Consider the following 57133-nt stretch of genomic DNA (forward strand, 5'->3'; position numbering starts at 1 on the left):
AGACCTTCGACCCGTACGCGAACGAGAACAACTTCCTCCTCGCCGCCTTCCTCTTCGAGGACGTCGGAGTCACGGCGTACAAGGGCGCGTCGCCGTTCATCGCGAACAAGACCTACCTGGAAGCCGCCGCGGGCATCCTCGCGGTCGAGGCGTACCACGCGGGCGCGATCCGGGCGACGCTGTACGCCGCGGGCTTCGCCGTTCCCGCGGTCTACACGGCGGCCGACGCGCTGTCGAACGCGCGGGACAGCCTCGACGGCTCGACCGATCTCGACCAGGGCGTCGGCAGCACCTCGAAGTCCAACATCGTGCCGGCCGACGCGAACTCCATCGCGTTCAGCCGTTCACCCGGCCAGGTCCTGAACATCGTGTACCTCAACCCGAAGTCGGTGACATCGGGCGGGTTCTTCCCCGCCGGTGTCAACGGCGAGCTGAACCTCTCCGCGGCCAGCGCGTAGTCAGAAGCGAACGGACCGATGCCCTGGGCGAACCGCCCAGGGCATCGGTCGTCACGAGGCGGGGTCCGCGCGGCGAGGACTACGCTTGCTTGTTGGCCCGAGCCACCCTGGGCCGATCCCTTGCGAGAGTAGAGATAAAGCGTGTCACTCACCCCCGGCCCCGACAGAGACGAGCCCGGCGTCGCCGGCTTCTCCGAAGTGCAGGACAAATGGCAGCGGGTCTGGGAGGAGACCAAGCCGTTCGCCACTGCAACGGCCGCGTCCGGCGACAGCCGCCCCCGCAAGTACATCCTCGACATGTTCCCGTACCCGTCGGGCGACCTGCACATGGGGCACGCCGAGGCGTACGCCCTCGGTGATGTCATCGCGCGCTACTGGCGCCAGCAGGGCTTCAACGTGCTGCACCCGATCGGCTGGGACTCCTTCGGCCTCCCCGCCGAGAACGCCGCCATCAAACGCGGAGTCGACCCCCGGGAGTGGACCTACGCGAACATCGCGCAGCAGCGCGAGTCGATGCGGCGGTACGCGCCGAGCTTCGACTGGGATCGCGTCCTGCACACCAGTGATCCCGAGTACTACAAGTGGAACCAGTGGCTGTTTCTCAAGATGTACGAGCGAGGCCTCGCCTACCGCAAGGACAGCTGGGTCAACTGGGACCCGGTCGACCAGACCGTCCTCGCCAACGAGCAGGTCCTGCCCGACGGCACCTCCGAGCGCTCCGGTGCGATCGTCGTCAAGAAGAAGCTGACGCAGTGGTACCTGCGCATCACCGCCTACGCCGACCGTCTGCTCGACGACCTCAACCAGCTCGAGGGGTCGTGGCCGTCGAAGGTCATCGCGATGCAGCGCAACTGGATCGGCCGTTCGACAGGTGCTGACATCGACTTCGCCGTCGAGGGTCGCACCGAGCCCGTGACCGTCTACACGACGCGCCCCGACACCCTGTACGGCGCGACCTTCATGGTCGTCGCCCCCGACTCCGACCTCGCCGCCGAGCTCGTCGCGGGCAGCGACGACGCCGAGATCCGCGAACGATTCCAGGACTACCTGCAGCGCGTGCAGAAGTCGACCGAGATCGAGCGCCTCACCGTCGACCGCGAGAAGACCGGTGTCTTCACCGGCCGTTACGCGATCAACCCGCTGAACGGGGAGCGGCTCCCCATCTGGGCCGCCGACTACGTGCTGAGCGACTATGGGCAGGGCGCCATCATGGCGGTGCCGGCCCATGACCAGCGCGACCTCGACTTCGCCCGCGCGTTCGACCTGCCGGTCCGCGTCGTCGTCGACACGACGCAGCCGGTGACCGGTGCGATCCGGATCATCCCCGAGGACGGCGAGCTGCCCGTGCTCGACGAGATGGATCCCGGTACCACCGGCGTCGCCCTGTCCGGCGAGGGCCGCCTGATCAACTCAGGTCAGTTCAACGGCTTCAGCAAGGTCAACGCCATCGCGCGCGTCATCGCCCACCTCGAGGCGCAGGGCGTCGGCCGCAAGGCCAAGAACTACCGCCTGCGCGACTGGCTCATCTCCCGCCAGCGCTACTGGGGCACGCCCATCCCGATCGTCTACGACGAGGACGGCAACGAGATCCCCGTCCCCGAGGATCAGCTCCCCGTCGCCCTGCCGCCGAGCGAGGGACTCGACCTCAAGCCGAAGGGGACCTCGCCGCTCGGCGGAGCGACCGAATGGGTGCAGACCGAGATCGACGGCAAGCCGGTTCGCCGCGACACCGACACGATGGACACCTTCGTCGACAGCTCCTGGTACTTCCTGCGCTTCCTGTCGCCGAACGACCCCGACAAGGCGTTCGACCCGTCCGAGGTCGACAAGTGGGCCCCCGTCGACCAGTACGTCGGCGGTGTCACCCACGCGATCCTGCATCTGCTCTACGCCCGTTTCATCACCAAGGTGCTGTTCGACATGGGCTACGTGAACTTCACCGAGCCCTTCACCGCGCTGCTCAACCAGGGCATGGTGCTGATGGACGGCTCGGCGATGTCGAAGTCCAAGGGCAACCTGGTCCGCCTCTCCGACCAGCTCGACGAGTTCGGCGTCGACGCGGTCCGCCTCACGATGGCCTTCGCCGGCCCTCCCGAGGACGACATCGACTGGGCCGACGTGTCACCCGCCGGGTCCGCCAAGTTCCTCGCCCGTGCGCTGCGCGTCGCCCGCGACGTGGACAGCTCGCCCGACGTGGTCTGGAAGAACGGCGACGACAGGTTGCGCCGCCAGACCCACCGTCTGTGGGCCGATGCCCCGGGCCTGATCGAGGCGTTCAAGTTCAACGTGCTCGTCGCCCGGATCATGGAGCTGACGAACGCGACCCGCAAGGTCATCGACTCGGGTGCGGGCCCCACAGATCCCGCCGTCCGCGAGGCGGCCGAGGCGATCGCTCTGACGCTCAGCCTCTTCACCCCGTACACCGCGGAGGAGATGTGGGAGATCCTCGGCTACCCGCCGTCGGTCGCCCTCTACGGCTGGCGCAAGCCCGATCCGACGCTGCTCGTCGACGAGTCGGTCACCGCGATCATGCAGGTCGACGGCAAGGTCCGAGACCGTCTCGAGGTCTCTCCGAAGATCGGTGGCGAGGAGCTGGAGAAGCTCGCCCGCGCCTCGGTCGCCGTGACCCGGTCGATCGGCGACCGCGAGGTCGTGAACGTGATCGTGCGCGCGCCGCGGCTGGTGAACATCGCGACGAAGCCCGTCTCCTGAGACGTGTCGGGCGGCAGCGCTGAAGGCTCGTCGGCCTTCAGCGCTCCGCACCGCCCTGCTGACCTGATGCGAACAGCACGAGATTGTTGCTGTAGTGCATCGAGTTGAAGTCGTACGGGCCGTTGCAGGTGATGAGCCGCAGCTGAGGCGTGCGGGTGGGACCGTAGACGGCGTCGGTCGGGAACGCGGCCTTCGCCACATCGGCCGTTGAATCGGCCGTGAAGACCTCCTGGGTGCCGTCGCTCAGAGTGATCACGATCTCCGTGCCCGGCGCGACCTCGTGCAGTCGCGAGAAGATGCCCGCATCCTCGGTGTCGTCGACATGTCCCGCGATGACGGCGGGGCCGACCGCGCCGGGAACGGCGCTGTCGGTGTACCAGCCCGCCTCCATGAGCCCCGTCGGCGGCTCGAGCGAACCATCCGTGCGCCGGTTCAGCTGGGTCAGGTCGACATCGACTCCGATGCTCTCGATCCGCAGGTGAGCCGGGGTCAGCGTGGCAGAGGGACCCGACACGACCGGCCGTGGATCCTGCAGGGCCGACGCACGAACGCTTGCGGCCGAGAGGTCCGCCGGATCCTCGGAGAACGTGATCGGGTCCGACGCCGCGAGGTCGGCCTCCGCGAGGTCGGCGGCCGTGAGTCGAGCCGCGGCCGCGTCGTCCGTCGCTCCGGCCATCTGGTCGACCGTGACGGCTACGACGGCGAGCAGGACGATGGCGCCCGCGACGGCCTGCTCGGTGGTGCGCCGCGCACGCGACCGCAATGGCGTCCAGCGGCCGCGGTGCCGTGGTGCGCGCTTCTCGGTCATCTGCTCGGATCCCTCCGCTGGTGGCGGGGACGGAACGGACCGGTCCGTCCCCGGAGACGTCGGGTCAGACGCGGTCGCCGACCCGGGCCTGATCGGCTGCGCGTGCGGCGACCCCCTGCCGACGCGAACGGATCCCGACCGCGATGAGGGCGATGGCCGCGATCCCGGCGACCCCGGCGAGCGTCACGATCTGCGCCTGCTGCTGCTCGGAGGCGAGTGCACCGCCTCCCGTCTCCACGCCGCCGACCGGAGCCTGGACCACCGCGGCGCTGTCGATCGCCGGTACGACCGTGAGGGCGCCGGCCGAGTCATCGAGCACGAAGAGCGTCTGCGCCGTGCCGGCAGCGAGAGCGGCCGAGTCGAGGTCCTCGGTGGTGCCGGAGACGAGGGAGAACGAGGTGTCGCCCGCGGGCACGTCGACGTAGTCGCCGACATCGCCGAATCGAGCGGCCGAGGCCAGCTCGGTTCCGTCCTCCGTCGAGACATCGACCTCGTCGGAGTCGACGGACGCCTGGAAGACGCGGACCCGGGCGGTGTCCGCGGGAGGGGTCGAGAGGTCGTCATCGATCACGGTGGTCTCGAGGTCCTGGTTCAGGCCCATGGCGATGACCGTGGCCGCGGCGCCGGCGGTCACATCGATGGAGGCCTCGACGACGGGGGCGGAGGCGGGGTCGGCGCCCGCGGGGCGCATCGCGATGGCGTAGGTGCCGGGATCGAGGGCCATGTAGTTGGACACCCCGCCGTAGCCCACCCCGGTCAGCGAGTAGAGCACCGTGCCGCCGGCGAGGGCCGACAGTGAGATGTCCACCTGGAGGGTGTCGGGCGAGAGGTGCGCGACCCGAACGTATCCGGTGTCCGCCGTAGTGGCCGACGCGGCAGCGGCGGGGGCGAAGACGAGGGCCGCGACCGCGGCGGCGGCCCCCACGGCTCTGACGAGTGGCGTGCTGGAGATCATCTGTGCTGCTCCTTCTCTGCGCGGGTGCGTTCTGTCATCGGGATCCGAGTGGGTGGGGGAGGTGGGTGGGTCATTCGGCGGGTGGGGGAGCGAAGGTCGCGAGCACTCCGTCGGCGTCGACCGAGACGCTCTCGACGGCGAACTCGTCGGAGAGGCCCGAGAGGTAGGCGCTGAGGGCGGGGATCGACCCGCCGCCCGTTTCGAGCGCCGCACCATCGGCCTCGGACACCAGGAGCTGTCGGCGCACGGAGCCCGCGGCGGCGGGGCTGTCGTCGACGGCCGGGAAGTCGGCGACGGTGAGGTCGTGGGCCGTGAGCAGCTGGGCGAGGACGATCATGATGCGCGGGTCGACCGACCCGTCCTCGAGCAGTCGGCGACTCTCGGGGGTCGTCGTGAGACGCGGGTTGGCGAGCAGCTGGGACCCCTGGTCGGACCGACGCGCCGTGCCCTCGTCGGCTGTCACCGTCGGCGACGGTGCGGCGGACGGGGCTGCTGCCGAGTCGTCGGAGTCGCTGTCGACGGCCTCCGCTGCGGTCACCAGTCCGGCGGTGAGCACTCGATCCCGGATCTGGGAGATCGTCGCGCCCAGCGTCGCCGCGAGCACGAGTCCGAGGGTGAGCGATCCGATGACGCCGGCGATGAGTGCGCGGGAGTCGCGACCGCCGATGGCGGCGAGGGCCCCGTCGGCTCCGATCCCCGCGGCGACGCCGATGGCAGGGGCGACGGAGACGACGACCGTTGCGAACCAGAACGACCCGCCCCAGGTGGTGGAGGCGATGCCGCCGGGGACGATCGCGAGAGCGACGATCCCGATCACCGCGACCGCGAGACCGAGGCTCGCCGGTGCGAGGAGTGCGCGGATCCGTCGGCGCCGCGAATCGGGGCGGTGCAGGAGCCGGAGGACGATGAGCACTGCAGCGATCAGAGCCAGGGGTGAGATCGCGATCGCGGCGCCGGTCAGAGCGCCGGCGCCCCAGCGGCGAGGGATGGACGCCTCGCCGTCGGGCCACAGGCAGACGGCCAGGAGTCCGGCGACGACCGCGGCATGCTCCGGCACGCCGATCACATCGGACGAGGCCGTGGTCAGAAGGAAGGTCGTGAGTGCGGAGGCGAGGAGGGCGCCGACCGAGCTGAGGCCGAACTGGCGGGAGGCGCCGAAGACGACGGGGCCCAGGATGAGGACCAGGACGAGGGTGGCCCAGGGTGGAAGTGGGCCGGGGTGCTCGGGGGCGACGAGCCAGGCGCCGAGACTGACCCCGGCGAGGAGGAGGAGAACCGCACCGGGAAAGAGATAGCGGGTGACGAGCTCCGCCCAGGTGGAGAGGTGCTGGCTGCGGGATCGACGATGCCGCGATGCCGCCCTGCGCCTCCCGCGCGGCGAGTCGGGAGAGAGCTCGTCGTCCCCATCCCGGGTCGACCGGCCGGGCCGGCGCGGGCCCGAACGCGACCCGGGCGAGGCGCGCACGCGCTGCCGGGGACCGGCCGGATCGGCGCCGGTCCGAGAGGTCTGGTCGTCGACGCCCCCGCCGACGGGCGGGTTCGCGTCGACGGCCTCGGGGTCGCCGTCCTGCCGGTGCACGGAACGGCGCGCGACGAGGCTCATCGGCACCCCTCCCCAGCACTTCAGCACCCTCGCCAGTGCTCGTCGGGTGTCGAGCGGCCGGGGTGTTGCCTTTCAGGCTAGGTCGCGACGCGCGGACAATCGGCGTTCTCGGAGGTGGTACCCAGGCTTTGTTGTCCCTCCACACAGCTCTGTTCGGCCCGCTTCGCCACCGGTCCTAGCGCCCGCCGGACCGCCGCCGGACCGCCGACCTAGCCTCTCCGAATGGCCGACGACCCGACCGATCTCCTCACCCGGCTGGGTCGGCGACCGCGGCTGCGGATCTCGGTCGGGGCCGTCATCGTCGTCCTCCTGGTCACCGTAGCGGCGGCCGTCGCGATCTCGGCGGCGAGTTCCGCGGGCGCCGCGCAGGTCGTCGAGGTCGGGGGAGCCGCCCCTCACGAGACCGGTGCGCCCGAGGGAGACAGGGCCGCCCGAACACAGGATGGTGATGAGGGAGGCGAGCTGTTCGTGCACGTTCTCGGCGCGGTCCGGGTTCCGGGGCTCTACCAGGTCGCTGCCGATGCCCGGGTCGTCGATGCCATCGCCGCCGCGGGAGGCATGGCCGACGACGCCGACCCGGCGGGTGTGAACCTCGCCCGCCGCGTCGCCGACGGCGAGCAGCTCGTCGTGCCGCGCGTCGGGGAGACGCCCCTTGCCGCCGCGCCCCCCGCCCCGGCGGCAGCCATCGGGGCGGGACCGGTCAGCCTCGGGTCGGCCACGGCCGAGCAGCTCGACACCCTGCCGCGGATCGGGCCCGCCCTCGCCGCGCGCATCGTCGCCTGGCGTGAGGCCGGCGGAAGGTTCCAGAGCGTCGACGACCTCCTCGAGGTGCCCGGCATCGGCGAGGCGACCCTCGAGGGGCTGCGCGATCTGGTCGTGCCGTGACCCCGTCGCCGTTGCGCACGACCGGCTGGTCGGCGGCGAGCGACACGCGTGCCGTCGGCGCGGCTACCGGGGCATGGGTCACCGCTTTCGCAGCGACCGGGGTGTCCGATCTCGCTGCCGGTCCGGTAGCTGCCTGGGTGGTCGTCGTCGGGGTGGCCGCGGCGACGGTCGCGCTCCGGTCGCGGCGGATCGGGCCGGCCCTCGCCGCCGCCACCGTTCTCCTCGCCGTGTGCGCTCTCCTGCTGACCGCCACGGCAGCGGGGCTCGAACGCCGCAGCCCGACCGCGCTGGGTCTCGATCCGGGCGCGACCTCAGCGGCGTCGATGACGGGAACGGTCGAGTTGACCGGTACCGTCGAGCGCCCCGAGGCTGGCGCGTTCGGCTCGCCACGCGTCGCGGGCACCCTCGTCGGAATCCGGATCGACGGGAGGGAGCGGGCGGCGTCCGTCCCCGTTCTGCTGTTCTCCGACGATGTCGTGCTCGAGTCGGGAATCGGCGCGCGGGTCGAGGTCCGGGGGAGTGTCCGGCGCGCAGACCCAGGGGACAGCGTCGCCTGGCTCGTCTTCGCGCGCGACGCTGAGTACGGCTCGGGTCCGACGGGACCCGTCGCCTGGGCGTCGGGACTGCGCGATGGCTTCCTCGCCTGGAGCTCCGAACTGCCCGGTGACGGCGGGCTGCTCCTCCCCGGCCTCGCGATCGGCGACACCCGAGCCGTGACGCCGTCGCTCGACGCGGCGATGACCGCCGGGTCGCTCAGCCATCTGACCGCGGTCTCCGGGGCGAACTGCGCGGTGGTCGTGGCCGGGGTGATGGCGCTCGCGGCGGCTCTCGGTCTCCGACTCCGCAGCCGGGTCGTACTGGCCGGGGCGGCACTGGTCGGCTTCGTGCTCATCGTCACCCCGCAGCCGAGCGTTCTGCGCGCCGCGGCGATGGCCGTGATCCTGCTGGTCGCCACCGTGTCGGGGCGGCGCGGGGCGGGTCTCCCCGCGCTCATGGTCACGGTCGTCGTGCTGCTCAGTCTCGATCCGTGGCTCGCGCGTGATTTCGGCTTCGCCCTCTCGGTCGCCGCCACCGCAGGCCTGCTCACCCTCGCACCCGCTCTGACACGCGCTCTCTCCCGAGGGATGTCACCGGTGCTCGCCGCCGCCATCGCTGTTCCGACAGCAGCGCAGGCGGCCTGCCAGCCGGTGCTCGTGCTGCTCGATCCGACCCTGCCCGTGCTCTCCGTGCCGGCCAATCTGCTGGCCGCGCCCGCGGCGCCGATCGCGACGGTGGCCGGACTCCTCGCCTCCCTCCTGCTCCCCGTCCTGCCGCCCGTCGGGGCCGCCGTCGGCTGGCTGGCGTGGATCCCCTCGAGCTGGATCGCCGCGGTCGCGCGCGCCTTCGATCAGGTGCCGGCGCGGCTGCCGTGGTTGCCGGGCGCGGTCGGTGCCGCACTGGCGGCTCTGGTGCTGCTGCTCGTGGTGGTCGCGGTGCGCCGTCGGAGCCGAGTCGTCGCGGTTCTCGCCGTGGGGGTGGCCGCGAGCGTCGTCGCATCCCTCATCGGTATCTCGCTCGGCTCGGCTCTCTCCCGCCCCGCGGATTGGTGGGTCGTGTCGTGCGATGTCGGCCAGGGCGCGGCCGCCTTGATCCGGGGCGATGATTCGGTCGCACTCATCGACACCGGCGACGACCCGGCAGCTCTCGAACGGTGCCTCGCGGGCGCGGGCGTCCAGCGGATCCACCTGCTCGTCCTGACCCACTTCGATCGCGATCACGTCGGTGCTGCCGGGGTGCTGGCGGGGAGGGTCGATTCCGTGCTCGTCGGCCCGAGCGACGGTCCCGTCGCCGATCGCCTCGTCGAGACCCTCCGCCGATCGGGAGCCGAGGTGCACGAGACGGTGGCCGGGGAGTCGGGCATGCTCGGCGACCTCGACTGGCGGGTGGTCTGGCCCGAGCCGGGCGCGCCTCCCGGCAATGACGCGAGCGTCGTCCTCGCGGTCCAGGGCGATGGGGTGAGTGCCGCCGTGCTCGGCGATCTCGGTGAGGAGGCGCAGCGCGCCCTCCTTCGCTCGGGACGATTGGGACGGGTCGACGTGGTCAGCGTCGCCCATCACGGGTCGGCGGATCAGAGCCCCGAACTCTACGAGCGGCTCGGGGCACGGGTCGCGCTCGTCTCCGTCGGTGCGGACAATCCCTACGGCCATCCGACCGCGTCGGCCCTCGAGATGCTCGACGCGCTCGGCGCCACGACACTGCGGACCGACCGCTCGGGCACGGCCGTCCTCGCACTGGTGGGCGAGGAGCACCGGCTCGTCGCCTGGTCCGCGGGAGGCCGAACCGCCGCCGACCCCGGCGAGGGCGTCGGCGGCTCGCCGTAGGGTGGGACGGTGGCAGCGCGAACGACGAAAGCCCCGGCTCGGGCTGCAGGTCCGCGCGCCGGAACGCTCACCTGGGATCAGGTGCGGCCGGCGCCGATCGTCCTCGTCTCGGGAACCGAGGGGTTCCTCGCCGACCGGGCGATCCGGGCGCTGCGCGACATCCTGACCGCCGAGGATCCGAGCCTCGAGGTCACCGACCTCGACGCTGCCGACTACGCCTCCGGCGAGCTCATCTCGCTGGCCAGCCCGTCGTTGTTCGCCGAGCCCCGGCTCATCCGGGTCACGAACGTCGAGAAGTGCAACGACAACTTCCTCGCCGACGCTCTGCGCTACCTCGAATCTCCCGCACCCGACGCGTACGTCGTGATGAGGCATGCCGGGGGAGTGCGCGGCAAGAAGCTGCTCGACGCCCTCCGCACCGGTGCGGGAGGTGCCATCGAGGTGGCCTGCCTCGAGCTGAAGAAGGACTCCGACAAGTACGACTTCGCGGTCGCGGAGTTCCGGAACGCCGGTCGACGGATCACCCCCGGAGCTCTGCGTGCGTTGCTCGCGGCCTTCTCGGGCGATGTCGCCGAGCTCGCAACCGCGTGCAGCCAGCTCATCGCCGACGCCAGTGACGAGATCACCGAGGCCACCGTCGACAAGTACTACGGCGGTCGGGTCGAGACCAACGCCTTCAAGGTCGCCGACTCGGCGATCGCCGGGCGGTCCGGCGAGGCTCTCGGCCTGCTCCGGCATGCTCTCGCGAGCGGTGCCGATCCGGTGCCGACGGTCGCCGCGTTCGCAGCGAAGCTCCGCACCATGGCGCGGGTGATGGGCCAGCGCGGCTCATCCGCCCAGATCGCCTCGGCCATCGGAGCCGCCCCCTGGCAGGTCGACCGCGCCCGCCGCGACCTCGAGGGCTGGAGCGAGCAGGGGCTCGGCACCTGCTTCGAGGTCCTGGCCGACACCGACGAACGCATCAAGGGTGCCGGTCGAGACCCTCTCTACGCCCTCGAGCGCATGGTCCGCATCGTCGCGGCCCGCGGCCAGGTCTGAGCGGTATTCGGGCCCCGAACCTTCAGAGCGCTAGCGAGCCCCGGTCAGCAGTCGCAGACGGGCAGCGAGCTCGGCGCGGTGAGGGGGTCGGGTGTGCGCCGATCGACCCCTCCTGAGGTCGTGACCTCGAAGCCCTCACGGGCCCAGTACTCGAAGCCGCCGATCATCTCGCGAACCGGGTAGCCGAGCTTCGCGAACTCCAGTGCCGCCTTGGTCCCACCGTTGCAGCCGGGCCCCCAGCAGTAGACGACCACCGGAGTTCCGGAGGGGATCAGCGCTGCCGCCTCCGCGGCGATCCGTGCCGTCGGCAGGTGCACCGCGGCCGGCAGGTGTCCCTGCGCCCAGGCGGCCGAGCCGCGCGAGTCGACCAGAACGAATCCGGGATCCGCGTCCCCGAGGGCGGATGCGACATCCGACGGGTCGGTCTCGAATGCGAGCTTGGCGGCGAAATGGGCGAGGGCAGCAGACGTGTCGATGGTGGCCGGTGCGGTGGTGGAGGTCATGGGTTGAGCCTGACGTTCGCACCGAGTCGCGACCAGCGGAGTTTCGGTCGCTCAGCCCCGAAAGTCCGCCAACACCCGGTGTCGTCTGCACGGATCAGGAGATCTGCGCGGATCAGGACGATTTCCGCGCGGATCAGGACGGATCTCGGAAAACTCCTGATCCGTGCAACCGGTCCTGAACCGTGCAACCGGTCCTGATCCGTGCAGGTGGTCGGGGTTGCGGAGCCGCCGGTTAACGACGAAGGCCCCGCCGGAGCGGGGCCCTCGGGTGCTGAAGCGGTGTTCAGCGGGAGCGGCTCAGAGAGCGGCGACCTGCTTCGCGATCGCCGACTTGCGGTTCGCGGCCTGGTTCTTGTGGATGACGCCCTTGGAGACAGCCTTGTCGAGACGCTTGGTGGCGAGCTGCAGGGCCTTGAGCGCCTGCTCCTTGTCACCCGTCGCGGCGGCGGCGCGAGCCGAGCGGACAGCGGTCTTCAGCTGGCTCTTGACGGCCTTGTTGCGCTCCTGCGCCTTCTTGTTGGTGGTGATGCGCTTGATCTGCGACTTGATGTTTGCCACGAAAGCTCTTTCCGATATCGATTGTCTGTGTAGGCCGGCCGAGGTCGGATCCGCGAGCGGAGCTGCGCGGTGACCACGAGAGGTGTGGGGATCGGCCGGCGGATACGCCCAAAAGGGGCGTGCAAGCCAACAGAGAACATTACCAGGTGGGGGGAGTCCTCGCCAGGTGGCCTCCGTCGAAGCCGTGCCTCACGAGACTACGCTGGATCGCGATGCCATCCCTCGCCTCCCAGGTCTCGTCCGTGCCCAACTCGGGCATCCGCCGCATCCACGAGATCGCGCTGCAGCTCGACGACGTCATCCGCCTCGCGGTCGGGGAGCCCGATGTCGCGGTCGCCCCTCACGTGCTCGACGCGGGCAGTGCGGCCTGGCTGGCCGACGACACCGACTACACGGCGAACGGCGGCATCCCCGAGCTGCGCGCGGCGATCAAGACGAAGCTCGCCGAACGCAACGGCATCGATGTCGATACCGAGCAGGTCTGGGTCACGATCGGTGCCACGCAGGCGCTCAATCTCGCCATGTCGCTCACTCTGTCGCCCGGCGACGAGGTGCTGCTCCCCGATCCCGGGTACACCACGTTCACGATGAACGCGCGGATGCTGGGAGCCGAACCGGTTCCCTATCCTCTTCACCCGGCGGCGGGGTTCGTGCCGTCGATCGACGAGCTCGAGAAGCTCGTCACCGAGCGCACCCGGCTCATCATCGTCAACTCGCCGTCGAACCCCCTCGGCGCCGTCTATCCGGCTGAGATCCTCGCGCAGCTGCTCGACTTCGCCTCGCGCCATGACATGTGGGTCATCTCCGACGAGGTGTACGAGGCGTTCAGCTACGGCGCGCCGCACACGAGCATGGCCTCCCTCGATACCGAGGACCGCGTCTTCAGCGTGTTCTCGGTGTCCAAGACCTATGCGATGACGGGTGCACGGGTCGGTTACCTGGTCACGCCTCCGGGGCTGGCAGAGACGATGCGCACCTACCAGGAGGCGATCATCAGCTGCGTCGACACCCCCGCCCAGCGGGCTGCGGTCGCGGCGATCACGGGCGACCAGGGCGCGGTCGGTGCCGCCGCTGCGCACTACCGCGGCAACCTCGATGCGGCGACCGCTCTGCTCGACGAGGCGGGCATCTCCTACCTGCCGCCGACGGGCGCCTTCTACCTGTGGATCGACATCTCGCACGCGAGCGACGGCGATGTGGCCGGGTGGGCCGAGTCGTTCCTGCTGCGCGAGCGGGTCTCTGTGGCGCCGGGTTCGGCGTTCGGCCGCAGCGGCGAGGGCTGGATCCGCGTCTGCGTCGCCGCATCCCGCGAGGACCTGCTCGAGGGCCTCCGCCGACTCCCGCGCCCCTGACCCGCCTGCACGGATCGGGACCCGTTCCACCGATCCGGACATCTCCCGGATCCGTCCTGATCCGCGAGGTCGGAACGTCAGGCTTCGGTCGCGAGATCCAGCAGCGTGTCGGGCTCGTCCCGCATGGCGGAGGCGAGGCGGGCGTGCTCGCTCGCGGACAGCGGGGGCAGCGCGTCGAACGGGAACCAGGCGACCTCGGTCGACTCATCGTCGCCGACTGCAGCGATCCCGCCCAGGTACCGGCAGCGGAAGACGAGGTTCGTGTACTGGGACTGGTCGCCGTTCGGGTAGGTGACGGGCCGGGTGACGTTCACGGCGGAGAGGCGTTCGACGACGACCTCGACGCACGCCTCCTCCAGCGCCTCGCGCACGGCGGTGACGGCGGGATGCTCGCCCGGTTCGACGATCCCCGAGACGCTCGACCACTCGCCGCTGTCGGAGCGACGGACGAGCAGGACCCGGTCCGCATCGTGCACGACGGCGGTGACACCGACGAGCCAGAGCGGCGCGTGACCGATCTTCGACCTCAGCTGGGTGATGAACTCGGGCACAGGCATGCCGAGGAGCCTAAAGCCTGTCGGCGTGCTCGCCCGGCTGGGCGCGAGCAGCGACGTCCGACGCGAGCGTCGGCACCCGCGACGGAAAGCACGAAGCGCCGGTGGCCGTCACTCTCGCTGACGGACACCGGCGCTCCATAGTCAGCTCAGAATCGGCTGCTCACCCGTCGGCGGCGAACCGTGGCGGCTGTCACCGCGATCGCGCCGAGGCCGAGCGCGAGGAGCCCCGCGAACAGCGGTGCCTCCGTCGATGCACCGGTGTCAGGCAGAGCAGCCGCAGCCGCGGTGCCCGGCGCGGCGGCAACCTGGAACCCGGCCGCGGCGACGAAGCCGGACGTCGCGCCGACCGCCTGCAGGGTGTGCGACCCCGCGGCCAGTCCGGCGGGGATCGTCACCCTCGCCCGCACGACACCGCTCGCGTCCGCCGAGTACCAGCCACCGAAGATCGGGTCCGAGTACCAGGTGAAGTAGACCTCTTCACCCGGTGCGAAGCCGGCGATCTCGACGTCGAAGGTGGCGTCGGCCGCGACCGGCGCGGTCGGCAGAGTGATCGCTGCATCCGGGGTCGGGTCGGGTGCCGGTGCGAGCACGGGCTCGGCGGGGAAGGTCTCGTAGGTCATCGTGCTGAGGTCCGTGAAGAGGAACCCCTGACCGTCGAGCGCTGTGTTCTGGCCCGAGGTCGGTCGGACCGTCTCGTAGCCCACGCCCGCCGGCCCCGGTGCGGAGGGCCCGGTGCGGAAGGCGACCGAGTTCGCGCTCGGTGCCTCGCTGGTGCCCATGGCCACGTGGTACTCGACCAGGGTGTGACCGGTCAGAGCCTCCGCACCGTCGATGTAGATGTCCACATAGTCGGGAGCCGTGGCGTCCTCGAAGTGCGACACGATGTCGATCCGGTGGGGCACGTCCGCGGGGACGACCGTGGCCTGGTTCAACCACTCGGTGTTATCCAGCGGGTCGGCACCTTCGGGAAGCCAGCTGAGCCACACCTGCAGTCCCTCGGTGACGTGCCGGAATCCGACGATGCCGCCCGCACGGGATCCGCTGCCGTTGTCGATGCCGAGCGACATGTTCAGCCCGGGCTGAATGCCTCCGGTCGTCGAGGCGATGGTGAAAGAGGTCTGGAATGTGTCGTAGGCCGCGGAGGCGTCGATGCCCGCGGCGTCGACGAACGCCGTCGAGAGCTGCCGGATTCCGCCGTAGTTGACCTCATCGACGAGGGAGTTCGAGTACCGGAGGCTGGTGCCGGCACCGTCGAGTCCGGAGGACGGGAAGTCGGAGTTGGCGACGAGCGCCCAGTCGTAGACGGCGGTCGTGCCGTCGCCGGACCAACCCTGCTGGCCCTTGGGGGCGTCTCCACCGGGAGTGAATGTGCCGAAGTCCACGCCGATGTAGGTATCTCCCTCGGCCGCATGGGCCGCGTTGCCTCCGAGCAGGGGGAGCAGGATCAGCGGTACGGCGGTCGCCAACGCGATGACGCTCCTCGACCTGCCGGTGCGGTGTGCTGCGTGCGCTGCGTGCATCCTTCTCCTTAGCGAGATGACATAGCGCGCCCGATCAGGACCGAGCGCTGCCGGTCCGGAGGACCCGACGAGAGAAACGTATCTAAGAAACGGCTATGAAAACGGGTGAAGTTCGCCCGTGTTCGGGGTACAAAATCTGGAAATGTACCCGTCGTCAGTGGGCAGTGTCCGTGTGCAGGGGGACATGCGGGGTACAGGCGCTCGAGGTCTCCGAGACCCCCTGAGAGTCGGACCCGGCCTCAACCGGTGGCCGCGACGACTGTGGGAGACTTGTGAGTCATGTCTCCACGCGCTCCGCAGGGTCTCGAGCCCGCCGCCACCGAGCCTGCGGCGATCCGCAACTTCTGCATCATCGCCCACATCGATCACGGCAAGTCGACGCTCGCCGACCGCATGCTGCAGATCACGGGGGTCGTCTCCGACCGAGATATGAGGGCCCAGTACCTCGACCGGATGGACATCGAGCGCGAGCGCGGCATCACGATCAAGAGCCAGGCCGTCCGCATGCCATGGCAGCTGGGTGACAAGACCTTCGCGCTCAACATGATCGACACCCCCGGGCACGTCGACTTCACCTACGAGGTCTCCCGGTCGCTGGCCGCCTGCGAAGGAGCGATCCTCCTCGTCGACGCCGCGCAGGGCATCGAGGCGCAGACCCTCGCCAACCTCTACCTGGCACTCGAGAACGACCTCACGATCGTCCCGGTCCTCAACAAGATCGACCTGCCGGCCGCCGAGCCCGACAAGTACGCCGCCGAGCTCGCGAGCCTCATCGGCGGGTCGCCCGACGACGTCCTCCGCGTCAGCGGCAAGACCGGCGTGGGCGTCGAGGCGCTTCTCGACCGCATCACCGAGCTCGTGCCCCCGCCGGTCGGCAATGCCGACGCGGCGGCGCGCGCGATGATCTTCGACTCCGTCTACGACGCCTACCGCGGCGTCATCACCTACGTCCGCATGATCGACGGTCACCTGTCACCGCGCGAGCGCATCCAGATGATGTCGACTCGGGCGACCCACGAGATCCTCGAGATCGGCGTCAGCTCGCCCGAGCCGACCCCCAGCGAGGGTCTGGGTGTCGGCGAGGTCGGCTACCTGATCACCGGTGTGAAGGACGTCCGCCAGTCGAAGGTCGGCGACACCGTCACGAGTGCCTCGAAGCCGGCGACGGAAGCCCTGCCCGGCTACACCGAACCGCTCCCGATGGTGTTCTCCGGCCTCTACCCGATCGACGGGTCCGACTATCCGATCCTCCGCGAGGCGCTCGACAAGCTCAAGCTGAGCGACGCGGCCCTCGCCTACGAGCCCGAGACCTCGGTCGCACTGGGATTCGGCTTCCGGTGCGGGTTCCTCGGCCTGCTGCACCTCGAGATCGTCACCGAGCGCCTCGAGCGCGAGTTCGGGCTCGACCTCATCGCGACCGCCCCTTCGGTGATCTACGAGGTCACGACCGAGGACAAGAAGACGGTCACGGTCACCAACCCGAGCGAGTTCCCGGGCGGCAAGATCGTGTCGGTCCGCGAGCCGATGGTCAAGGCTGCGATCCTCGCGCCGAAGGACTACGTCGGCACGATCATGGAGCTCTGCCAGAGTCGGCGCGGGTCGCTGCTGGGCATGGAGTACCTGGGCGAGGACCGCGTCGAGATCCGATACAACATGCCGCTCGCCGAGATCGTGTTCGACTTCTTCGACAACCTGAAGTCGAAGACGGCCGGCTACGCCTCGCTCGACTACGAGCCCATCGGCGATGCCGAGGCCGATCTGGTCAAGGTCGACATCCTGCTCCAGGGCGAACAGGTGGATGCGTTCAGCGCCATCGTCCACCGCGACAAGGCCTACGCCTACGGCGTACTCATGACCGGTCGGCTGCGCGAACTGATCCCGCGCCAGCAGTTCGAGGTGCCCATCCAGGCCGCGATCGGCGCCCGCATCATCGCCCGCGAGTCGATCCGCGCCATGCGCAAGGACGTGCTCGCCAAGTGCTACGGCGGTGACATCACCCGCAAGCGCAAGCTCCTCGAGAAGCAGAAGGAGGGCAAGAAGCGCATGAAGATGGTGGGCCGCGTCGAGGTTCCGCAGGAGGCGTTCATCGCGGCGCTGTCCGGCGACACCGAGAAGGCGGGCGCGAAGAAGTGACCTGCATCCCCTCCCGGAGTCGCCGCTCCGGACAGAACCCGTCCCGGAAGGTGAGTCGATGGTGACAGGACCCATGCGCTCGGGCGAGCCGCGCGATTCCTCGCTCAACTACGCGGCGATCGGCGCGACGCAGACCGACGAGATCCTCCAGTACCCGCCCAAGGGGTACCGGGCGTTCCAGGCCAGCCGCAAGATCGGCAGCGGGCAGGAGCGCTTCGATTCGGCCGCGCGGCTGCTGATGACCTGGGGAGTGCTGCGGGGGAGCGGCGTCGAGGTGCTCGACATCACCCCCGAGACCGCGGAGGACGTGTACGCCGGAGTCGACTTCGACGCGGACGGACGTCCGATCGGCATCACCAGCATTCCCGAAGAGGAGCTCTTCGCTCCCGACGGCACGCCCTACGTCGCCGCCGGCACGACCGCCGTCACGGTGTATTCGGGCGGTCCCTTCAAGGTCCGTGTTCCGATCAAGGTGGTCTACGTCATCGACGAGCCCAAGCGCGTCGGCTACGGCTACGGCAGTCGTGTGGGTGCGCCGGCCGAGTTCGAGCGGCTCATGGTCGTCGAGCTGACCGATGATGGAAGCGTCGTGTTCACGATCCGCGCCATCTCACGGGTGACGTCGTGGTACCGCCGTGTCGGTTTCGCGCTCCTGCGTCTCGGCCAGAAGCGCTACACCGACAAGTACCTCACCGCGCTGCACCCCACCCGGTCCGCCGGCAGCTGACGCGCGACGTCGCGACGGCCGCCTCGTCTCAGTCGACTGCGGCAGTCTCGAGTCGGCTGAGGACCGCCAGCAGCGCGTCCTGGCCGGAGACGAGGTCGTCGAGCACGACGAGGGCGCTCGTCTCCCGCAGCACCTCGGCGCCGAAGGCGCCCGTGGCGACGGCGACGAACGGGATCCTCGCAGCGTCGGCGGCCTGACCATCGCTCGGGGTGTCGCCGACGATGACCCGGGGCTCGTCTCCGAGGGATGCGACGGCGTTCTCGGTGATCTCGCGCCGTGCTCGCGTCCGGTGCCCGAAGAAGGAGTGCTCCCAGTCGAAGTCGGCGGCGTCGAGACCGGCGCTGACGAGTTTCACGCGCGCCCGGGTCGGCGAGTTGCCGGTCAGGAGGGTGTTGGTCCAGCCCGCGTCGCGGACGGCGGCGAGCGCCTCGTGCACGCCGGGCGCGATCTTCCGCCCGGCGTCGCCGCTGAGGTAGAGGTCGGTCGAGAGCTCGTCGAGCCGCGCCCCGATCGCGCCGTGCCACTCGGGGTCGAGGTCGTACTGGGCGAGCCGTTCGGCGATGATCTGCCCGTCGGTCTTGCCGTGCTCGCCGGGTCCCGGGGTGTCGGGGCGGAACCCCGTCACCTCCTCGATGGCCCTGTCGTAGAGCCGGCTGGCCTGCGCGCTGTTCAGCAGGAGTGTTCCATCGACGTCCCAGAGCAGATAACCGGCCACCCGTTCAGCCTCCCACACCATCGGATGTCGGGCCGGGGCCGCGGCGTCCGCCGCCGGGGGAGAATGGAGCAATGCCGCCGAGCGCCCTCCCGATCGCCGATCCGGCGCCCGCCGATGGACTCCTCCCCGGCTCGGCGTCCGAGGGTGCGACCGATCGTGCGTTCGGCGTCTACCTGCACGTGCCGTTCTGCCGTGTCCGCTGCGGATACTGCGACTTCAACACCTACACCGCCGACGAGCTCCGAGGAGTGAAGCGGTCGGATTTCGCCGGTCAGGCCGTAGCGGAACTCGAGTTCGCGGCTGACCGCCTCGGGCGATCCGGCGTACCGCACCGTCCTGCCGCCACGGTCTTCTTCGGCGGAGGCACACCGACCCTGCTCCCGGCGAGCGACCTCGTCGCCATGCTCGACGGTGTCCGCCGAACCACCGGCGTCGCGCCAGGGGCCGAGATCACCACGGAGGCGAACCCCGACTCCGTCGACGCCCGCTACCTCGCGACGCTCGCCGAGGCGGGCTTCACCCGGGTCTCGTTCGGCATGCAGTCGGCTGTTCCCCATGTACTCGCGACCCTCGATCGGACGCACGACCCCGATCGTGTGCCGCTCGTCGTCGGCTGGGCCCGCGATGCCGGACTCGAGGTCAGCCTCGACCTCATCTACGGGACACCCGGTGAGAGCATCGACGACTGGGCCCGCTCCCTCGACGCCGTCATCGCCCAAGCACCCGGTCACGTCTCGGCCTACGCGCTCATCGTCGAGGCCGGCACGCGACTCGCGCGCGACATCAAGGTCGGCAACGTCCCCGCGCCCGATGACGATCTCCAGGCCGACATGTACGAGCTGGCCGACGCGCGGCTCGGGGAGGCCGGATACGGCTGGTACGAGGTCAGCAACTGGGCGCGGCTCGACGCCGCCGGCCAGCCCGATCCGTTGCACCGCTCGCGGCACAATCTCGGCTACTGGCGCAGCGACGACTGGTGGGGCATCGGTCCCGGCGCGCACAGCCATCTCGGCGGGGTCCGCTGGTGGAACGCCCGGCATCCCGCCGCCTACGCCGAGCGGATCCTCCGTGGCGACTCCCCGGCGGTGGGCAGGGAGACCCTCGATGACGCGACGCGACGTGTCGAGAGGATCCTGCTGCAGGTGCGGGTGCGCGACGGGCTCGCGATCGACACGCTCGACGCCGACGCCCGTATCCAGGTCGCCGGTCTCATCGCCGACGAAATGGTCGAGGCGCCCGCGGCTCTCCGCGGACGCCTCGTGCTCACACTCCGCGGCCGGCTCCTCGCCGACGACGTGGTGCGACGCCTGACCTGAGAGCCCCGCCCCGGTGGGAGCGGGACTCCGGTGCTGCTACTTGATGAACTTGATCGTCAGCGGGTAGCTGTACATCTCGCCGCTGTTGGCCTTGATGGCCGCCATGATCGCGAAGACGATGATCACGATGTACGCCGCGGCCAGGATCAGGAAGCCGATCAGCAGGAACGTCGTGATGTATCCGACGACGATCGCGATCAGCATCGTCAGGTGGAAGTTGAGGGCCGTCTTGGCGTGCGCCTGGATGAATCCACCACGGTCCTTCAGCACCAGGTAGACGATCAGGGTCGACAGCCAGCCGAAGAAGATGCCTCCGATGTGGTCGAGGGTCGCCCAGAGGCGCTGATCCTCGGGGCTCATCGGCTGCGGCGCCTGATAGGTGGGCGGCGGTATTTCGGACATGCGGTCCCTCCAAGGGATCGGGTCAGACGGAATGGCTCATTAAAGCAACAGTGCCGGGGGCGCGTCAGCCACCGGCACTGCGCGTCGCGCTCGACGGACTACTTGATGAACCGGTAGGCGAAGGGGTAGCGATAGCTGCCGCCCTGCTGCACCCGGACGCCGCCGAGGATCGAGAAGATGACCACGACGATCCACAGGGCGAATTGCAGGAAGCCGATCAGGATGCCGAGCGGCCAGAAGATCGCACCGAGGATGGCGCTGAGGATCCAGAGAGCCACGTAGGCGATCGTCGCGGAGATCTGGAAGTTCAGCGCCTCCTTGCTCTCCTCCCGGACGAGTGCGCCGCGGTCCTTGAGGATCAGGAAGATGAGGAGGGACGGCAGCGGGCCGATGACACCGCCGAAGTGGGCGAGCGAGGCCCACAGCTTGTCGTCGGCGGCGCTGAGCGGGGCCGCAGGGGCCGCGGGCGGCGGCGAATAGGGCTGCTGCGGCGCACCGTTCACGGGATCTGACGGAGGTACGGACGAATCGGTCATGATCTGATCTGCCTTCCGGGCGATGTGTCGAGAGTTTCGAGGTCGATCCGATCCTGGCGCAGCGCCGCGCGGATTGGGCGTCAAGGTACTCCCCGCGCCAGGGCGGTGCAACCACCGATTGCGCGCGTCGCGGTAGTATTGGCACTCCACGTCGTAGAGTGCCAGGCAAGGTCGTTGCGGGGTCGCGCTCGGCCCCCTATCGCGAGGAGGGGCAATGGCATCGGATCGCAGCCTCGAGGTCCTGCGGGTCATCGTGCAGGACTACGTCTCCTCCCGTGAGCCCGTCGGCTCGAAGTCGATCGTCGAACGGCACCGCTTCGGCGTCTCCGCCGCCACGATCCGCAACGACATGGCGCAGCTCGAGGAGGAGGAGCTGATCGCGGCTCCCCACACGTCGTCGGGCCGCATCCCGACCGACAAGGGGTACCGCGTCTTCGTCGATCACCTCGCCGACCTCCGCCCCCTCTCCGCAGCGCAGAAGCAGGCCATCGAGACATTCCTCGGCTCGTCCGTGGACCTCGACGACGTGCTCGGGCGCACCGTCCGGCTGCTGTCCCAGCTGACCAGCCAGGTCGCGATGGTGCAGTACCCGACCCTGTCCCGCGCGACCGTCCGGCACATCGAGCTCGTCCCGCTCGGCCCCGATCGTGTGCTCACCGTCGTGATCACCGACGGCGGTCACGTCGCCCAGCGCGTCGTCGACCTGCACGAGTCGATCGACGAGGAGTTCCTCGGCGAACTCCGCACCCGTCTCAACGCGGCCGCCGCGGGCGTCGCGCTCCAGACGGCGTCCGATGCCCTGCGCGGTCTGGCCGACTCCTTTCCCCCTGCCCGATCCGCCGTCGTGGAGGCCGTCACGCGCGCGCTCGCCGAGCAGGTGCTCGAGGGCCGGCAGGACCGCATCGTCATGGCGGGAACCGGCAACCTGGCGCGCACCGAACGCGACTTCCCGGGCAGCATCCACCCCGTGCTCGACGCGATCGAGGAGCAGGTCGTGCTCCTGCGCCTGTTCCGCGAGATGGCGCGCGACGAGAACGGCATCGCCGTCAGCATCGGCCGCGAGAACGTGGTCACAGGTCTTGCCGAGGCTTCGGTCCTGACGAGCGGATACAGTTCCTCCTCTGGCGAACTCGCGCACCTGGGCGTGCTGGGCCCGACCAGAATGGACTACTCGAACAACATGGCGGCGGTGCGTGCCGTCGCGCGCTACCTCTCCCGGCTCCTCGGCGAGGGATGACCCCGTCCTTCCCCGCCGTGCCTGAGCGCGCGGCACCCCTGTTCCGCATGCGAAAGGCTCGAGGTTAATATCTGTGGCTGACCACTACGAAGTGCTGGGCGTCTCCCGCGAGGCGAGCACCGAGGACATCAAGAAGGCGTACCGCCGACTTGCCCGCGAGCTCCACCCCGATGTGAATCCCGGGGCCGACGCCTCCGAGCGGTTCAAGCTCGTCACGCACGCCTACGACGTGCTGAGCGACCCGCGCCAGCGCGAACAGTACGACAACGGCGGTCGCGGCGGCTTCGACGCCGGCGGATTCGGGGGATTCGGCGACATCTTCGAGACCTTCTTCGGCGGGGGCGGCGGAGGCCGGCAGTCGGGTCCCCGTTCGCGCCGCGAGCGCGGACAGGACGCACTCCTCCGCCTCGAGGTCGACCTCGACGACGTCGTCTTCGGCACGCATCGCGATGTCGAGGTCGACACCGCGGTGCTCTGCGAGACCTGCAACGGCAGCTGCGCCCAGCCCGGCACGTCCGCGGTCACCTGCGACATCTGCCGCGGTACCGGGCAGATCCAGCGCACCGTCCGTTCGCTGCTCGGCAACGTCATGACCTCCAGCCCCTGCGGCACCTGCCGCGGCTACGGCACCGTCATCCCCAACCCCTGCGCCACCTGCCAGGGTCAGGGACGGGTCCGCGCGCGCCGCACCATCCCCGTCGACGTCCCCGCCGGCGTCGAGACCGGACTGCGCCTGCAGCTCCCCGGTCAGGGCGAGGTCGGTCCCGCCGGTGGCCCGAACGGCGATCTCTACCTCGAGATCAAGGTCCGCACGCACGACACCTTCAGTCGCAACGGCGACGACCTGCTCGCCACCCTCGAGGTGCCCATGGTCGACGCGATCCTCGGCACCACGACGTCGATCCACGGACTCGACGGCGAGGTCGAGCTCGAGGTGCGTCCGGGAGTGCAGAGCGCCGACATCCTCGTCGTCAAGGGCCGCGGGGTCACCCACCTGCGCGGTCAGGGGCGCGGCGACCTGCGCGTCGGCGTCCAGGTGGTCACCCCGACCAAGCTCGACAGGCACGAGCGCGAGCTCATCGAGAAGTTCGCCGAGCGCCGCGGCAAGTCGAAGCCCCAGTTGGCCCAGTTCCATCAGGGCATGTTCGCGAAGCTGCGCGACCGCTTCATGGGCTGATCGTGGCCCACTTCTATCTCACCGAGTCGGAGATACCCGCGGTGGGCGGGACCGCGACACTGACGGGCGCCGAGGCCAAGCACGCATCGAGCGTCGCGCGCCTCCGCGTCGACGAGCAGGTGCTGGTCGGCGATGGAGTCGGCTCGATCGGGCAGGCCGTCGTGCTCTCCTCGACCCCGCAGCTCGTCGAACTCGAGGTCGTCGCCCTCGACCGGCACGACCGCCCGGCTCGCACGATCACGTTGGTCCAGGCCCTCGCGAAGGGCGACCGCGATGAACTCGCGATCCAAGCGGCGACCGAGCTGGGCGTCGATCGTGTCGTCCCGTGGCAGGCGGAGCGGAGTGTGTCCCGCTGGAACGCGGCGAAAGCCGAGCGCGGAGTCGAGCGCTGGCGGTCGATCGTGCACGAGGCCGTCAAGCAGTCGATCAGACCATGGCTGCCCGAAGTCGGCGAGCTCGCGTCCACGAAGGACGTCGCGCGTCTGGCCTCCGACGCCACCGTGCTCGTGCTCGAGCCGGCCGGGGGAGTCGCGCTCGTCGACGCCCTCACCACGCCGGGCCGGCACATCGTCCTCGTCGTCGGGCCCGAGGGCGGCATCTCGCCGGGAGAGCTCGACGCCCTGACGTCCGCGGGTGCCCATCGGGTCCGGCTCGGACCCGAGGTCCTGCGGACCTCGACGGCAGGTCCGGCCGCCATCGCCGCCATCAGCGCCCTGACCGGCCGCTGGGCCTGATTCGCGGACCGCGAACGTCTCTCGGACTCGGGCGGGGCGCTCGCGACTAGAATCGGGCGAATGGCAGATACGTCCGTGTTCTCGAAGATCCGTGCGGGGGAGATCCCCGGTGAGATCGTGCACGAGACCGAGCGCGTCTTCGTGCTCCGCGACATCGCGCCCAAGGCTCCCGTGCACCTGCTGGTGGTCCCCAAGACCGAGCAGTACCGCAACGTCGGCGAGCTCGCGGCGGGCGATCCCGACCTCCTGGCCGAGGTCATCGCAGTCGCGGGCGAAGTGGCCGACGGCGACTTCCGCCTCATCTTCAACACCGGTGAAGACGCGGGGCAGACCGTCTTCCATGTCCACGCGCACGTCCTCGCGGGCGGCCTGACGGAAGGTTCCCTTGGCGACGCCTGACGACTACGACCCGGCGGATCTCGACACCGTGGCGATCGACACGATCGGCACCAAGAAATCGGCCGAGGTCCGGATCGAGGTCGACGGCATCGCGATGGTGCGGCTGTTCGGCCCGCAGGACCGACTGCTCAAGCAGATCGAGACCGAGTTCCCGCTCGTCGAGGTGCACGCGCGGGGCAACGAGATCACGCTCACGGGCGACGCCGACTCCGTCTACGCGGCCCGCCGGCTCATCGACGAACTCCTCCTGATGGTGCGTCAGGGTCGCGAAGTCGGCCCTGTCGAGGTGGGAAGCTCCGCCCGCATCCTCGAGGCCGACCGCGGTTCGAGCCCCGCCGACCTTCTGGGGGCCCCGATCCTGTCCGCGCGCGGCAAGTCGGTCAGGCCCAAGACCCTCGGTCAGCGCGAGTACGTCGACGCGATCGACCAGAACACCATCGTCTTCGGGATCGGGCCGGCGGGAACGGGCAAGACCTACCTGGCCATGGCGAAGGCCGTCCAGGCGCTGCAGCGTCGCGAGGTCAGCCGCATCATCCTGACCCGTCCCGCGGTCGAGGCCGGAGAACGCCTCGGCTACCTGCCCGGCTCGCTCACCGACAAGATCGACCCCTACCTGCGGCCGCTCTACGACGCTCTCAACGAGATGATGGATCCCGAGCTGGTCCCCAAGCTGATGGCCAGCAACACCATCGAGGTGGCACCTCTCGCCTACATGCGCGGGCGCACCCTCAACGAGGCGTTCGTGGTGCTCGACGAGGCGCAGAACACCACTCCCGAGCAGATGAAGATGTTCCTGACCCGCCTCGGCTTCGGCTCCAAGATGGTCATCACGGGCGACATCACCCAGATCGACCTCCCCGGCGGGGCGAGCGGCCTGCAGCGCGTCACGCGGGTGCTCGACGGCATCGACGACATCCACTTCTCGACACTCACGAGCGACGACGTGGTGCGCCACACCCTCGTCGGTCGCATCGTCGACGCGTACACGAAGTTCGACGCCCAGCAGCAGCTCTGGCAGTACGAGCGCCGCGAGGGTCGTGCCGAGCGCGGCCCCGAGACGGCGAGCAAGGCGCCGTCCGACTTCCGACCGCCCCAGAACCGCGCAGAGCGCCGAGCACAGGAAGCCGCGGCCGACCAGTCGCGGAGAGGTCGCTGACCCCGTGTCCATCGAGATCACCAACGAGTCCGGTGTCACGGTCGACGAGGCCGCCATCCAGCGCCTCATGACCTTCGCGCTCGACCTGCTGCACGTGCACCCCGACGCGGATGTCGCCGTCCTCTTCGTCGACGAGGCGGCCATGGAGCGACTCCACGTGCAGTGGATGGACGAGCCGGGACCCACCGACGTGCTGAGCTTCCCGATGGACGAGCTCCGTCCCGGAACCGACGAGCGCATCACGCCCGCCGGTCTCCTCGGCGACATCGTCGTCTGCCCCCAGGTCGCACAGGCCCAGGCGCTCGAGGCCGGTCACCCGGTCCTCGACGAGATCCAGCTGCTCACCGCACACGGATTGCTGCACCTGCTCGGCTTCGATCACGCCGAAAGCGATGAGGAGCGCGAGATGTTCTCCGTCCAGCACGACATCCTCGTCGGGTTCGCCCACGAGGAGCGTCGGGGCGACGGCAGACGCGGCGGGCGGCTCCGACGATGATCGTCTGGCTGCTGCTCGTCGCCGCGTTCCTCCTCGTCGCGTTCGCGGGGCTCATGGCGGCAGCCGACTCCGCGATCGGCGCGCTCTCGCGTGCCGACATCCAGGAGGTCGCGCTCACCGCGCGAGCCCGGAAGTCGCTCGTCGCCATCGCGAGCGAGAGCAGTGCGCACGTCAACGCGATCAGCTTCCTCCGCATCACGTCCGAGACCACGGCGGCGGTCCTCGTGACCTTCGCGCTGGTCACCTCGATCGACCAGCTCTGGCTCGCTCTCCTCCTCGCCGCGCTCATCATGACCGCGGTGTCCTTCGTGCTCGTCGGCTCGAGTCCTCGCTCCGTCGGTCGCGCGCACGCCCGCACCGTGCTGCGGCTGGCGGCGCCGATCGTGCGCGGGGCCCGCGTGCTGCTCGGCCCCATCGCCGATGCCCTCGTCGCGCTGGGCAACCGGGTCACCCCGGGCCGTCCTCGCAGCGCCACGTTCACGTCCGAGGAGCAGCTGCTCAGCATGGTCGACGAGGCCACGGAGCTCGACGTGCTCGAGGAGGACGACCGCGAGCTGATCCACTCGATCTTCGAGTTCAACGACACGGTCATCCGCGAGGTGATGGTTCCGCGGACCGACATGGTGACCGTCGATGGAACGGCCAGCGTGAGCACGGCCATGGGTCTCTTCCTGGCGCGTGGGTTCTCCCGCATGCCCGTGACCGAGGCAGGCGATTCCGACGAGATCTCGGGGATCCTCTACCTTCGGGACGTAGCTCGCCTGATCTACGAGCGGCCCGCGGCCGCGGAGACGACCGTCGTCGCGCGCATCGCCCGACCGGCGCTCTTCCTCCCCGAATCGAAGAAGGCCGACGAGACCCTCCGCCAGATGCAGCTCGAGTCGAACCACATCGCCATGGTGTTCGACGAATACGGCGGAATCGCCGGACTCGTCACCATGGAGGACCTCATCGAGGAGCTCGTCGGCGACATCTCCGATGAGTACGACCGCGGTACGGCGGAGGTCGAGCAGATCGCCGAGGGCCGCTACCGGGTGAGCGCCCGCCTCCCGATCGATGAGCTCGGCGACCTCTTCGGGCTCGAGCTCGACGACGACGACGTCGACTCCGTGGGCGGCCTGCTCGGCAAGGCGCTCGGCCGCCTGCCCGTGCCGGGTGCCGTCGGACGGGTCGCGGGTCTGATCCTCACCGCCGACCGCAGCGACGGACGGCGCAAGGCCATCAGCACCGTGCTGGTCGAACGCGATCCCGACGCTCCCGTGTCGGCGTACGACACCGGTGAGGTGCGCGTCGGCGAGTCGAACCGCGAGACATCGCAGAAGGACACGGTCAGCTGATGAGCGATGCGGGAACAGGCGAGAAGGCGGCGTCGGAGACCGGTGAGTTCCGCGCCGGGTTCGTGACGTTCGTCGGGCGGCCCAACGCGGGCAAGTCGACCCTCATGAATGCGCTGGTCGGGGAGAAGGTCGCGATCACGTCGGCGAAGCCGCAGACGACGCGCCGCGCGATCCGCGGGATCGTGCACCGCCCCGGCGGGCAGCTGATCATCGTCGACACGCCTGGCATGCATCGTCCGCGGACCCTGCTGGGTGAGCGACTGAACGACGTGGTCTCGTCCACACTCGCCGATGTCGACGTGGTCGGGCTCTGCCTCCCGGCCAACGAGGAGATCGGCCCGGGCGATCGGTTCATCAACGAAGCGCTGGACCGGTATCCGCGGCACAAGAAGATCGCGGTCGTCACCAAGGTCGATCGCATCCCTCGTGACCACCTCGGCGACAAGCTGCTGGAGGTCTCCGAGCTGCGCGACTGGGCGAGCATCGTGCCGGTGTCGGCGGTCAGTGGCGTGCAGCTCGACACGCTCACGGACGAACTCATCTCGCTCATGCCGATCTCGCCCGCTCTGTACGGGGACGAGGCGGTCACCGATGAGACGCTCGAGGGTCGCATCGGCGAGCTCGTGCGCGAAGCCGCTCTCGAGGGGGTCAGCGACGAGCTGCCCCATTCCCTGGCCGTGACGATCGACGACATGATCGAGCGCGAGGACAAGAACCTCCTGCAGATCTACGTCAATCTCTGGGTCGAGCGCGACAGCCAGAAGGGCATCATCATCGGCAAGGGCGGCAGCCGCCTCCGCGAGATCGGGATCAAGGCGCGGGCGGGCATCGAGCCGCTCGTCGGCCACCCGGTCTACCTAGCGATCCAGGTCAAGGTCGCCAAGGAATGGCAGCGCGACCCGAAGCTCCTGGGCCGCCTCGGCTTCTGAGCTGCCCAGTTCGGGCAGTGTGGGAGCTCCCGCACTGCCCGAGGTGGGCAACTCGGCGAACCGTGGTCAGGTGCTGGCGGGTTCGGGGTGCTTCGCCACGAACTCCTTCGCGTTGCGGTACTGGCGGGCGAAGACGTACACGCCGACGATCACCGCGAGGGGCAGGAGGATCATCGATGTCGTCGCCCGCCCGGTGATGGAGTCCGATCCCAGCAAGATGACGGCGGACGCGGTGCCGAGCGAGATCGCGAACCAGCCGAGCGCCGCGTAGGTGTACGGCGCCAGCGTGACGAAGGTTCGGGCATAGGCGACGGCTCGCCCGAGCTGATCGGGCTCGAGCGCATCGCCCTTCTTCTGGAATACGGCGCGCGAGATCGGTCCTCCGCCGATCGGACTCTCCCCGGTGATCTCGCGCATGGCGGCGTTGGGCTTCCAGAAGACCACCAGTACGGCGATCGTTGTCAGAAATCCCGAGATACCGAAGGCGAAGGCGAGTGCGACGCGGAGTTCGACTCCGAGTGCGAGGCATACACCGCCGACGACGACGAGACCGCCGACCGCAACGGCGATCAGAGCGACGCCCCCGTGTCGGGGAGGAAGGATGGGTGCGACGTTGGTGGACGGGTCCGGTCCCGTGTACGGGTCGCCGTAGAAGTCGACGAGGGTGGACTTCCGGGGCGGTTCCGCCGCAGCGGACGTGCGGGCAGCGACGACCCCGCCGACGAACCACGAGTAGACGAGCGTCCCCGTGGCAACGGCGATGGTTGCGAGCGCGAAAAGTAGGGTGTCCGAGAAGAGGGCCGACCGGACGACCTCCAGGACGGCGCCGACGGCCAGCATCACGCCGACGACGAGGAGCACCCGCCGATCGGCCGCGCGGCGCTGACTCTCTTGGGTGTAGCGGGTGCGGGCGAGCCGGTGCTGGATCACGTAGATGTTAGGCAGCAGCATCACGAGGAATGGGAGGTTCCCGATGGCTGCGAAGGGACTGTCGCGCGGGACATCGGCGTATCCCGACGCGATCGCACTGAGAAGCAGGGCCACCACGGAGAGCAGGACTGCGCCGGTGATGTAAAGAGCTCGCATGTGAGCCTCCGCGTCCGACGGCGCGTCGGGTCGCGCTCGCGTCGATCGATCCGATCCGAGCGCAACCGCAGTGCACACTTCAAGATGAACAGGTCGGGCTCACAGGTCTTGCACAGACCTTGCTCAGGCGGCGACGCCGGCCGGCTGAGTTCCCCACTTCAGGCAGTGTCGGGGCTCTCGCACTGCCCGAAGTGGGCAGCTCGGCGCCGCTCGTAGGGCGAGGGGATGAGGTGTGTAGTCCTCAGGATGATTCGCGCCCGAAAGCCGCTCCGGCGGCTCCGGCTCGCCGTACTCTTGCGGCATGAACGACCTGATGAGCGCACGCACCGGCCCTTCCTTCGAGGATCGGCTGCTCTCGCTCTTCTCCGCCACCAACTGGGTGCGATACCGCTTCGCGGTCGAAGCCGCCGTCGCGCTCCTCTACCTGATCGTCGCGTCGCTGTCGCAGATCAGCTTCGGCGGAGTCGCGGCTATCGCGATGGCGCTGGTGCTCGCTGTCGCGATCGTGCTGCACCGAATCCAACCGCTCGCCGCGCTGACGCTCACCGCGATCACCCTCCTGTTCCAGCTGTTCTTCTACTGGGACGGCTCGATCCTCGCGATCGCCTGGTTCCCGGTGCTGGTCGTCATCTTCGGCTCCGCCGCCTACGGTCGCCGCCTGACGAAGTGGACCGGCCTCGCGTTCGCGGGCGTTCTGGCCGTCGCGGTCGGCAGCATCTCCTGGATGTTCGGCTCGCTCGGCGGCCTGTTCTACTTCGTCGCCGCCATCGGGGTGCTCGGCATCCCGTGGCTGGCGGGCGCGCTCACCCGGTCGGCGATCGACCGGCGTGCCCTCGGCGAATCGGTCGTACGCACCGAGGTGCGAGCCACCGTCGCCGAACAGGTCGCATCGCTCGAACATGAACGCAACCGGGTCGCACGCGATGTGCACGACATCGTCGCCCATTCGCTCGCGGTCGTCATCGCTCAGGCCGACGGTGCACGCTACGCCGCGAAGTCGTCCCCCGAGGCCGTCGACGGTGCGCTCGAGACCATCGCCTCGACCGCACGGGCGGCTCTCGGCGACGTCCGCGCGCTCCTCACCGAACTGCGCCACAGCCAGGGATCCGGGCCCCAGCCGGGTATGGACGATCTCGACTCGCTCGTCCGGGGCTTCCGCGAATCCGGACTCGAGATCGAGTGGACGAGCTACGGCACCGCGGTCGCGCCGAGCGACACGGCGGGACTCGCCGTCTACCGGGTCGTGCAGGAGTCGCTCACGAACGCCCTGCGGCACGGTGGGCGCACGCGACCCGTCGACCTGGAGTTCGACTGGAGCGACACCACGCTCACCGTCACGGTCACCAACGACCTCGCCTCCGACGGGGTCGTCGCGAACCCGGCGGGCCACGGGATCCCGGGTATGCGCGAGCGCGCGACCCTCGCCGGCGGCTCCTTCAGCGCGGGGGACGGCACGAACGGACGCTTCCGCGTGCGCGCCGTCGTCCCGACCGATCGCGGCCCCGCGCGGACCCAGCCGACCGCCGTCATCGGGAGCTCGATGTGACCGACACGACGACCGCCGCGCCGAACGGCGACCGCACGGCAGGGCCGATCAGGGTCGCGCTCGTCGACGACCAGGCCCTCTTCCGATCCGGACTGCGGATGCTGATCGACTCGCAGGACGACATGACCGTCGTCGGCGAGGCGGCCGACGGTGCTGCCGCGCCCGCGATGGTCGCCGCCACCGACCCCGACATCGTGCTGATGGACATCCGGATGCCGGTCGCCGACGGGATCGAAGGGACCAGGCGCGTCGTCGAGGGATCGACCGAGCGGGGGAGCGATCGCCCCCGGATCATCGTGCTCACGACGTTCGACCTCGACGAGGGAGCGGCCCGAGCCATCCGGGCCGGCGCCAGCGGCTTCGTACTGAAGGACGCCGAACCCGAATTCCTCCTGTCCGCGATCCGCACGGTGCAGGGCGGGACGGCGGTCATCGCCCCCGCCGCGACGGCGGAGCTGTTCCAGCACTTCGGTGCGGGACCCGGAGGGGATCGCGATGTGCTGCTCGCCGACCTGAGCGATCGTGAGCGGGAGATCTTCCTGCTCGCCGCGAGGGGGCTCAGCAATGCCGAGATCGCAGCCCACGAGTTTGTGAGCGACGCCACCGTGAAGACCCACGTCTCCCGAGTGCTCGGCAAGCTGGGGCTCCGCGACCGGGTGCAGCTCGTGGTCTTCGCCTACGAGCATCGGCTCGTCTGACCCCGCGCGGCCGACGTTTCCGGGCGTGCGCCGATTCGCGGCACGGCAGCCGTTCAGCGATCATTCGGCAACGTACGATCGGCGTGGGCCGGGATCGTGGCGAAGCAGGAAGACCATTCTCATCGCGGCATGAGCGAGGGGAAGATCGACCATCAGCATCGTCGACGGACCCCTGTTCATCCTGAGCTACGTCGCGACCGGTCTGCTCCTCCTCGCGCTCCTCGCCCCCCGCCCCGGCGTGCGCTGGCCCGTGCGGCGATTCCTCCCTGTGGCCGTGGGCTCCGCCCTCGTCGGCGCAGCGGCCGGAACACTGCTCACCTGGCTTCTCAGCGACGTCTGGGACGTATTCGGCGTCTCGCTCACCTGGGTGGTGCGCATCGCCGACGCCGTCGCCTTCGCCGGGTTCGCCATCGTGCTCGCCAATCTCATCTCGACTCGACTCTGGCGGGCGATCACCGCCCTCGTGGCGGCTGCCCTCACGGCGTGGTGCCTGTTCCTCACGATCAACGTCGACTTCGGCCAGTACCCGACCGTCGGCGATGCACTCGGCACCACCTATCAGGACCCCATCACCCCACCGGGAGTGAGCGAGGGGCTCACCGCGCTCGACGAGTGGACGCCTCCCGCCGACCTGCCGGCGCAAGGCATCGCCGGACTCGTCGAGATCCCCGCTGTGGCCGCGCAGTTCGAACCGCGAGAGGCCGCTATTTACCTGCCGCCCGCCGCTCTCACCGACGATCCACCGGCACTTCCCGTCGTCATCGCGCTCTCCGGTCAACCCGGCACCCCCACCGATGTCTTCAGCGCGGGCGGGGTCGCCGAGATGATGGACGGCATCGCCGCCCGCAACGACGGACTGGCTCCCATCGTGGTCGTGCCCGACCAGCTGGGCGATCCGTCGAACAACCCGATGTGCGTCGACGGGCCGTTCGGCGACTCCGCGACCTACCTGACCGTCGACGTCGTCGACTGGATCCGCGACAACCTCCCTGCGTCGGCCGACCGCGACGCGTGGACGATCGCGGGCTTCTCGCAAGGCGGCACCTGCGCGATCCAGCTCGGCGCGGGCCACCCCGACCTCTTCGGATCGATCGTCGACGTGTCTGGCGAGATCGCGCCGAGCCTCGGATCGATGCAGACGACCATCGAGCGCGGATTCGGCGGCGACATCGACGCGTACGAGGCGGCGACCCCGATCGAACTCCTCCGGGCGGGGGCCCCGTTCACGGACACCGTGGCGTATTTCTTCGCCGGCGAGCACGACGCGAAGTACTCTGCGTTCATGCGGGCGGTGTCGGCGCAGGCCGATGACGCGGGCATGACGGTCACCGCCGAGACGTCGCCGGGCACCGCTCACGACTGGAACACGGCGCGGTACGGATTCAGAACAGCGTTCGACGCGCTGTGCGAGCGGTGGGGGATCACACGATGAGAACGGCATGGGAGACGCTGCGGCGAAGCGCCGTGACCGTCTCGGTGACGCTCGTCATCCTCGTCGCGACCCTCGCCACCGGCTCCCTCTTCGGCGCCGGTTCCGGGATCCGCGACCTGTTCGGAACGAGCCCGAGCGCGTTCGTCCGCGGCATCGGTCCCCTCACCGCCGTCAGCTCCGTCCTCATCGCCGACGGGCTGGGCCCGCTCCTCCTGACTCTGCTCGCGGTCCCGACCCTGGTCGGCCTCAGCGAGCGGCTCATGGGCCACTGGCGCACCCTCGCCGTCTACGGCGCCACCGCCGTGCTGGGCATCAGCGGCGGAGTGCTGGTGCAGACGCTCCGTGGGGCGATCGACGGCGGATGGCCGATGGGGGCCGACCGGGCACCGGTCTTCGATCCGCTCACCCCTGTCGTCGGCACGATCATGGTCGCCAGCGCATTCGCCGAGCAGCTGTGGCGACGACGCATCCGTGTGCTCGGTGTGTGGGTGCTCGTCCTTCTCCTCTTGTTCTCGGGGCAGCCCGCCGACCTCTACCGGCTGGTCGCGGCGGGAGCGGGGCTCCTTCTCGGCGTCGTGCTCGCGCCCGCGGAGAGGCGCTGGATGCGGATCGCGCGCAGCTCCCACCACGAGGCGCGCACCCTGTCCGCGGCGCTCGTGCTGAGCACCGCGCTCGCGCCGCTCATCAGCATCGTGACGGCGGTGCCGTACGGCCCGGTGCACCCGCTGTCCGTCCTGCTCGGCGCCCGGCCTCCCGAGTCCGGCGCCTGCGACGTCGCAGTGGCGACGCGTGCGTGCGTCGATCTCCTGGCGCTCGAACGGCTCAGCAGCCCCGGGGGAGTGCTGCTCGCCCTGCTCCCGCTCGGCCTGCTGGCCCTCACGGTCTTCGGCCTGCTGCGCGGGCGGCGTGCCGCGGTCTGGATCGCGGTCGCCGTCTCTGTGTGGTTCAGCTTCCTGGCCGTCCTCTACAACGTGGTCCTCGTCGCGGTGCCCGACGGCGGTCAGCTGGCAGCAGGGTCGAACGGTTTCTCGCTGATCGACACCCTCCTCATCGTCTTCGTGCCGCTGGTGCTCGCCGTGCTGCTGGTCACCCAGCTGAAGCACTTCCCCGTCCGGTCGAGCCACCGCTCGCGAGTGCTGTTCCGGATCGTGGTCGGCGGGGCGTTCGTGCTGACCGGCGCGATCTACCTGACCGTCGGCGTCGTGTCCTCTGATCAGTTCGAACCGCCGGTGACCTTCGTCGCCCTCCTGCTCGACCTTCCCGAGCGCTACATGCCACCCGGTTTCCTCTCCCTGCGGCTGCTCGAATTCGTTCCCGACGGGGCCCTGGCCGAGATCGGCTACGCGTGGGTGGGGCCCGTCTTCTGGACCGCCGTCCTCGTCGCGAGCGCGTTCGTCATGGCGAGCACGTCGAGCCAGGTCCGGGCCACTGACCGCGAGCGCGTGCGCGCCCTCCTCGAACGCGGGTCCACCGGGTCCCTCTCCCATATGGCCACCTGGCAGGGGCACGAGTACTGGTTCACCGCAGACGGGTCCGCCGCCGTCGCCTATCGGGTCGTGTCAGGTGTCGCGATCACGACGGGAGGGCCGATCGGCTCCGTCGAATCCCGCTGGCAGGCCGTCCGCGACTTCTCCGACTTCTGCGATGAGAACGGGTGGACCCCCGCCTTCTACAGCGTCGACGACGAACTGCTCCCCGTCTTCGGGGAGCTGGGCTGGACCTCGACCGAGGTCGGCGACGACGCCATCATCCGTCCCGCGAACTTCACTCTCGCGGGGGGACGCTGGAAGGACGTGCGCACCTCGATGAACCGCGCCGCCAAGCTGGGCGTCACAGCCGAGTGGACGACGTGGGCCGAGCTGTCGCTGGCCACCCGGAGTCAGATCGAGGCGATCTCCGAGGAGTGGGTCGCGGGGCGCAACCTGCCCGAGATGGGGTTCACACTCGGCGGGGTCGACGAGCTCGCCGATCCCGAGGTGCGGCTCATGCTCGCGGTGACGGAGACGGGGGCGGTGCTCGCCGCGACCAGCTGGATGCCCACGTTCCGCGACGGCGTCCTGGTCGGCTGGACTCTGGACTTCATGCGCAGGCGACCCTCCAGCATGAACGGGGTCATCGAGTTCCTCATCGCGGCGACCGTGCTGCGCGCCCAGCACATCGGTCTCGACTTCGTGAGCCTGTCCGCAGCTCCGCTGTCCCGTGCCGGATCCCCGGGCGATGACAGCGGGCTCGCCCAGCAGGTGCTCGGGTATGTGGGGCGCCGACTCGAGTCGCTGTACGGGTTCCGGTCGCTCCTCGCGTTCAAGCTGAAGTTCGGTCCCGAGTTCCGGCCGATCTCGGTCGCCTACCAGGACCCGATGGAGTTGCCGGCTATCGGAATGGCCCTCGCCCGCGCCTACCTGCCGGCCATGACGATGCCGCAGGCGGTCGCGATCATGCGGGCCCTGGTGCGCCCGACCGACGCTTCGACGAGCCTCGAGCGCGAGCAGGTTCCCACCCCGTGAGCGAGCGACAGGCTCGGAACCCTGCCGCGGCGCTCGGGAGCGGTGGGTGCTACCCTTGCGGAATGCTTCTGCGTGCGCTTCTCCTTAGCCGCCGCGACGGGGTCTAGTTCTCAAACAGGCCTCCCCGTCGCGGAGTCGCGCGACGCCTGCATCTTCGTGCCGATGAGCGCGGGATGATCCAGCTCTCGAGGAGACCTACAGACCATGAAGAACACCCAGAAGCCCTCTGCGATGCCGGTGCACCGCTACCGCCCGTACACCGAGCAGTTCCGAGTCGAGCTGCCCGACCGCACCTGGCCCGACAAGACCATCACGGTCGCGCCGCGCTGGTGCGCCGTCGACCTGCGTGACGGCAACCAGGCGCTCATCGACCCGATGAGCCCCGAGCGCAAGCGCATCATGTTCGACCTGCTCGTGCGCATGGGCTACAAGGAGATCGAGGTCGGCTTCCCGTCGGCCAGTCAGACCGACTTCGATTTCGTCCGCCAGCTCATCGAGGACGGCGCGATCCCCGACGACGTCACGATCCAGGTTCTGACCCAGGCGCGCGAGCACCTGATCAAGCGCACCTACGAGTCGCTCGAGGGTGCCAAGCAGGCGATCGTGCACCTGTACAACTCGACGAGCGTCCTGCAGCGCGATGTGGTGTTCCGCACCGACCGTCAGGGCATCATCGACCTGGCTCTCGACGGCGCCCGGCTCTGCCGCGAGATGGAGAAGACCATCCCCGGCACGACCGTCTACTACGAGTACTCGCCTGAGAGCTACACCGGCACCGAGCTCGACTTCGCCGTCGACATCTGCAACCAGGTGCTCGAGATCTTCGAGCCCACCCCCGACCGCAAGGTCATCATCAACCTGCCGGCCACCGTCGAGATGGCCACGCCCAACGTGTACGCCGACTCGATCGAGTGGATGAACCGGCACCTCGCGCACCGCGAGAACGTGCTGCTCTCGCTGCACCCGCACAACGACCGCGGAACCGCGATCGCGGCCGCCGAACTGGGTTACCTCGCCGGGGCGGACCGCATCGAGGGATGCCTGTTCGGCAACGGTGAGCGCACCGGCAACGTCGACCTGGTCGCGCTGGGCATCAACCTCTTCACCCAGGGCATCGACCCGCAGATCGACTTCTCCGATCTCGACGAGATCCGCCGCACCGCCGAGTACTGCAACCAGCTGCGGGTGCCCGAGCGCAGCCCGTGGGCGGGCGACCTGGTCTACACCGCGTTCAGCGGCAGCCACCAGGACGCCATCAAGAAGGGCTTCGAGGCGATGGAGGCCACCGCTCTGGCGAACGGCGTCTCGATCGAGGACACCGAATGGGCGGTCCCGTACCTCCCCGTCGATCCGAAGGATCTGGGCCGTTCCTACGAGGCCGTCATCCGCGTCAACTCGCAGTCCGGCAAGGGCGGTGTCGCGTACCTGCTGAAGGCCGACCACTCGCTCGACCTGCCCCGCCGCCTGCAGATCGAGTTCTCGGGCGTCGTGCAGGCCAAGACCGATGCAGAGGGCGGCGAGGTCACGAGCGACCAGATCTGGGCTGTCTTCCGCGACGAGTACCTGCCGGCCGAGATCGAGGCCGACAAGTGGGGACGCTTCGAGCTGCAGCGCATCCGCACCGCGAGCGACATGACGGGCGTCGTGACGCTGAACGGTCTGCTGCGCGTGGGAGACGACGTGGTCGAGGTCGAGGGCACCGGGAACGGGCCCATCGCGTCGTTCCTCGACGTGCTGTCGAAACAGGGCGTCGAGGTGAAGCTGTACGACTACGTGGAGCACACCATGTCGGCGTCCGGTGACGCCTTGGCGGCTTCGTATGTCGAACTCGAGGTCATGGGCAAGCGCCTGTGGGGCGTCGGCATCGACGCTGACAGCGGTGTCGCCTCCTTGAAGGCGATCGTCTCGAGCGTCAACCGCGCCATCCGAGCCGACATCACCGACCAGGTGACTCTGGCCCTCGCCTAGATCGGAAATTCCGGGCATAACGCACTGAAGCCCCCGGCACGGTGCCGGGGACTCCGACGCAAAAACCGGCAACACCCACCCCCTGAGCTGGGCGCTCCGGGCGAGCGCGCACGTTGCGGCCGGCCCCGCTGCCCGGAACGTGCGCGCCCGTCGCGCCGAGACTGTCTGTTCCGGACATTGCGCACGACGTATTCCCCCGGGCAGGTGGCGCCCGATGGGCCCAGTGCGTTCGCGCCCGGAATATCCCAGCTCATGTGGATCGGAGTTCGTACGTCTTCGCGCGCACGTTGCGGCGGGTGGGGCCGGCCGGAACGTGCGCGCTCGCCCGGAACGCCCGTCGTCGCGGGCGTTCGCCGTCCGACGGGGGCCGGGTCAGCGGCGGGGCTGACGGGCGGCGAGGGCTCGCCCGGAACGCCCGTCGTCGCGGGCGTTCGCCGTCCGACGGGGGCCGGGTCAGCGGCGGGGCTGACGGGCGGCGAGGGCTCGCTGCTCCGGGAGGCTCCAGCCGTAGCGGACGGCGAGCAGACGGATGGCCGTCGTCGCCACGACGCAGACGATCGCCGCAACCTGGATCGGGGCGCCGAACCGTTCGACCGCCACCAGCAGGACGGTGCCGACACCGGCCGCCACCGCGTACAACGAGCCGACATGCATCAGCGCCACCGGCAGCCCGAGCAGCAGATCCCGCACGACGCCGCCGCCGACGGCCGAGACCGTCCCGATGAACACCGCGGGGATCACCGGGAGCCCGAGCGACAGCGCCTTCGAGGTGCCGATCGCCCCGAACAGACCGATCGTCAGCGCGTCGAGAGCGGTGATCGTGAAGTCCAGTCGGGAGAAGACCTGCTGCAGCAGCATGCCGACGATCGCCGCGGCGACCGCGACCGGCAGGTACCAGTTCGAGCCGAACGCCACGGGCGGGACGCCGAGGAAGATGTCGCGGAGCAGTCCTCCGCCGAGGCCCGTCGCCGTTCCGACGATCGCGACCCCGAGAAGGTCGAGGCGACGTTCGCGCAACTGGCTGGCGTAGAGCGCGCCCTGCACCCCGCCGATGGCGACGGCCAGCAGGTCGGTCCACAACGGGATCGAGAAGCTCGGCGTCATCGTAATTCCTTTTCGGTGCGGCGGTCGAGTGGTCGGACGGAGGGCGCCTAGCCCAGGACGAACTCCGGCACAACGCTGAGGCCGCCCCGGCAATTCCGTCTGCCGGGACGCCGCGCGTGAGGACGCCGGTCGAGAGCGTCCTGGCAGAGGCGGCGCTCAGTGCCGGCGGACGCGGGGGAGCGCGCCGTCGGCAGCGCTCTCGGCTGCAGCCGGGCGCGGGGTGGAACGCGACCCCGCGGGCACCTCGGCGGCGCGGCGGCCGCGCTTGCCCCGCTTGCGTCGGCCCAGGAGGCCGAGGGTCAGCATGAGTGCGGCGTAGGCGAGCAGTGCTGCTCCGGCGACCGGGATGATCCACGACCGGCCGGCGCCGACGATGTTGGTGCTCACGTATCCGATGAGGGGGATGCTGTACCAGACGGTGCCCTTGACCTGAGCCTCGATCACCGGCTCGTCGGCGGCGTCGTTGTTGTCGCCCTTCGTGATGAACGTGCGCAGCCCGTCTGAGCCGCTCTGGATCTCGATCACGCGATGCGAGATGACATCGGGCTTGCCGGACTCGATCTGATAGGTCATCACGTCGCCGATGACGATGTCGTCGACGGGTGTCGGCTTGACGACGACCAGAGTGCCGGGAGGAAGGGTGGGCTCCATCGACCGGGTGAGGACGGTGAGCGGGGTGGCCCCGGCGATCTGCGGCACGACGACGACGGCGAGGCCGAGCCCGACGACGAGCGCGAGCAGACCGGCGCTCAGACCGGTGCCGAGGTACTGCCAGACCGAGCGCTCTTTCCGCTCCGTGTCTCGCGTCATGGTGTGTCGTCCAGGTCTTCCGGGTCGTGCCTGCGGGTGCGGGCGCTGTGGCCGACGAACAGGAGCATGAATGCGGCGAGGATGCCGATGAGGATGGCGATCCCCCCGATGGTGGCGGGCTGCAGTGCCACCTCGGTGAACGTTCCGCGCCCGGCGTCGCCGAAGTCAGAATAGGTCGACGGGTCGGTTTCGGCGGGGAAGGCGCGCGTCTCGACCTCGCCGAGTCCGCCGCCGGGCACCGTCACCGAGTAGGCGACCGGGGTGCGCGCACCGCCGGTGCCGGTCGAGCTCGAGCCGTTCGTCGAGCCTGCGCCGGATCCGCCGGACGGTCCACCCGGCAGCCCGGAGCCGCCCGAGCCGTCGGCGGGTCCATCGATCGATTCGGTCAGCTGCACGCGGATCTCGAAGCCGATGCTCGCGTCCGCCGTCGTCACGCTGGACGAGTCGGCTGCCATCCGCAGGGTCACGTCGACGGGAAGGGCGACGCCGTCGCTGAGGGCTTCGGCAGGCAGGATGAGCGCGCATCCGTCGGCGCTCGTCACGCTGCCGAGCGCGACGGGCGAACCGACCGGCGTCGTCGCGGTTGCGGAGGCGAGCGAGACGGACGCCGCGAAGTCCGGGTCGGATGCGGTCACACCGCACACGTCGACCGTGAGATCGAGGGCGCCGTCGACGTTGCTCATCACCCAGAACGTGCGGGTGTACTCGCCGCCCGGGATGACGCGGAGATCCCCGGAGAACAGCCCTTCGCTGATCGCGGGGCTCCAGGTGCTGCCATCGGTGCTGACCAGCAGTGGTTCCGATGCCGCATCGGCCGGGGCGGCTGCCGTGAGAGAGGCGAGCGCGAAACAGACAGTCGTGATGCTGTAGACCGCGATCCTCTGACCTTCGCGCCAGCTCATCACGGCACCGCCGTCAGCGTGAAGTTCTGCGCGTTCGTGCCGTTGCAGGTGTACTGGATCAGAGCCACGTTGGCGTCTGCGCTCGCGTTCGGCACGTCGAGGCACTTCCCACTCAGGACCGAGACGATGCGGTAGACGCCTTGGGTGGTCTGCTCGACCTTCCACTGCTGGTTGGTCGAGGCGCCGTAGCTCCACCCGATCACGGGGTTCCAGTCGTCCATTCCGCGTGCCGCGTTCCAGTCGAGGTTCACGTCGAGACCGATGGGGCTGCCGTTGCGCGGCATGATCGAGTAGCTGTTGTTGCCGGTGTTCGTGTCGGCGAACTTCCACGTCTGCTTGTCGACGCCGTTCGCGCCACAGGGCTGCTGGCGGATGGCGCTGCCGTTGGTGAAGGCGTCGATGGAGATGCAGAGCCCGCTGCCGATGTTGTTGATGCGGTAGGACTCGTTCATATCGAGCCACGAGGCGGTCGTGCCGCTCACACTCGGCGACATGGCCGAGAAGTTCCCGGCCGCGTCGCGTGCCCGCACCGTGTAGGTGTACGTCGTGCCGAGCCGCAGGTAGCGGTCGGTGTAGGTCGTTGCTCCGCCCGAGGTTCCGACGAGCGCTCCATTGCGGTAGATCTCGTAATCGGTGACGCCGACGTTGTCGGTCGCAGCACTCCAACCCAGGCCGATCGTGGTGCCCGTGATGTTGGTGGTCCACGGCGTCCAGGGCTCGTACGGGGCGGCAGGTGCCGTCGTGTCACCGGCCTGCGCGACGAAGGCCGCGGTGTTGGTCGCGGTGGCCTTCCAGTTGGTGGACACCGTGCCGGTTGCGGTGAGCCTGATGTTGGCGCTTCCGCTGGTAGCGGTGGTGAGCTTGGTGCGCACGCAGTAGAACGCCGACGCCCCGGGAGCGAGGCTGGCGACCGAGAACTTGAGCACCGTGGCGTAGTTGCCGTTGGTGTAGCTGGCGGGCTGTGCGCTCGCGGTGCATTCGGTGGTGGCGCTGACCGGACCCCAGCGGACGACGTCGAACGCACCCGCTGCGGTGGCGGTGCCGGAGGCGAGCGTCGGCACGATGGCGGTGGTGGAGAGGGTGGCGTCACCGGTGTTCTTCACGGTGACGGGCACGGTCTTGACGGTCCCGACGGTCGAATAGGTACCGCCGGCGGAGTTGAATCCCGTGATGGTGACGGCCGGGGTCGCCGTGGTGATGGTCGCGCCGCCCGCGAGGGGCTTCGCGGTGCTGTTCCAGAGAGCGTAGGTGCCCGAGGTGCTGGCGAGAACGGAAACGAGCACGACCCCGATGATCGCCGTCCACCAGGCCGCGGTGCGGCCCGGTGATGCGTGGCGTTTCGTGGTCATGCTCGTTTCCCTCTACGGCTCGTGCTGCTAGGTGCTCGGATTCGCTAGGTGTCCAAGACCTGGTGTGCCCACCCGGGGGTGAGCTGCTGGGGTCGGCGCCGCAAGGGGGTGGAGGCGCCGACCTCAGCTGACGGATCAGACCGTCTGGGTGAGCGTGAAGGTCGGTGCGTTGAGCGTGGTCGAGCTGCTCTGGCCGGTGGTGGCCGACTCGGGGAGCGCGACGGTGATCGTCACGGTGACGGTCGCGGCGGAGGAAGCGGAGGCCACGGTGACGTTGTTGCCGCTCACGGTGACGTTGCTGCTCGTCGAGGTGACGGCCATGGTCGGGGTGACGCCGGCGATGGTTCCGGTGGCGGTGAGGCCGCTGTTGGTCAGGGCAGCGGTGAGGCCGTCACCGGTCGCGACGATGTTGAGCGTCTGCGTGTAGGTGAGGGTCTTGCCGGGGATGAGGCGGTACGCGGCGAGCTGAGCCGAGGTCAGGGTCGTCGTGCCGGCCTTCCAGACACCGTCGGTGTTGGCGGTGAGCGACAGGTTTCCGCTCGAGACGGTGGCGTTGCTGCCGATGGAGGCGGTCGAGTTCCAGACGGCGAACGTGCCGGCGCCTCCAGCGAGGAGTGCGATGCCAGCGGCGCCTGCGACAGCTGCCTTCATGAGCTTGTTCATTGGGTGTTCCTCTTGCTCGGGATCTGCCGGATCTGAACCGGCTGTTCGGGTTTTCGTTGTCCGGGGCAATCGGTGTTCTTCATGTCCCCCGAGAAAGATCATGCCGGTCCTCATCTTGGGGGACAAGAGGGGACAAACACCCAGAATGGGGGGCACTCTTGCAGGGGATAGAACGCCTGCCGTATTTGCAAAATACCTGATCAAAGCTAGCATTCGAGCGAAAAACGTGATTTGGGGGACCCCGTGGGGGACTACACAGGTCTGTCTACGTACGGTCGATACGCGTGAATAGATTTTCCGGAGGGCCTCTGAGCGGACTTCATGAAATGGCGGTAGCGGCGAAGCTCGTGCTGTAGGACCCTGGTCCCATGGCACTCGTGACATCGACCCTCGACTCCGTGATCGTCGTCTGGCACGTGGCCGTCAATGCGGGTGATTCGGAGGCCGCGGCTGCGGCGTGCACCGAGGACGTGGTTCTCGGCGGCCCTGAGGGCGGATCGCACGGGCGTGACGAGCTGCGAGCGTGGGTCGAGACATCGGGTATCCGCCTCATGCCCAAAGAGGCGTACGACATCCCCGGCGGCATCGTGGTGGCGCAGGAGGTCACCTGGCCCGGGAGCGCCGACTTCAATCCCGATGCTGCGCCCTCGCGCCTGTACACCGCGTTCGGGCTGCGTGATGGGGAGATCTCGAGCATCCTGCGCTTCGAGTCCCTCGAAGCAGCGAAAGCGGCGCCGGTCGCCGCCTGAGGCGAGACGGTCGTCTGAATTCGCGGGAGATCAGCATGTCCGTGGTCGGCGCGCGCGATCTGCTCTCGATGCGTCTCCGATCGCAGGGGCTGATCGCGCCTCCTGAACCGTCGGGTCGAGAGATTCGCACGTCCGCGGTCGCCGATGCGGCGCGACGGCTGCTCGCGCTTCAGGGGCAGGATCCGGTCGCCGCGCTCTGGGCGCTCGGCCTGCGGGCCGGGGTGACGAAGGAGAGCGTGCAGGCGGCCTTCGCGGAGGGCCTCATCGTCAGGTCCTGGCCGATGCGCGGCACGGTCCATGTCGTTCCGGCCGAGGACATCGGCTGGCTGCAGCGACTCACGAATCCTCGTGCGCTGAGAGGTGCCGACAGGCGTCGCGACTTCCTGGGCCTGTCGATCGAGATGCTCGAGCGCATGCGGGGCATCGCGGTGGCCGAGCTGCGCGGGGGCAACGCCCTGACCCGAGCGGAACTCATCGCCGCCTTCGAACGCGCGGGGATCGAGATGCGCAGCGGATGGAGCTACCACTCCATCTGGTATCTCAGCCAGACGGGCACGATCGTGTTCGGGCCCCCGACCGATGCCCGGGAATCGAAGCTCGTCCTCGTCGACGAATGGATCGGCCCGCCCCGCGACCTCGAGGGCGAAGAGGCGCTGGCCGAACTCGTGTCGCGCTACATCGTCGGGCACGGACCCGCGACCGTCGCCGATCTCGGGTGGTGGACGATGCTGACGCTGACCGAGCTGAAGCGGGCGTTCGCCGCCGCGGAGGCTGCCGGCTCCGTCGTGCGAATCGAATCCGAGTCCGGACCCATGTGGGTCAGTCCGGAGGTCGAGTCGGCGCCGCTGGACGAACCGCCGCCCGTGCTGCTGCTCCCCGCCTTCGACGAGTTGCTCCTCGGCTACAAGGACCGCACGCTCTCGGTCGATCCCGCGAATGCCTCCCGGTGGACGACGTCGAACGGTCTCTTCGCGGCGACGATCGTGTGCGGCGGAAGGATCGCGGGCACCTGGACCATGCGCAAGGGCCGCGTGGAAGCGAAGCTCTGGGACGACGCACCCCCGATCGATGCCGACGAACTCGACCGGCAGATAGCTCGGGTCGAGGATTTCGGTCTTCCCGCAGAGTGAGCGGTGCGGCCGGGAATCAGCAGGAACACCTCGGCAGGCCGGATACTTGAGGGGTGCCGGTCTATCGTGATGAAGCCGTCGTGCTGCGCACCCACAAGCTGGGTGAGGCCGACCGCATCGTCACGATGCTCTCGCGGCAGCACGGCAAGATCCGGGCCGTCGCCAAGGGCGTCCGGCGCACCTCGTCGAAGTTCGGGGCCCGACTCGAGCCGTTCATGGTCGTCGATGTGCAGCTCTTCGAGGGTCGCAGCCTCGACGTGATCACCCAGGCCGAGTCGCTGGCCTCCTACGGTGCCGCCATCGCCGGCGACTACGGTGCCTACACCGCGGCGAATGCCATGGTCGAGACCGCCGACCGCATCACAGAGACCGAGGGGTCCTTGCAGCAGTACCTCCTGCTCGTTGGGGCGCTCCGTTCGCTGTCGCGCAACGAGCACGGTTCCAGCCTCACCCTCGACTCCTACCTGCTCCGGGCCCTGTCGATCGCCGGATGGGCGCCGAGCTTCGCGGACTGCGCGGTCACCGGCGCGCCCGGTCCGCACAGCGCATTCGTCGTTCAGCTCGGCGGAGTCGTCGCCGACGAGGTCGCGCCTCCCGGAGCCCCCCGACTGCAGTTCGATGTCGTCGAACTGCTCGGAGCTCTGCTCGCGGGAGACTGGATCCACGCGGAATCGGCCGACGATCGCACGAGGTCGCAGGCCAGTGGCGTCGTCGCCGCCTACACCCAATGGCATCTCGAGCGCGGACTGCGCTCGCTTCAGCATGTCGACCGGCAGCAGGAGCGGGACGAGCGCCCCGGGCGTGCGGCGCGCGCCGACCGGATGCATGACGACGAGCGAGAGCGCTCGAACACGGAGGTCCCTGCTCAGTGAGCCCCAAACCCTTCACCCACCGCGATGCGGTCCCGTTCCGTCCGATCGACTGGACCGGCCTCTACCCGCCCGAGCTGCCCCGCGGAGCGGTCCCCGAGCATGTCGCCGTCGTCATGGACGGCAACGGGCGCTGGGCGAACGGGCGGGGGCTCACCCGGATCGAGGGGCACCGGGCGGGGGAGGCGTCACTGCTCGACGTCGTGGCGGGCGCCATCCAGATCGGTGTGAAGCATCTGAGCGTCTACGCCTTCTCCACAGAGAACTGGAAGCGTTCGCCCGACGAGGTGCGCTTCCTGATGGGCTTCAATCGCGACGTGCTGCACCGTCGCCGGGATCAGCTGAACGAATGGGGCGTCCGGGTGCGCTGGGCGGGCCGCAAGCCGCGGCTCTGGGGCTCCGTCGTCAGGGAGCTGCAGTTCGCCGAGCAGCTGACGGCGGGCAACGACGTGCTCACCCTGACGATGTGCGTGAACTACGGCGGACGCACCGAGATCGCGGATGCCGTTCGCGCCATCGCGGAGGACGTCGCGGCGGGCAGGGTCAAGCCGTCGGGTGTGTCCGAGAAGCTGATCGCCAAGCACCTCTACCAGCCCGACATGCCCGACGTGGATCTGTTCGTTCGCAGCTCGGGGGAGCAGCGGACCAGCAACTTCCTGCTCTGGCAGTCCGCCTACGCCGAGATGGTGTTCCTCGACACGCTGTGGCCCGACTTCACCCGTGAGCAGCTGTGGGGCGCGATCGAGCAGTACGCGAGCCGCAATCGCCGGTTCGGGGGAGCGGTCGACACGCCCACGGACGTGCCGACCCTCTGACCCGCCTCCGGCGGGCGCGACCCTGTCCCGCCCGGTGGCCGGACGGGACAGGGGATCAGGATCAGTCGCCCTTCACATTGACGATCTGGCGCAGTGTGTGCCGGATCGTGACGAGATCGGACGCGTCCTCCATCACCTGGTCGATGGGCTTGTACGCGGCCGGGATCTCATCGAGGAACGCGTCAGTGTCGCGGAACTCGATGCCCGTCATCGCCTCGCGCAACTGCTCGACCGTGAAGGTCCTGCGTGCCGCGCTCCGCGAGTAGGTCCGCCCGGCTCCGTGCGGCGAGGACTGCAGTGACGGAGCATTGCCGCGTCCTTCGACGACGTACGACGCCGTGCCCATCGATCCGGGGATGAGTCCCGGCTCGCCCTCGCGGGCCGAGATCGCCCCCTTGCGGGAGAGCCAGACGTCCTTGCCGAAGTGCTTCTCCTTTTGGGTGAAGTGGGGCCATGTGCCGCGCTCGGCACAGGGAGGGTGGCAGTTGATCCGCTCCACCTCCACGACCGGCTCACCCATGTGCTCGGTGAGCTGACGCACGACGCGGTCCATCATCTCCTCGCGGTTGAGCAGGGCGAAGTGCTGCGCCCACCGCAGTTCTGCGATGTAGCGGTGGAACTCCGGAGTGCCTTCGACGAGGTAGGCCAGGTCGGGATCGGGCAGGGAGATCCAGTACTTCTCCATCTGCCGCTGCGCGACCTTGATGTGGGAGCCCGCGATCCGGTTGCTGATACCCCGGCTTCCGGAGTGCAGGAACAGCCACACCCGGTCGGTCTCGTCGACCGAGACCTCGATGAAGTGGTTGCCGCTGCCCAAGGAGCCGAGCTGAAGACGCCAGGCGCCCGCGTAGGAGGCGGGGTCGAATCCGCTCTGCTCGGCGAGGCGCTCCAGTTCGGCTACGCAGGGCTCCGCGGTCGCGACGACCTTGCGGTTGTTCGATCCCGCCGACAGGGGGATCGCCCGCTCGATCTGCTCGCGCAGGTCCCGCAGCGTCGAGCCGGTGGCCGGGCCCGCGACCTGCTCGCGCGTGAACTGCGTCTTCACGGCGATCATGCCGCAGCCGATGTCGACACCGACGGCAGCGGGGATCACCGCGTGCAGGGTCGGGATGACCGACCCCACCGTGGCGCCGCGGCCGAGGTGCGCGTCGGGCATCAGGGCGATGTGGGGGTAGATGAACGGCATCTTCGAAGCGGTGCGCGCCTGCTCGAGGGTCTTCTCCTCGAGGATGCTCGCCCAGCTCCACAGCCGTTCGCTGATCTTCTGCATGTTCCTTTCTCTCTTCATCAGGCGTCCGACGAATGCCGGACTGCGTGTGCCACCGGTCCGGTGCGACACATCGCCCACGAAGGGGAGAGAGGGTGCCCCGAACCGTCTCCGGCTCGGGGTGCGACGGCTCAGGCCGTGCGGTCCCGAAGGGAGACGAGCGTTTCGATCGTGCGGCTCGCGCGGAGCGAGCGACCGAGTTGGAACTGATCGGACATCGCCTGATACGCGTCCACGACCTGTTCCTCTCCGCTCGGGGCTGGCGCGACGGGATCGTCGCGACCGTGCGAAGTTACTGGGCTGGCGCAGCGCCTGTCAATCCCCGAGCGGCGCCGTCACCGATCCGAGGCCGAGGCCGCCGCGAGGGGCCCGGCCAGCCAGGCGGCCACCTCGCGGGTCGTGGCCAGACGCACGACGTCGGGGTGCGCGGGCTGCCGTTCGAGGTCGGGCACCATCCGCTTGTACTTGGCCCGTGTCGAGATGCCCCACCGGATGATGTGGTCGCGACCCGTGAAGAACTTCCACAGCGGGCCCTCGACGTTGCCGTTCCACAAGACGGTGCGGTGGACGCGGCGACGCACCGTCCGGACGATCAGCCGGGTCAGCGTCACCCGGATCGGGAGGTCGAGCCAGACCATCAGATCGGCGCGAGCCAGGAGTATCGGTCGCGCGGTGCGGTACTGCCACTCGGTCACCCACGCCGCGCCCTCGGCGAGCGCCGTCACCTCGGCGAGGAAGGACTCCCGGTACGACCAGTTCGGACCGTGGTAGAGCGCGTCGATCTCCGTATGCGGGATGCCGAGCGCCGATGCGATCCGGCCCGCGAGCGTGGTCTTGCCGACGCCCGAGACGCCGACGACGAGGATCCGCTGCGGCCGGGCGGGAAGAGGATCGTCAGCCCCGAGCATGGGCACACAGTAGCGAACGCCTAGGTCGTGCGTGGCGGGCGCCGCGTGCTGTGTTTCGTCTGCGTTTCGGCAGTGTCACCGGACCGTGCCGCCGTCGCCCGGCGGGGTGCTGACGGGGTGTTGTGCGGGTTCAGCGCAGTGCAATGCACCAATCGTGCAGGCACCGATCTTGTGATCCGTGCCGATGCTCCCTCTCGGCAACGTCGAAAGACTTGGACTCTCGCGCACCGAGGCGAGACGTCCTGCACCGCACACCCGGTCCATGACCGGAACTCTTCGCCAGGAGGCCCCCACAGTGACATCCTCTTCGTCCCGCAGACGCCGGGTCGCCGCGACCGCGGCTGTCCTGATCGCCGGCATCGCGCTGTCCGCATGCGCATCATCGGACCCGCAGCCCGCGGAGTCGGCAGGCGCCGTCGACACGCCCCTGGTCATCAGTCTCGACAGCTCCGTCGACATCCTCGACCCTCAGCAGTGGCGCACACCCGCCTCGATGGTCACGACCGGCAGTCTCGTCGAGCAGGTCATCGAGCAGAAGTACGAGAAGAGCGGCATCGTCCAGATCGGCGGCACCGAATTCGACGACGCCCTCGCCGAGAGCCACGAGTACTCCGAAGACGGCAAGGAGCTGACGATCAAGCTCCGCGAGGGGCTCACCTTCGCCGATGGGTCGCCGCTCACCGCGGAGGACGTGGTGTGGACGCTCACCCGCGGTCTCCAGGGCCCCGGCTACATCAAGGTCCTCTACCCGATGGTGGGCCTCACCACCCCCGACCAGTTCGTCGCGGTCGACGACCTCACCGTCAAGATCACCGTGCCCTTCGCATCCCCGCTGCTTGACAAGCTCCTCGCGATGCAGCCCTTCGGGATCCTGTCGCAGGAGTCGGGCGAGACCAACGCGACGACGGACGACCCCTGGGCCGCCGAGTGGTTCCGTCAGAACGACAACTCGTCCGGACCGTACATCGTCGAGTCGTACGACCCGACCACGAGCATCACGCTCAAGCCGAACCCGAACTACTACGACAAGGACAAGATCTACAACGGGGGAGTGACGATCCAGTTCGTCACCGACCCTGCTCAGCGCGCACTGCTGCTGCAGAGCGGCGAGATCGACCTGGCGCAGGGTCTTCCCCTTGACCAGGTCGCCCAGCTCGAAGACGTCGACGGACTCACCGTGGTGTCGGAGGAGTCGAACCGGCTCGAGTACCTCGGACTCAACACGAGCATCGCGCCCTTCGACAACAAGCTGGTGCGACAGGCGATCGCGAAGGCGCTGCCCTACGACACCTTCGTCGACGAGGTCATGTACGGCTACGCTCGCGCCTCGACCGGAGTGATCCCCGACGGCATGGTCACCCATTCCGACGATGCCGGCGAGTTCACGCAGAACGCCAAGGAGGCGAAGAAGCTGCTGGAGGACGCGGGCGTCGGCGAGTTCACCACGACGCTCTCGTTCAAGCAGTCATCGGGTGTCGAAGCCCGTGCCGCTGTCTTCATCCAGTCCGCGCTCGCCGACATCGGCATCACCGTCGAGATCAACCCGCTGCCCGACGCCGAGTTCACCCAGCGCACCGGGGCCCGCGAGCTGCAGATGTACCTGAACAACTTCCTGGGCTGGGGAGCCGACCCGTTCTACCAGATGAAGTCGCTGGTCGGAACGGGGGCGGGTACCAACTTCACCACCTACGGCAACGCCGAACTGGACGCCCTCATCCAGACCGGTTTCGAGACTCTCGACGAGACCGAGCGGGAGAGCATCTCGGCCGAAGCCCAGGCGATGATCTACGACGACATGCCGTTCATCCCGGTGTGGAACCCCAACTGGACCTTCGTCGTCCGGGACGGGGTGTCGGGCCTGACCAAGGACAACACCGAACAGCTCCGCCTGCAGTACCTCACCAAAGAGTGACGGATGGGGTCGGAGCAGCCGTGATGGCGCTCCGACCCTCTCCCCGTCCCGTCTCCCGACGTAAGGTCCCCATTGCTCCGCTACCTCCTCCGCCGTGTGGCCATCTCGGCGATCACGGTGCTCGGCCTCGCGCTGGTCGTCTTCCTCGTCGTGCGGATCCTCCCGGGCGACGCGGCCGCGGCCCGACTCGGGCCCGAGGCGAGCGACGCCGACATCGAGGCGCTGCGCGCCGAATACGGCCTCGATCAGCCGCTGATCGTCCAGCTCGGCGACTACCTTGCAGGTCTCCTCCGCGGGGATCTCGGAACCGCTGTCTCGACCGGTCGATCGGTCTCCGCGGAACTGTTCGCGCGGCTTCCCGCGAGCATCGAGCTCGCGATCGCAGGCCTGATCGTCGCGCTCCTGATCGGATTCCCGCTGGGCATGCTCGCCGCGGCGAAACGGGGCAGATTCCCCGACGCGATAGCTCGGATCTTCGCGGTTCTGGGGTCGAGCATGGCGCCGGTCTGGTTGGGTCTGCTGCTGATCTTCGGCCTCTATTCGGTAGCCCACCTCTTCCCCGGCCCCGTCGGCCGGCTGCCGATCGGGATGGCGCCTCCGACTCAGATCACGGGTCTCTACGCCCTCGATGCCGTACTGACCGGTAACTGGGTGGTCGCGGGCGAGGCCCTCCGCTATCTCGCCCTGCCCGCCCTGACCCTGGGCCTCGGAGCATCCGCGGCGGTGCTCAAGATGGTCCGCTCCTCGTTGATCGCCACCGAGGAGAGCGGCTTCGTCCGTACTGCTCTCGCCTACGGGGTACCCGGCCGGGAGGTCCTCTGGCGCGACCAGCTGCGCAACGCCATGCTGCAGGTGCTCACCGCCATCGGCCTGGTCTTCGGATTCCTTCTGGGCGGAAACGTCATCGTGGAACGCCTGTTCAGCTGGCCGGGAGTCGGCCGTGTCGCCTTCGATGCGCTCGGCAGCAACGATCTCGAACTCCTGCAGGGCTACGCACTGATCATCGGCGTGATCTACATCGCACTGAACTTCGGCGTCGATCTGGTCTACGGCCTGATCGACCCGCGAATCCGACTCGGAGGGAGGGCATCATGACAGCGACGGGAGCCCAGCCGCCCACGTTCGATCCCGCACTCGCGGCACTGATGCCGAGCGCCTCGGCATCGACCGCCCCGAGACAGCGTCGACGTCGTCCCTTCCTCGTCATCGGCGCCTCGGTCGTCGGGCTTCTTCTGGTGCTCGGTGTGGTCGGACCGTTCTTCGTCGCCGGGCCCGCCGAGATAGTCGGCGCAGCGTTCCAGCCTCCGAGCGCTGCTCACTTGTTCGGTACCGACAGCTTCGGCCGCGACATCTTCGCCCGATCGGTGCACGCGATCAAACTCGATCTCGCGCTCGGCGTCAGCGTCGCCCTGCTGGCCATGGTCATCGGTTCGGCAGTGGGTGTGATCTCGGGATACATCGGCGGGGTGGTCGACGACGTGGTCATGCGCCTCGTCGACATCCTGATGGCGTTCCCCGGGTTCATCCTCGCGATGATCCTGCTGGTGTCGATCGGGGACTCGATTCCGAATCTCGCTGTGGCGCTGGCCATCGCGCAGATCGCGCCGTTCGTGCGTCTCGTACGCGCCAAAGCGCTCAGCGAGCGCGAGCTCGAATACGTCACCGCTTCGCGGGTCTCGGGCGCTGGGTGGCTGCGCGTCGCGTTCCGTCACGTTCTGCCCAACTCCATCCGGCCTGCCGCCGTGCAGCTCACCCTCGTCTGCGGATACTCGATCCTCAACGTCGCGGGGCTCGCCTATCTGGGCGTCGGAATCCACCCGCCCACCGCCGAATGGGGAGTCATGGTGGCGGAGGGTGCGACCAACATGCTCACCGGGCAGTGGTGGACCGCTTTCTTCCCAGGCCTCATGATCGCGATCACGGTGATGGCACTGCACTTCATCGGCGACGATCTGGCGGGGGATCGAGCATGAGCCGGCTCACCATCGAAGACCTGTCGGTCGAGGTCGCCGCGACCCGCTCGAGCATCCTGCGGGGTGTGGACCTTGAGATCGAACCGGGCGAGATCGTCGGCCTGGTCGGGGAGTCGGGCTCGGGCAAATCGATGACGTCGCTCGCGACCATGGGGATCCTGCCCTTCGGGCTGAGGCAGACCTCGGGCCGATTCCTGGTCGACGGGGAGGACGTCACCGACCAGAAGCGCAGGAGCGTCTCCTCCCGTTTCGCGATGATCTTCCAGAACCCCCGCGATTCGCTGAACCCGCTCATGAAGGTGGGCGAGCAGGTCGCGCGGATGGTCCAGCTGCATCAGCGCCTCGGTCGCGCCGAATCGCGAGCCGAAGCCGTCCGTCTCCTGGGTCGGGTCCACATCATCGCCCCCGACGAGACGGCTCGAAAGTACCCCCACCAGCTCTCCGGCGGGATGTGCCAGCGAGTCATGGTCGCCATGGCGCTCGCATGCAAGCCCAGCCTGCTGATCGCGGACGAGCCCACGACGGCGCTCGATGTCACCGTCCAGGCGCAGATCCTCGACCTCATCATCGAGCTGACCGACGAGACGCGCTGCGGCGTGCTCCTCGTCACCCACGACCTCGGGGTCGTCGCCGAGACCTGCGACCGCGTCAACGTTCTCTACCGCGGCGACCTCGTCGAATCGGGCACAACGGCCCGCGTCTTCGCCGATCCCCAGCACGAGTACACGCGCTATCTGCTCGATGCCGGGCGACAACTGGAGGCCGCTGATGGCGCTGCTTGAGATCGACGATCTGCGCAAGCGGTACAGGACCGGTCGGCACGTCGTCGACGCGCTCGCGGGCGTCTCCGCCTCGGTCGACGCCGGACGGACGCTCGCCGTCGTCGGCGAATCCGGATCGGGCAAGTCGACCCTCGGTTCGATCGTTGCCGGGCTGCAGCGCCCCTCCGGCGGTTCGCTGACCTTCGAGGGTCAGCCGATCGGCGGTCGGGTGTACCGAGGCGAGCTCCGCCGGCGCATCCAGATGGTCTTCCAGAGTCCGTTCCAGTCGCTCGATCCCAAGTTCCGGGTCGAGGCGACTCTCATGGAGCCGCTGACCCTTCTGTCCGGCCTGAGCAGGCGCGAGGCCTCGATCCGTGTCGACGAACTGCTCGACCTCGTGCATCTGCCCCGCGAGCTGCGCCGCCGACGACCCGCCGAGTTGTCGGGCGGTCAGCAGCAGCGCGTCGCCATCGCCCGCGCGCTGGCACCGAACCCCGACCTCGTCGTACTCGACGAACCCACGTCGGGACTCGATCAGAGCGTTCGCGGCCGAATCGTCGGGCTGCTGAAAGAGCTTCAGGCCGAGCGGGACGTCGCCTACATCTTCATCACGCACGACATCGACGTCGCGCGGGCCATCGCGCACGAGGTCATCGTCATGCAGCGCGGGGAGGTCGTCGAAGCAGGCGACCGCTCCGTTCTGGAGAGCCCCCGGCATCAGTACACCCGGGCCCTGCTCGCCGCAGTGCCCGTCATGGACCCGGGCCGCCGCCGATCCGGCGCCCGATCGGGAGCCCCGGCTCCGACAGTCACCATCGAGGAGAGCTAAATGCGTTTCGGACTCGGCGTTCCCACGGGGACAGAGGGCCTCATGTATCCCATCCCGTTCGCCGACCCCGAGCAGGCGGTTCGTCTCGCCGTCGAGGCCGAGCGGCTGGGCTTCGACGGGGTGTGGGGCAATGACCACGTGACGACGCAGAAGTACGTGCGTGCCGAGTTCGACACCCCGCCGCGCTACTACGATCCCTACCTCTACCTCGCCTATGTCGCCGCGGAGACGACGACATTGCGGCTCGCGACGGCCATCACGGTCTTCGCCTTCCGCAACCCCGTGGTGCTCGCCAAGCAGGCGGCGACCCTCGACCAGCTGAGCGGCGGCCGATTCATCCTCGGCGTCGGCATCGGTGCGTACAGGGAGGAGGCGGAGGCCATGTGGCCCGGGATGGATATCCATCGCGGGAAGCAGGCCGATGAGTACCTTCAGGCGCTCGGGCTGCTGTTCACCGAACGCAATGCGAGCTTCGATGGCCGCTACGTGAAGTTCACCGACGTGGAGAGCTACCCCAAGCCGCGACAGACCCCGCTCCCCATCCTGTCCGGCGGCAACGCGCCGGGGTCACGCGAGCGTGCGGCGAAGTACGGTCATGGGTGGATCCCCGCTGTGCTGACACCCGACGAGATCCGCGCGGGACTCGCCGAGATCCGCGAGATCGCCGAGGTCAACGGTCGTGAGCTCCCCGCATTCTTCGATGTCGCGCCCCAGTTCTCGGTAGCAGTCGGCACCTCAACCGCCGACGCCCTCGACAACTTCGAGCGTTCGCAGCTGTTCCAGCACATGCGTTCGCTGTCGAAGTCGACACTGAAGGACCAGAACCAGGACGACTGGATCCGCCGCAATCTCGTCGGCAACGGCGAGCAGATGCTGGAGCAGGTCCGCGCCTATGCCGATGCAGGCGTGACGACGATGTCCGGGCTCCTCTTCGCCTGCAACACCGTGGAGGAAGCGCTGGACCAGATGGCGTGGTTCGCGGAGAACGTGATCGCCCCCTATCGCCGCGAGACCGGCGAGGAGGTCGGCGAATGAGCGCTCGACTGATCGATCGCAGCCTCGTCGCGGCCCGGCTGGATCGGCTCCGCGGTGCGCTCGAACGCGCGCCGTTCGACACGGTGCTCGCGCTCAGCGCGGCGAACTTCGACTACGCCACCGGATATCGCAGCGTGTCCGCGACGGTGCACGGCATCTCGCCGCTGGCCGCGCTCGTCGGCGCCGACGAGCTGCTCGTCGTCGGACCCGTCTCGGACAGTGCGCCGGGGTTCGACTACGGGCTCGTCGAGTCGGATTTCGTGGCCTACGGGCGTTTCTACTTCGAGTCGGAGGACGGAGGAGCCACCGCGACCGGGCTGGTGGACCAGCATGCCGACTACGCGGCGGCGATCGCCGCGGCGGTGCTCCGTCAGGGCCTCTCCTCCTCGCGCATCGGTCTCGACGAGAAGGCATGCCCGGTGCCCCTGCGGCGTCAGCTCGCGGAGCTGCTCCCCGGAGTCGAGTTCGTCGACGCCAGCGACTGGTTCTCGGTGGTCCGATCCATCAAGCTCGGGGGCGAGATCGACCTGCTGGAGCGCGCAGCACGCATCGTCGAATCCGCGATGATCGACGGGATGGCCGCCGCAGCGGTGGGGGTCACCGAAGCGGAGATCGCCCGAGTGGTCACGACGACCATGGTGGCCTCCGGGATGGAGCCCCGGTTCACCGTGGTCACCTCCGGCCCGCGCTCGGCGCTCGCCGACGCGTACGCGACGGATCGCGCGTTGGAGGGCGGCGACCTGCTGCGCTTCGACGTGGGCGGGATGTACGAGGGCTACTGGGCCGACCTCGGCCGCACCGCGGTGATGGGGGAGCCCAGCACCAAGCAGCGGACCTTCTACGAGGCCATGCTCGCCGGCGAGCAGGCGCAGTTCGACCTGGCGGCACCCGGAGTGCCCGCTGAGGACGTCTTCCAGCGAGCCGTCGAGGTGGTGGAGCAGACCGGCCCGACGCCGTACCGGAGGCAGCACTGCGGTCACGGCATCGGTCTCGAGGTGTACGAGGCGCCCATCATCCGTCCGGGCAGCCCCGCTCCGCTCGAGCCCGGCATGACGTTCTGCTTCGAGACCCCGTACTACGAGATCGGGTGGGGCGGGATGATGGTCGAAGACGCCCTCGTCGTCACGGAGGCCGGAGTGCGCCTGCTCAGCGATCGAGCCCGCGGACTGACGGTGGTGAACGCATGAGCGCCTACCTCGGCTACCTCGTCCATCCGATCACGGGCGAACGCGTCGACGAGCGCGACGCGTACGTGCCGACCCCGGTCGACGGCGGCCATGTCTACGCGGTGCCTCGATACGACCTGTCGAGCATGCGAGGTCTCGAGACCACCGATGACCCCGGCATCTTCCGGTATCGGTCTCTGCTGCCGATCGGCGACAGCTCGGTGGTCAGCCTGCACGAGGGCGGCACGCCGCTCATCCCGATCGCCGGCACCGCCGAGCGAGTCGGTCTCACGTCGCTCTTCGTGAAAGACGAGTCCCGCAACCCGACCTGGTCGTACAAGGACAGGCTCGCGGCGGTAGCCGTCACCAAAGCAGTCCAGCAGGGTCGCGACACGATCGTCGTGTCCAGCACCGGCAATCACGGCGCTGCCGTCGCCGCCTACGCCGCGCGCGCCGGAATCCGCTGCGTCGTCCTGACCGTCGCGTCGGTTCCGCAGGCGATGAAAACGCTCATGCAGAGCTATGGCGCCGACACCGTCGCGCTCGAGAAGCCCACCGACCGCTGGGTGCTGATGCGCCAGCTGGTCGAGGAGCGCGGCTGGGTGCCGATGTCGGGCTTCGTCGGGCCTCCCTCCGGCTCGAACCCCTTCGGCTGCGAGGGCTACAAGTCGATCGCCTACGAGCTGCACGCCCAGCTCGGTGATGTGCCCGACGCCGTCGTCGCTCCCGTGGCGTATGGGGACGCGGTGGCGGCGATGCATCGGGGCTTCCTCGACCTCGTCGAGCTGGGTTTGACGAGCCGGGTGCCGCGCATCATCGCGGCGGAGCCGTTCGGACCTTACGAGCAGGCCCTCCGCACCGGCTTCCAGGCGGGCGCCACGGTGCCGGCCGGGTCGACCGTCGCCTTCTCGATCGGCACGCCCAGCGCGACCTGGCAGGGCTGGAACGCGCTGGCGCAGAGCGGCGGGGCCGCGGCGAGCGCCGACGACGGCGAGACGATGGCGGCCCAGCACGCGCTGGCCTCCGACGAGGGCATCTTCCTCGAGGCCTCGTC

At 69.2% G+C, this 57133-nt stretch carries 52 protein-coding genes (2 of these 52 only partly in view); 34 read left to right on the top strand and 18 right to left on the bottom strand.

Features of this window, described 5'->3' with window-relative positions:
- Together DDQ50_RS10085 and leuS are read left to right on the top strand one after the other, a co-directional pair.
- Positions 1 to 458: the 3' end of a ferritin-like domain-containing protein gene (locus tag DDQ50_RS10085; RefSeq protein WP_116756606.1), read on the top strand. The gene continues 496 nt to the left of window position 1, outside the view; only the last 458 of its 954 coding nucleotides appear in the window; its start codon lies beyond the left edge, outside the window; it ends in the stop codon at positions 456 to 458.
- 198 nt (positions 459 to 656) lie between these two features.
- Entirely contained in the window at positions 657 to 3170 is a 2514-nt protein-coding gene (leuS, locus tag DDQ50_RS10090; protein ID WP_377940303.1) for a leucine--tRNA ligase, read from the top strand.
- Between the two features lie 37 nt (positions 3171 to 3207).
- On the opposite strand, the gene DDQ50_RS10095 is transcribed toward leuS, so the two are convergent.
- From DDQ50_RS10095 to DDQ50_RS17275, 3 genes are all read right to left on the bottom strand, one after another.
- Positions 3208 to 3978 carry a sortase domain-containing protein gene (locus DDQ50_RS10095; RefSeq protein WP_116756608.1) on the bottom strand — a complete coding sequence of 257 codons (771 nt, stop codon included), beginning with the start codon at positions 3976 to 3978 and terminating at the stop codon, positions 3208 to 3210.
- A gap of 64 nt (positions 3979 to 4042) precedes the next feature.
- Complete coding sequence (locus DDQ50_RS10100) at positions 4043 to 4933, bottom strand: DUF4397 domain-containing protein (protein ID WP_165829775.1); 891 nt, start codon at positions 4931 to 4933, stop codon at positions 4043 to 4045.
- Between the two features lie 70 nt (positions 4934 to 5003).
- A complete protein-coding gene (locus DDQ50_RS17275) occupies positions 5004 to 6536 on the bottom strand; it encodes a hypothetical protein (protein WP_165829776.1) in 1533 nt (510 codons plus the stop codon).
- Between the two features lie 222 nt (positions 6537 to 6758).
- Here DDQ50_RS17275 and DDQ50_RS10105 point away from each other — a divergent pair, with 222 nt between their 5' ends.
- The 3 genes from DDQ50_RS10105 to holA are packed head-to-tail and all read left to right on the top strand — an operon-like array spanning position 6759 to position 10819.
- Positions 6759 to 7421: a ComEA family DNA-binding protein gene (locus tag DDQ50_RS10105; RefSeq protein WP_116756610.1), complete on the top strand. Its 663-nt coding sequence runs from the start codon at positions 6759 to 6761 to the stop codon at positions 7419 to 7421.
- The gene (locus tag DDQ50_RS10110) at positions 7418 to 9781 is read left to right on the top strand and encodes a ComEC/Rec2 family competence protein (RefSeq protein WP_116756611.1); all 2364 of its coding nucleotides are present in this window, start codon (positions 7418 to 7420) and stop codon (positions 9779 to 9781) included. The genes DDQ50_RS10105 and DDQ50_RS10110 overlap by 4 nt, the downstream gene beginning before the upstream one ends.
- Positions 9782 to 9790: 9 nt before the next feature.
- Entirely contained in the window at positions 9791 to 10819 is a 1029-nt protein-coding gene (gene holA, locus DDQ50_RS10115; RefSeq protein WP_116756612.1) for a DNA polymerase III subunit delta, read from the top strand.
- 44 nt (positions 10820 to 10863) lie between these two features.
- On the opposite strand, the gene DDQ50_RS10120 is transcribed toward holA, so the two are convergent.
- Both DDQ50_RS10120 and rpsT read right to left on the bottom strand, forming a co-directional pair.
- Positions 10864 to 11322: a rhodanese-like domain-containing protein gene (locus DDQ50_RS10120; RefSeq protein ID WP_116756613.1), complete on the bottom strand. Its 459-nt coding sequence runs from the start codon at positions 11320 to 11322 to the stop codon at positions 10864 to 10866.
- Between the two features lie 297 nt (positions 11323 to 11619).
- Positions 11620 to 11880, bottom strand: coding sequence for a 30S ribosomal protein S20 (gene rpsT, locus DDQ50_RS10125; RefSeq protein ID WP_116756614.1), 261 nt, complete (start codon positions 11878 to 11880; stop codon positions 11620 to 11622).
- Between the two features lie 212 nt (positions 11881 to 12092).
- Here rpsT and DDQ50_RS10130 point away from each other — a divergent pair, with 212 nt between their 5' ends.
- Positions 12093 to 13232 (top strand): pyridoxal phosphate-dependent aminotransferase, encoded by a 1140-nt coding sequence (locus DDQ50_RS10130; RefSeq protein ID WP_116756615.1) that lies wholly within the window; start codon positions 12093 to 12095, stop codon positions 13230 to 13232.
- 77 nt (positions 13233 to 13309) lie between these two features.
- On the opposite strand, the gene DDQ50_RS10135 is transcribed toward DDQ50_RS10130, so the two are convergent.
- Together DDQ50_RS10135 and DDQ50_RS10140 are read right to left on the bottom strand one after the other, a co-directional pair.
- The gene (locus tag DDQ50_RS10135) at positions 13310 to 13789 is read right to left on the bottom strand and encodes an NUDIX hydrolase (protein ID WP_116756616.1); all 480 of its coding nucleotides are present in this window, start codon (positions 13787 to 13789) and stop codon (positions 13310 to 13312) included.
- A gap of 146 nt (positions 13790 to 13935) precedes the next feature.
- On the bottom strand, positions 13936 to 15309 hold the full coding sequence (locus DDQ50_RS10140) for a hypothetical protein (RefSeq protein WP_116756617.1): 1374 nt from the start codon (positions 15307 to 15309) through the stop codon (positions 13936 to 13938).
- A gap of 279 nt (positions 15310 to 15588) precedes the next feature.
- Here DDQ50_RS10140 and lepA point away from each other — a divergent pair, with 279 nt between their 5' ends.
- Positions 15589 to 17442: a translation elongation factor 4 gene (gene lepA / locus DDQ50_RS10145; protein WP_116756618.1), complete on the top strand. Its 1854-nt coding sequence runs from the start codon at positions 15589 to 15591 to the stop codon at positions 17440 to 17442.
- A 58-nt stretch (positions 17443 to 17500) separates the two neighbouring features.
- Positions 17501 to 18169 (top strand): DUF1990 family protein, encoded by a 669-nt coding sequence (locus DDQ50_RS10150; protein WP_116756619.1) that lies wholly within the window; start codon positions 17501 to 17503, stop codon positions 18167 to 18169.
- 28 nt (positions 18170 to 18197) lie between these two features.
- Here the strand turns inward: DDQ50_RS10150 and DDQ50_RS10155 are convergent, their stop codons facing one another.
- A complete protein-coding gene (locus tag DDQ50_RS10155) occupies positions 18198 to 18884 on the bottom strand; it encodes an HAD family hydrolase (protein WP_116756620.1) in 687 nt (228 codons plus the stop codon).
- 71 nt (positions 18885 to 18955) lie between these two features.
- Between DDQ50_RS10155 and hemW the strand changes: the two genes are divergently transcribed.
- Positions 18956 to 20200 (top strand): radical SAM family heme chaperone HemW, encoded by a 1245-nt coding sequence (hemW, locus tag DDQ50_RS10160; RefSeq protein ID WP_116756621.1) that lies wholly within the window; start codon positions 18956 to 18958, stop codon positions 20198 to 20200.
- A 36-nt stretch (positions 20201 to 20236) separates the two neighbouring features.
- Here hemW and DDQ50_RS10165 read toward each other — a convergent pair whose 3' ends face one another.
- Together DDQ50_RS10165 and DDQ50_RS10170 are read right to left on the bottom strand one after the other, a co-directional pair.
- Positions 20237 to 20602, bottom strand: coding sequence for a DUF4870 domain-containing protein (locus DDQ50_RS10165; RefSeq protein ID WP_240614337.1), 366 nt, complete (start codon positions 20600 to 20602; stop codon positions 20237 to 20239).
- 98 nt (positions 20603 to 20700) lie between these two features.
- Positions 20701 to 21138 (bottom strand): DUF4870 domain-containing protein, encoded by a 438-nt coding sequence (locus DDQ50_RS10170; protein WP_116756623.1) that lies wholly within the window; start codon positions 21136 to 21138, stop codon positions 20701 to 20703.
- A 214-nt stretch (positions 21139 to 21352) separates the two neighbouring features.
- Between DDQ50_RS10170 and hrcA the strand changes: the two genes are divergently transcribed.
- The 8 genes from hrcA (at position 21353) to era (ending at position 28603) form a co-directional block, all read left to right on the top strand.
- Positions 21353 to 22375: a heat-inducible transcriptional repressor HrcA gene (hrcA, locus tag DDQ50_RS10175; protein WP_116756624.1), complete on the top strand. Its 1023-nt coding sequence runs from the start codon at positions 21353 to 21355 to the stop codon at positions 22373 to 22375.
- A 73-nt stretch (positions 22376 to 22448) separates the two neighbouring features.
- Entirely contained in the window at positions 22449 to 23552 is a 1104-nt protein-coding gene (gene dnaJ, locus DDQ50_RS10180) for a molecular chaperone DnaJ (RefSeq protein WP_116756625.1), read from the top strand.
- A complete protein-coding gene (locus DDQ50_RS10185) occupies positions 23552 to 24286 on the top strand; it encodes a 16S rRNA (uracil(1498)-N(3))-methyltransferase (protein ID WP_116756626.1) in 735 nt (244 codons plus the stop codon). Before dnaJ ends, DDQ50_RS10185 begins: the two co-directional genes overlap by 1 nt.
- Positions 24287 to 24346: 60 nt before the next feature.
- Complete coding sequence (locus DDQ50_RS10190; RefSeq protein ID WP_116756627.1) at positions 24347 to 24685, top strand: HIT domain-containing protein; 339 nt, start codon at positions 24347 to 24349, stop codon at positions 24683 to 24685.
- A 94-nt stretch (positions 24686 to 24779) separates the two neighbouring features.
- Complete coding sequence (locus DDQ50_RS10195; protein ID WP_116757392.1) at positions 24780 to 25841, top strand: PhoH family protein; 1062 nt, start codon at positions 24780 to 24782, stop codon at positions 25839 to 25841.
- A 4-nt stretch (positions 25842 to 25845) separates the two neighbouring features.
- Positions 25846 to 26337: an rRNA maturation RNase YbeY gene (gene ybeY, locus DDQ50_RS10200; protein ID WP_116756628.1), complete on the top strand. Its 492-nt coding sequence runs from the start codon at positions 25846 to 25848 to the stop codon at positions 26335 to 26337.
- A complete protein-coding gene (locus DDQ50_RS10205; protein ID WP_116756629.1) occupies positions 26334 to 27674 on the top strand; it encodes a hemolysin family protein in 1341 nt (446 codons plus the stop codon). The genes ybeY and DDQ50_RS10205 overlap by 4 nt, the downstream gene beginning before the upstream one ends.
- On the top strand, positions 27674 to 28603 hold the full coding sequence (era, locus tag DDQ50_RS10210; RefSeq protein ID WP_116756630.1) for a GTPase Era: 930 nt from the start codon (positions 27674 to 27676) through the stop codon (positions 28601 to 28603). Before DDQ50_RS10205 ends, era begins: the two co-directional genes overlap by 1 nt.
- A gap of 66 nt (positions 28604 to 28669) precedes the next feature.
- Here the strand turns inward: era and DDQ50_RS10215 are convergent, their stop codons facing one another.
- On the bottom strand, positions 28670 to 29689 hold the full coding sequence (locus DDQ50_RS10215) for a hypothetical protein (RefSeq protein WP_116756631.1): 1020 nt from the start codon (positions 29687 to 29689) through the stop codon (positions 28670 to 28672).
- Positions 29690 to 29990: 301 nt separating this feature from the next.
- Here DDQ50_RS10215 and DDQ50_RS10220 point away from each other — a divergent pair, with 301 nt between their 5' ends.
- The 5 genes from DDQ50_RS10220 to leuA all read left to right on the top strand — a co-directional run bounded on the left by DDQ50_RS10220 (position 29991) and on the right by leuA (position 37837).
- Entirely contained in the window at positions 29991 to 31235 is a 1245-nt protein-coding gene (locus DDQ50_RS10220) for a histidine kinase (RefSeq protein WP_116756632.1), read from the top strand.
- A complete protein-coding gene (locus DDQ50_RS10225) occupies positions 31232 to 31933 on the top strand; it encodes a response regulator (RefSeq protein ID WP_165829777.1) in 702 nt (233 codons plus the stop codon). The genes DDQ50_RS10220 and DDQ50_RS10225 overlap by 4 nt, the downstream gene beginning before the upstream one ends.
- A 268-nt stretch (positions 31934 to 32201) precedes the next feature.
- Positions 32202 to 33365 (top strand): alpha/beta hydrolase, encoded by a 1164-nt coding sequence (locus tag DDQ50_RS10230; RefSeq protein WP_165829778.1) that lies wholly within the window; start codon positions 32202 to 32204, stop codon positions 33363 to 33365.
- Positions 33362 to 35869, top strand: coding sequence for a bifunctional lysylphosphatidylglycerol flippase/synthetase MprF (locus tag DDQ50_RS10235; protein ID WP_116756634.1), 2508 nt, complete (start codon positions 33362 to 33364; stop codon positions 35867 to 35869). Before DDQ50_RS10230 ends, DDQ50_RS10235 begins: the two co-directional genes overlap by 4 nt.
- A gap of 204 nt (positions 35870 to 36073) precedes the next feature.
- A complete protein-coding gene (gene leuA, locus DDQ50_RS10240; RefSeq protein ID WP_116756635.1) occupies positions 36074 to 37837 on the top strand; it encodes a 2-isopropylmalate synthase in 1764 nt (587 codons plus the stop codon).
- A gap of 453 nt (positions 37838 to 38290) precedes the next feature.
- On the opposite strand, the gene DDQ50_RS10245 is transcribed toward leuA, so the two are convergent.
- The 5 genes from DDQ50_RS10245 to DDQ50_RS10265 form a co-directional block, all read right to left on the bottom strand.
- A complete protein-coding gene (locus DDQ50_RS10245; RefSeq protein ID WP_116756636.1) occupies positions 38291 to 38941 on the bottom strand; it encodes a trimeric intracellular cation channel family protein in 651 nt (216 codons plus the stop codon).
- Between the two features lie 156 nt (positions 38942 to 39097).
- Positions 39098 to 39751 (bottom strand): signal peptidase I, encoded by a 654-nt coding sequence (locus DDQ50_RS10250; RefSeq protein ID WP_116756637.1) that lies wholly within the window; start codon positions 39749 to 39751, stop codon positions 39098 to 39100.
- On the bottom strand, positions 39748 to 40653 hold the full coding sequence (locus tag DDQ50_RS10255) for a hypothetical protein (protein WP_116756638.1): 906 nt from the start codon (positions 40651 to 40653) through the stop codon (positions 39748 to 39750). The genes DDQ50_RS10250 and DDQ50_RS10255 overlap by 4 nt, the downstream gene beginning before the upstream one ends.
- Positions 40653 to 42002 carry an RICIN domain-containing protein gene (locus DDQ50_RS10260; protein ID WP_116756639.1) on the bottom strand — a complete coding sequence of 450 codons (1350 nt, stop codon included), beginning with the start codon at positions 42000 to 42002 and terminating at the stop codon, positions 40653 to 40655. Before DDQ50_RS10260 ends, DDQ50_RS10255 begins: the two co-directional genes overlap by 1 nt.
- Before the next feature lie 135 nt (positions 42003 to 42137).
- Positions 42138 to 42665 (bottom strand): alternate-type signal peptide domain-containing protein, encoded by a 528-nt coding sequence (locus tag DDQ50_RS10265; RefSeq protein WP_116756640.1) that lies wholly within the window; start codon positions 42663 to 42665, stop codon positions 42138 to 42140.
- Between the two features lie 368 nt (positions 42666 to 43033).
- On the opposite strand from DDQ50_RS10265, the gene DDQ50_RS10270 reads away from it, so the two are divergent.
- The 4 genes from DDQ50_RS10270 to DDQ50_RS10285 are packed head-to-tail and all read left to right on the top strand — an operon-like array spanning position 43034 to position 46228.
- Positions 43034 to 43414: a nuclear transport factor 2 family protein gene (locus DDQ50_RS10270; protein WP_116756641.1), complete on the top strand. Its 381-nt coding sequence runs from the start codon at positions 43034 to 43036 to the stop codon at positions 43412 to 43414.
- A gap of 35 nt (positions 43415 to 43449) precedes the next feature.
- A complete protein-coding gene (locus tag DDQ50_RS10275) occupies positions 43450 to 44544 on the top strand; it encodes a winged helix DNA-binding domain-containing protein (protein ID WP_116756642.1) in 1095 nt (364 codons plus the stop codon).
- A gap of 53 nt (positions 44545 to 44597) precedes the next feature.
- The gene (gene recO, locus DDQ50_RS10280; protein ID WP_116756643.1) at positions 44598 to 45416 is read left to right on the top strand and encodes a DNA repair protein RecO; all 819 of its coding nucleotides are present in this window, start codon (positions 44598 to 44600) and stop codon (positions 45414 to 45416) included.
- The gene (locus DDQ50_RS10285; RefSeq protein WP_116756644.1) at positions 45413 to 46228 is read left to right on the top strand and encodes an isoprenyl transferase; all 816 of its coding nucleotides are present in this window, start codon (positions 45413 to 45415) and stop codon (positions 46226 to 46228) included. The genes recO and DDQ50_RS10285 overlap by 4 nt, the downstream gene beginning before the upstream one ends.
- A gap of 61 nt (positions 46229 to 46289) precedes the next feature.
- Here DDQ50_RS10285 and DDQ50_RS10290 read toward each other — a convergent pair whose 3' ends face one another.
- Together DDQ50_RS10290 and DDQ50_RS10295 are read right to left on the bottom strand one after the other, a co-directional pair.
- On the bottom strand, positions 46290 to 47498 hold the full coding sequence (locus DDQ50_RS10290) for an RtcB family protein (protein ID WP_116756645.1): 1209 nt from the start codon (positions 47496 to 47498) through the stop codon (positions 46290 to 46292).
- Positions 47499 to 47830: 332 nt separating this feature from the next.
- Complete coding sequence (locus tag DDQ50_RS10295) at positions 47831 to 48403, bottom strand: P-loop NTPase family protein (RefSeq protein WP_116756646.1); 573 nt, start codon at positions 48401 to 48403, stop codon at positions 47831 to 47833.
- A gap of 295 nt (positions 48404 to 48698) precedes the next feature.
- On the opposite strand from DDQ50_RS10295, the gene DDQ50_RS10300 reads away from it, so the two are divergent.
- From DDQ50_RS10300 to DDQ50_RS10335, 8 genes are all read left to right on the top strand, one after another.
- Entirely contained in the window at positions 48699 to 50315 is a 1617-nt protein-coding gene (locus tag DDQ50_RS10300; protein ID WP_165829779.1) for an ABC transporter substrate-binding protein, read from the top strand.
- A gap of 72 nt (positions 50316 to 50387) precedes the next feature.
- Positions 50388 to 51410, top strand: coding sequence for an ABC transporter permease (locus tag DDQ50_RS10305; protein ID WP_116756648.1), 1023 nt, complete (start codon positions 50388 to 50390; stop codon positions 51408 to 51410).
- Positions 51407 to 52288 carry an ABC transporter permease gene (locus DDQ50_RS10310; protein ID WP_116756649.1) on the top strand — a complete coding sequence of 294 codons (882 nt, stop codon included), beginning with the start codon at positions 51407 to 51409 and terminating at the stop codon, positions 52286 to 52288. The genes DDQ50_RS10305 and DDQ50_RS10310 overlap by 4 nt, the downstream gene beginning before the upstream one ends.
- Positions 52285 to 53070: an ABC transporter ATP-binding protein gene (locus DDQ50_RS10315; protein WP_165829780.1), complete on the top strand. Its 786-nt coding sequence runs from the start codon at positions 52285 to 52287 to the stop codon at positions 53068 to 53070. The genes DDQ50_RS10310 and DDQ50_RS10315 overlap by 4 nt, the downstream gene beginning before the upstream one ends.
- Positions 53057 to 53878: an ABC transporter ATP-binding protein gene (locus DDQ50_RS10320; protein ID WP_116756651.1), complete on the top strand. Its 822-nt coding sequence runs from the start codon at positions 53057 to 53059 to the stop codon at positions 53876 to 53878. Before DDQ50_RS10315 ends, DDQ50_RS10320 begins: the two co-directional genes overlap by 14 nt.
- The gene (locus tag DDQ50_RS10325) at positions 53879 to 54913 is read left to right on the top strand and encodes an LLM class flavin-dependent oxidoreductase (RefSeq protein WP_116756652.1); all 1035 of its coding nucleotides are present in this window, start codon (positions 53879 to 53881) and stop codon (positions 54911 to 54913) included.
- The gene (locus DDQ50_RS10330) at positions 54910 to 56100 is read left to right on the top strand and encodes a M24 family metallopeptidase (protein WP_116756653.1); all 1191 of its coding nucleotides are present in this window, start codon (positions 54910 to 54912) and stop codon (positions 56098 to 56100) included. The genes DDQ50_RS10325 and DDQ50_RS10330 overlap by 4 nt, the downstream gene beginning before the upstream one ends.
- Positions 56097 to 57133: the 5' portion of a threonine synthase gene (locus DDQ50_RS10335; protein ID WP_205663621.1), read on the top strand. Its footprint extends 202 nt past the window's final position; 1037 of the gene's 1239 nt are visible here — the first part of the coding sequence; its start codon is at positions 56097 to 56099; the stop codon falls past the right edge of the window. Before DDQ50_RS10330 ends, DDQ50_RS10335 begins: the two co-directional genes overlap by 4 nt.

This window comes from Amnibacterium flavum (assembly GCF_003097495.1).
GTDB classification, from domain to species: Bacteria; Actinomycetota; Actinomycetes; order Actinomycetales; family Microbacteriaceae; genus Naasia; species Naasia flava.

Coding starts and splice junctions, on each gene's coding strand:
- DDQ50_RS10315 (WP_165829780.1), top strand. CDS start 52,285: ATGAGCCGGCTCACCATCGAAGACCTGTCGGTCGAGGTCGCCGCGACC.
- DDQ50_RS10295 (WP_116756646.1), bottom strand. CDS start 48,403: ATGCTCGGGGCTGACGATCCTCTTCCCGCCCGGCCGCAGCGGATCCTC.
- DDQ50_RS10130 (WP_116756615.1), top strand. CDS start 12,093: ATGCCATCCCTCGCCTCCCAGGTCTCGTCCGTGCCCAACTCGGGCATC.
- DDQ50_RS10135 (WP_116756616.1), bottom strand. CDS start 13,789: ATGCCTGTGCCCGAGTTCATCACCCAGCTGAGGTCGAAGATCGGTCAC.
- DDQ50_RS10275 (WP_116756642.1), top strand. CDS start 43,450: ATGTCCGTGGTCGGCGCGCGCGATCTGCTCTCGATGCGTCTCCGATCG.
- lepA (WP_116756618.1), top strand. CDS start 15,589: ATGTCTCCACGCGCTCCGCAGGGTCTCGAGCCCGCCGCCACCGAGCCT.
- hemW (WP_116756621.1), top strand. CDS start 18,956: ATGCCGCCGAGCGCCCTCCCGATCGCCGATCCGGCGCCCGCCGATGGA.
- DDQ50_RS10325 (WP_116756652.1), top strand. CDS start 53,879: ATGCGTTTCGGACTCGGCGTTCCCACGGGGACAGAGGGCCTCATGTAT.
- DDQ50_RS10260 (WP_116756639.1), bottom strand. CDS start 42,002: ATGACCACGAAACGCCACGCATCACCGGGCCGCACCGCGGCCTGGTGG.
- DDQ50_RS10310 (WP_116756649.1), top strand. CDS start 51,407: ATGACAGCGACGGGAGCCCAGCCGCCCACGTTCGATCCCGCACTCGCG.
- DDQ50_RS10170 (WP_116756623.1), bottom strand. CDS start 21,138: ATGACCGATTCGTCCGTACCTCCGTCAGATCCCGTGAACGGTGCGCCG.
- DDQ50_RS10190 (WP_116756627.1), top strand. CDS start 24,347: ATGGCAGATACGTCCGTGTTCTCGAAGATCCGTGCGGGGGAGATCCCC.
- DDQ50_RS10265 (WP_116756640.1), bottom strand. CDS start 42,665: ATGAACAAGCTCATGAAGGCAGCTGTCGCAGGCGCCGCTGGCATCGCA.
- DDQ50_RS10270 (WP_116756641.1), top strand. CDS start 43,034: ATGGCACTCGTGACATCGACCCTCGACTCCGTGATCGTCGTCTGGCAC.
- DDQ50_RS10165 (WP_240614337.1), bottom strand. CDS start 20,602: ATGTCCGAAATACCGCCGCCCACCTATCAGGCGCCGCAGCCGATGAGC.
- DDQ50_RS10250 (WP_116756637.1), bottom strand. CDS start 39,751: ATGACGCGAGACACGGAGCGGAAAGAGCGCTCGGTCTGGCAGTACCTC.
- DDQ50_RS10140 (WP_116756617.1), bottom strand. CDS start 15,309: ATGCACGCAGCGCACGCAGCACACCGCACCGGCAGGTCGAGGAGCGTC.
- DDQ50_RS10235 (WP_116756634.1), top strand. CDS start 33,362: ATGAGAACGGCATGGGAGACGCTGCGGCGAAGCGCCGTGACCGTCTCG.
- era (WP_116756630.1), top strand. CDS start 27,674: ATGAGCGATGCGGGAACAGGCGAGAAGGCGGCGTCGGAGACCGGTGAG.
- DDQ50_RS10150 (WP_116756619.1), top strand. CDS start 17,501: ATGGTGACAGGACCCATGCGCTCGGGCGAGCCGCGCGATTCCTCGCTC.
- DDQ50_RS10320 (WP_116756651.1), top strand. CDS start 53,057: ATGGCGCTGCTTGAGATCGACGATCTGCGCAAGCGGTACAGGACCGGT.
- DDQ50_RS10215 (WP_116756631.1), bottom strand. CDS start 29,689: ATGCGAGCTCTTTACATCACCGGCGCAGTCCTGCTCTCCGTGGTGGCC.
- hrcA (WP_116756624.1), top strand. CDS start 21,353: ATGGCATCGGATCGCAGCCTCGAGGTCCTGCGGGTCATCGTGCAGGAC.
- DDQ50_RS10245 (WP_116756636.1), bottom strand. CDS start 38,941: ATGACGCCGAGCTTCTCGATCCCGTTGTGGACCGACCTGCTGGCCGTC.
- DDQ50_RS10290 (WP_116756645.1), bottom strand. CDS start 47,498: ATGCAGAAGATCAGCGAACGGCTGTGGAGCTGGGCGAGCATCCTCGAG.
- DDQ50_RS10120 (WP_116756613.1), bottom strand. CDS start 11,322: ATGACCTCCACCACCGCACCGGCCACCATCGACACGTCTGCTGCCCTC.
- DDQ50_RS10205 (WP_116756629.1), top strand. CDS start 26,334: ATGATCGTCTGGCTGCTGCTCGTCGCCGCGTTCCTCCTCGTCGCGTTC.
- DDQ50_RS10105 (WP_116756610.1), top strand. CDS start 6,759: ATGGCCGACGACCCGACCGATCTCCTCACCCGGCTGGGTCGGCGACCG.
- DDQ50_RS10255 (WP_116756638.1), bottom strand. CDS start 40,653: ATGAGCTGGCGCGAAGGTCAGAGGATCGCGGTCTACAGCATCACGACT.
- DDQ50_RS10195 (WP_116757392.1), top strand. CDS start 24,780: ATGGTGCGGCTGTTCGGCCCGCAGGACCGACTGCTCAAGCAGATCGAG.
- DDQ50_RS10095 (WP_116756608.1), bottom strand. CDS start 3,978: ATGACCGAGAAGCGCGCACCACGGCACCGCGGCCGCTGGACGCCATTG.
- DDQ50_RS10330 (WP_116756653.1), top strand. CDS start 54,910: ATGAGCGCTCGACTGATCGATCGCAGCCTCGTCGCGGCCCGGCTGGAT.
- leuA (WP_116756635.1), top strand. CDS start 36,074: ATGAAGAACACCCAGAAGCCCTCTGCGATGCCGGTGCACCGCTACCGC.
- DDQ50_RS17275 (WP_165829776.1), bottom strand. CDS start 6,536: ATGAGCCTCGTCGCGCGCCGTTCCGTGCACCGGCAGGACGGCGACCCC.
- DDQ50_RS10100 (WP_165829775.1), bottom strand. CDS start 4,933: ATGATCTCCAGCACGCCACTCGTCAGAGCCGTGGGGGCCGCCGCCGCG.
- DDQ50_RS10220 (WP_116756632.1), top strand. CDS start 29,991: ATGAACGACCTGATGAGCGCACGCACCGGCCCTTCCTTCGAGGATCGG.